Annotated in this window: 52 protein-coding genes and 1 tRNA gene (1 of these 53 running past the window's edge); 38 read left to right on the top strand and 15 right to left on the bottom strand. The window is 45.2% G+C overall.

All coding sequences use genetic code 11. The annotated features are described in order from the left end of the window. The 7 genes from ribD to pgpA form a co-directional block, all read left to right on the top strand. Positions 1-547, top strand: the 3' end of a protein-coding gene (ribD, locus tag AACQ17_RS06050) for a bifunctional diaminohydroxyphosphoribosylaminopyrimidine deaminase/5-amino-6-(5-phosphoribosylamino)uracil reductase RibD (protein WP_017046594.1). Its footprint begins 551 nt before the window's first position; 547 of the gene's 1,098 nt are visible here — the last part of the coding sequence; its start codon lies off the left edge, out of view; its stop codon occupies positions 545-547. Between the two features lies 1 nt (position 548). Then, positions 549-1,205, top strand: coding sequence for a riboflavin synthase (locus AACQ17_RS06045; RefSeq protein WP_010320134.1), 657 nt, complete (start codon positions 549-551; stop codon positions 1,203-1,205). A gap of 88 nt (positions 1,206-1,293) precedes the next feature. Next, positions 1,294-2,403 (top strand): bifunctional 3,4-dihydroxy-2-butanone-4-phosphate synthase/GTP cyclohydrolase II, encoded by a 1,110-nt coding sequence (gene ribBA, locus AACQ17_RS06040; protein WP_013856195.1) that lies wholly within the window; start codon positions 1,294-1,296, stop codon positions 2,401-2,403. Positions 2,404-2,611: 208 nt separating this feature from the next. Next, on the top strand, positions 2,612-3,082 hold the full coding sequence (gene ribH / locus AACQ17_RS06035) for a 6,7-dimethyl-8-ribityllumazine synthase (protein ID WP_026027639.1): 471 nt from the start codon (positions 2,612-2,614) through the stop codon (positions 3,080-3,082). Further along, positions 3,082-3,549 carry a transcription antitermination factor NusB gene (gene nusB / locus AACQ17_RS06030; protein WP_013856197.1) on the top strand — a complete coding sequence of 156 codons (468 nt, stop codon included), beginning with the start codon at positions 3,082-3,084 and terminating at the stop codon, positions 3,547-3,549. Before ribH ends, nusB begins: the two co-directional genes overlap by 1 nt. A 123-nt stretch (positions 3,550-3,672) precedes the next feature. Beyond that, positions 3,673-4,647 (top strand): thiamine-phosphate kinase, encoded by a 975-nt coding sequence (gene thiL / locus AACQ17_RS06025; RefSeq protein ID WP_029189876.1) that lies wholly within the window; start codon positions 3,673-3,675, stop codon positions 4,645-4,647. Continuing rightward, on the top strand, positions 4,644-5,147 hold the full coding sequence (gene pgpA / locus AACQ17_RS06020; protein ID WP_047689286.1) for a phosphatidylglycerophosphatase A: 504 nt from the start codon (positions 4,644-4,646) through the stop codon (positions 5,145-5,147). Before thiL ends, pgpA begins: the two co-directional genes overlap by 4 nt. 144 nt (positions 5,148-5,291) lie before the next feature. On the opposite strand, the gene AACQ17_RS06015 is transcribed toward pgpA, so the two are convergent. The 3 genes from AACQ17_RS06015 to map all read right to left on the bottom strand — a co-directional run bounded on the left by AACQ17_RS06015 (position 5,292) and on the right by map (position 9,388). After that, positions 5,292-5,675 (bottom strand): DUF3461 family protein, encoded by a 384-nt coding sequence (locus AACQ17_RS06015; RefSeq protein ID WP_026027637.1) that lies wholly within the window; start codon positions 5,673-5,675, stop codon positions 5,292-5,294. A 128-nt stretch (positions 5,676-5,803) separates the two neighbouring features. Then, a complete protein-coding gene (glnD, locus tag AACQ17_RS06010) occupies positions 5,804-8,428 on the bottom strand; it encodes a bifunctional uridylyltransferase/uridylyl-removing protein GlnD (RefSeq protein ID WP_017046598.1) in 2,625 nt (874 codons plus the stop codon). Between the two features lie 117 nt (positions 8,429-8,545). Then, complete coding sequence (map, locus tag AACQ17_RS06005; RefSeq protein ID WP_094147260.1) at positions 8,546-9,388, bottom strand: type I methionyl aminopeptidase; 843 nt, start codon at positions 9,386-9,388, stop codon at positions 8,546-8,548. Positions 9,389-9,772: 384 nt separating this feature from the next. Here map and rpsB point away from each other — a divergent pair, with 384 nt between their 5' ends. The 21 genes from rpsB to AACQ17_RS05900 all read left to right on the top strand — a co-directional run bounded on the left by rpsB (position 9,773) and on the right by AACQ17_RS05900 (position 32,328). Beyond that, a complete protein-coding gene (gene rpsB / locus AACQ17_RS06000) occupies positions 9,773-10,504 on the top strand; it encodes a 30S ribosomal protein S2 (protein WP_013856204.1) in 732 nt (243 codons plus the stop codon). A 128-nt stretch (positions 10,505-10,632) separates the two neighbouring features. After that, entirely contained in the window at positions 10,633-11,478 is an 846-nt protein-coding gene (tsf, locus tag AACQ17_RS05995) for a translation elongation factor Ts (protein ID WP_013856205.1), read from the top strand. Positions 11,479-11,630: 152 nt separating this feature from the next. Continuing rightward, positions 11,631-12,362, top strand: coding sequence for a UMP kinase (gene pyrH / locus AACQ17_RS05990; RefSeq protein WP_010320123.1), 732 nt, complete (start codon positions 11,631-11,633; stop codon positions 12,360-12,362). Between the two features lie 35 nt (positions 12,363-12,397). Then, positions 12,398-12,955, top strand: a complete 558-nt coding sequence (frr, locus tag AACQ17_RS05985) for a ribosome recycling factor (RefSeq protein WP_010320122.1) — start codon at positions 12,398-12,400, stop codon at positions 12,953-12,955. Positions 12,956-13,050: 95 nt separating this feature from the next. Then, the gene (locus AACQ17_RS05980) at positions 13,051-13,806 is read left to right on the top strand and encodes an isoprenyl transferase (protein ID WP_094147259.1); all 756 of its coding nucleotides are present in this window, start codon (positions 13,051-13,053) and stop codon (positions 13,804-13,806) included. Positions 13,807-13,819: 13 nt separating this feature from the next. Continuing rightward, positions 13,820-14,662, top strand: a complete 843-nt coding sequence (locus tag AACQ17_RS05975; RefSeq protein WP_017047317.1) for a phosphatidate cytidylyltransferase — start codon at positions 13,820-13,822, stop codon at positions 14,660-14,662. Positions 14,663-14,710: 48 nt separating this feature from the next. Continuing rightward, positions 14,711-15,919, top strand: a complete 1,209-nt coding sequence (ispC, locus tag AACQ17_RS05970; RefSeq protein ID WP_094124761.1) for a 1-deoxy-D-xylulose-5-phosphate reductoisomerase — start codon at positions 14,711-14,713, stop codon at positions 15,917-15,919. Further along, positions 15,916-17,274 (top strand): sigma E protease regulator RseP, encoded by a 1,359-nt coding sequence (gene rseP / locus AACQ17_RS05965; protein ID WP_013856210.1) that lies wholly within the window; start codon positions 15,916-15,918, stop codon positions 17,272-17,274. The genes ispC and rseP overlap by 4 nt, the downstream gene beginning before the upstream one ends. A gap of 48 nt (positions 17,275-17,322) precedes the next feature. After that, the gene (gene bamA, locus AACQ17_RS05960; protein WP_017046601.1) at positions 17,323-19,755 is read left to right on the top strand and encodes an outer membrane protein assembly factor BamA; all 2,433 of its coding nucleotides are present in this window, start codon (positions 17,323-17,325) and stop codon (positions 19,753-19,755) included. 15 nt (positions 19,756-19,770) lie between these two features. Continuing rightward, positions 19,771-20,280 carry an OmpH family outer membrane protein gene (locus tag AACQ17_RS05955; RefSeq protein WP_013856212.1) on the top strand — a complete coding sequence of 170 codons (510 nt, stop codon included), beginning with the start codon at positions 19,771-19,773 and terminating at the stop codon, positions 20,278-20,280. 7 nt (positions 20,281-20,287) lie between these two features. Then, a complete protein-coding gene (lpxD, locus tag AACQ17_RS05950) occupies positions 20,288-21,319 on the top strand; it encodes a UDP-3-O-(3-hydroxymyristoyl)glucosamine N-acyltransferase (protein ID WP_017046602.1) in 1,032 nt (343 codons plus the stop codon). Positions 21,320-21,435: 116 nt separating this feature from the next. After that, on the top strand, positions 21,436-21,867 hold the full coding sequence (gene fabZ, locus AACQ17_RS05945; protein ID WP_026027636.1) for a 3-hydroxyacyl-ACP dehydratase FabZ: 432 nt from the start codon (positions 21,436-21,438) through the stop codon (positions 21,865-21,867). 1 nt (position 21,868) lies between these two features. Continuing rightward, the gene (lpxA, locus tag AACQ17_RS05940; RefSeq protein ID WP_026027915.1) at positions 21,869-22,657 is read left to right on the top strand and encodes an acyl-ACP--UDP-N-acetylglucosamine O-acyltransferase; all 789 of its coding nucleotides are present in this window, start codon (positions 21,869-21,871) and stop codon (positions 22,655-22,657) included. A gap of 105 nt (positions 22,658-22,762) precedes the next feature. Further along, positions 22,763-23,911 carry a lipid-A-disaccharide synthase gene (lpxB, locus tag AACQ17_RS05935; protein ID WP_094147258.1) on the top strand — a complete coding sequence of 383 codons (1,149 nt, stop codon included), beginning with the start codon at positions 22,763-22,765 and terminating at the stop codon, positions 23,909-23,911. A gap of 46 nt (positions 23,912-23,957) precedes the next feature. After that, the gene (gene rnhB / locus AACQ17_RS05930; RefSeq protein WP_026027914.1) at positions 23,958-24,569 is read left to right on the top strand and encodes a ribonuclease HII; all 612 of its coding nucleotides are present in this window, start codon (positions 23,958-23,960) and stop codon (positions 24,567-24,569) included. 81 nt (positions 24,570-24,650) lie between these two features. Continuing rightward, positions 24,651-28,130 carry a DNA polymerase III subunit alpha gene (gene dnaE, locus AACQ17_RS05925; RefSeq protein WP_094132465.1) on the top strand — a complete coding sequence of 1,160 codons (3,480 nt, stop codon included), beginning with the start codon at positions 24,651-24,653 and terminating at the stop codon, positions 28,128-28,130. Positions 28,131-28,177: 47 nt separating this feature from the next. Next, a complete protein-coding gene (gene accA / locus AACQ17_RS05920) occupies positions 28,178-29,137 on the top strand; it encodes an acetyl-CoA carboxylase carboxyl transferase subunit alpha (protein ID WP_013856219.1) in 960 nt (319 codons plus the stop codon). A 132-nt stretch (positions 29,138-29,269) separates the two neighbouring features. Then, positions 29,270-30,580 (top strand): tRNA lysidine(34) synthetase TilS, encoded by a 1,311-nt coding sequence (gene tilS, locus AACQ17_RS05915; RefSeq protein WP_094147257.1) that lies wholly within the window; start codon positions 29,270-29,272, stop codon positions 30,578-30,580. 60 nt (positions 30,581-30,640) lie between these two features. After that, a complete protein-coding gene (locus tag AACQ17_RS05910; RefSeq protein WP_026027913.1) occupies positions 30,641-30,952 on the top strand; it encodes a c-type cytochrome in 312 nt (103 codons plus the stop codon). A gap of 110 nt (positions 30,953-31,062) precedes the next feature. After that, a complete protein-coding gene (gene glnB, locus AACQ17_RS05905) occupies positions 31,063-31,401 on the top strand; it encodes a nitrogen regulatory protein P-II (RefSeq protein WP_010320105.1) in 339 nt (112 codons plus the stop codon). A gap of 84 nt (positions 31,402-31,485) precedes the next feature. After that, positions 31,486-32,328: an endonuclease/exonuclease/phosphatase family protein gene (locus AACQ17_RS05900; RefSeq protein WP_026028527.1), complete on the top strand. Its 843-nt coding sequence runs from the start codon at positions 31,486-31,488 to the stop codon at positions 32,326-32,328. Between the two features lie 7 nt (positions 32,329-32,335). Here the strand turns inward: AACQ17_RS05900 and AACQ17_RS05895 are convergent, their stop codons facing one another. The 3 genes from AACQ17_RS05895 to gloB all read right to left on the bottom strand — a co-directional run bounded on the left by AACQ17_RS05895 (position 32,336) and on the right by gloB (position 35,421). Beyond that, the gene (locus AACQ17_RS05895; RefSeq protein WP_013856224.1) at positions 32,336-33,022 is read right to left on the bottom strand and encodes a YIP1 family protein; all 687 of its coding nucleotides are present in this window, start codon (positions 33,020-33,022) and stop codon (positions 32,336-32,338) included. After that, the gene (locus tag AACQ17_RS05890; protein WP_094147543.1) at positions 33,019-34,590 is read right to left on the bottom strand and encodes a lytic transglycosylase; all 1,572 of its coding nucleotides are present in this window, start codon (positions 34,588-34,590) and stop codon (positions 33,019-33,021) included. The genes AACQ17_RS05895 and AACQ17_RS05890 overlap by 4 nt, the downstream gene beginning before the upstream one ends. A gap of 72 nt (positions 34,591-34,662) precedes the next feature. Further along, complete coding sequence (gene gloB / locus AACQ17_RS05885; RefSeq protein ID WP_026028526.1) at positions 34,663-35,421, bottom strand: hydroxyacylglutathione hydrolase; 759 nt, start codon at positions 35,419-35,421, stop codon at positions 34,663-34,665. Between the two features lie 36 nt (positions 35,422-35,457). Between gloB and AACQ17_RS05880 the strand changes: the two genes are divergently transcribed. Beyond that, positions 35,458-36,222, top strand: coding sequence for a class I SAM-dependent methyltransferase (locus AACQ17_RS05880; RefSeq protein WP_094147544.1), 765 nt, complete (start codon positions 35,458-35,460; stop codon positions 36,220-36,222). Here AACQ17_RS05880 and rnhA read toward each other — a convergent pair. Next, entirely contained in the window at positions 36,207-36,674 is a 468-nt protein-coding gene (gene rnhA, locus AACQ17_RS05875; RefSeq protein WP_013856228.1) for a ribonuclease HI, read from the bottom strand. The genes AACQ17_RS05880 and rnhA overlap by 16 nt on opposite strands. Positions 36,675-36,730: 56 nt before the next feature. Here rnhA and dnaQ point away from each other — a divergent pair, with 56 nt between their 5' ends. Next, complete coding sequence (gene dnaQ / locus AACQ17_RS05870; protein ID WP_013856229.1) at positions 36,731-37,474, top strand: DNA polymerase III subunit epsilon; 744 nt, start codon at positions 36,731-36,733, stop codon at positions 37,472-37,474. Positions 37,475-37,482: 8 nt separating this feature from the next. Then, positions 37,483-38,733: a TIGR03503 family protein gene (locus AACQ17_RS05865; protein WP_026029156.1), complete on the top strand. Its 1,251-nt coding sequence runs from the start codon at positions 37,483-37,485 to the stop codon at positions 38,731-38,733. Between the two features lie 93 nt (positions 38,734-38,826). Here AACQ17_RS05865 and fadE read toward each other — a convergent pair whose 3' ends face one another. Next, the gene (gene fadE, locus AACQ17_RS05860; RefSeq protein ID WP_094147545.1) at positions 38,827-41,271 is read right to left on the bottom strand and encodes an acyl-CoA dehydrogenase FadE; all 2,445 of its coding nucleotides are present in this window, start codon (positions 41,269-41,271) and stop codon (positions 38,827-38,829) included. Between the two features lie 347 nt (positions 41,272-41,618). Here fadE and lpcA point away from each other — a divergent pair, with 347 nt between their 5' ends. Together lpcA and AACQ17_RS05850 are read left to right on the top strand one after the other, a co-directional pair. Continuing rightward, positions 41,619-42,194: a D-sedoheptulose 7-phosphate isomerase gene (lpcA, locus tag AACQ17_RS05855; protein ID WP_010320095.1), complete on the top strand. Its 576-nt coding sequence runs from the start codon at positions 41,619-41,621 to the stop codon at positions 42,192-42,194. 63 nt (positions 42,195-42,257) lie between these two features. Next, positions 42,258-43,091 carry a class II glutamine amidotransferase gene (locus AACQ17_RS05850; protein ID WP_010320094.1) on the top strand — a complete coding sequence of 278 codons (834 nt, stop codon included), beginning with the start codon at positions 42,258-42,260 and terminating at the stop codon, positions 43,089-43,091. A 111-nt stretch (positions 43,092-43,202) separates the two neighbouring features. Here the strand turns inward: AACQ17_RS05850 and purN are convergent, their stop codons facing one another. Continuing rightward, positions 43,203-43,844 (bottom strand): phosphoribosylglycinamide formyltransferase, encoded by a 642-nt coding sequence (gene purN / locus AACQ17_RS05845; protein ID WP_017047307.1) that lies wholly within the window; start codon positions 43,842-43,844, stop codon positions 43,203-43,205. A gap of 3 nt (positions 43,845-43,847) precedes the next feature. Next, a complete protein-coding gene (gene purM / locus AACQ17_RS05840) occupies positions 43,848-44,888 on the bottom strand; it encodes a phosphoribosylformylglycinamidine cyclo-ligase (protein ID WP_010320092.1) in 1,041 nt (346 codons plus the stop codon). A gap of 168 nt (positions 44,889-45,056) precedes the next feature. Here purM and upp point away from each other — a divergent pair, with 168 nt between their 5' ends. Then, positions 45,057-45,683 (top strand): uracil phosphoribosyltransferase, encoded by a 627-nt coding sequence (upp, locus tag AACQ17_RS05835; RefSeq protein WP_026027908.1) that lies wholly within the window; start codon positions 45,057-45,059, stop codon positions 45,681-45,683. A 119-nt stretch (positions 45,684-45,802) separates the two neighbouring features. On the opposite strand, the gene rluF is transcribed toward upp, so the two are convergent. Further along, positions 45,803-46,780, bottom strand: coding sequence for a 23S rRNA pseudouridine(2604) synthase RluF (gene rluF, locus AACQ17_RS05830; RefSeq protein WP_094147546.1), 978 nt, complete (start codon positions 46,778-46,780; stop codon positions 45,803-45,805). Positions 46,781-47,170: 390 nt separating this feature from the next. Then, a complete protein-coding gene (locus tag AACQ17_RS05825) occupies positions 47,171-47,311 on the bottom strand; it encodes a DUF3149 domain-containing protein (RefSeq protein WP_010319399.1) in 141 nt (46 codons plus the stop codon). Between the two features lie 275 nt (positions 47,312-47,586). Here AACQ17_RS05825 and AACQ17_RS05820 point away from each other — a divergent pair. Both AACQ17_RS05820 and AACQ17_RS05815 read left to right on the top strand, forming a co-directional pair. Then, positions 47,587-47,663: transfer RNA gene (locus AACQ17_RS05820), tRNA-Pro, on the top strand. Between the two features lie 690 nt (positions 47,664-48,353). Further along, a complete protein-coding gene (locus AACQ17_RS05815; protein ID WP_094147649.1) occupies positions 48,354-51,005 on the top strand; it encodes a beta-N-acetylhexosaminidase in 2,652 nt (883 codons plus the stop codon). Between the two features lie 65 nt (positions 51,006-51,070). Here AACQ17_RS05815 and AACQ17_RS05810 read toward each other — a convergent pair whose 3' ends face one another. Further along, a complete protein-coding gene (locus AACQ17_RS05810) occupies positions 51,071-51,520 on the bottom strand; it encodes a DUF411 domain-containing protein (protein ID WP_081245276.1) in 450 nt (149 codons plus the stop codon). 13 nt (positions 51,521-51,533) lie between these two features. Continuing rightward, the gene (locus AACQ17_RS05805; RefSeq protein WP_170935158.1) at positions 51,534-54,059 is read right to left on the bottom strand and encodes a heavy metal translocating P-type ATPase; all 2,526 of its coding nucleotides are present in this window, start codon (positions 54,057-54,059) and stop codon (positions 51,534-51,536) included. A 238-nt stretch (positions 54,060-54,297) separates the two neighbouring features. On the opposite strand from AACQ17_RS05805, the gene gltX reads away from it, so the two are divergent. Both gltX and AACQ17_RS05795 read left to right on the top strand, forming a co-directional pair. After that, positions 54,298-55,725, top strand: coding sequence for a glutamate--tRNA ligase (gene gltX / locus AACQ17_RS05800; protein ID WP_013856240.1), 1,428 nt, complete (start codon positions 54,298-54,300; stop codon positions 55,723-55,725). 260 nt (positions 55,726-55,985) lie between these two features. Continuing rightward, on the top strand, positions 55,986-56,972 hold the full coding sequence (locus AACQ17_RS05795; RefSeq protein ID WP_026029039.1) for an OmpA family protein: 987 nt from the start codon (positions 55,986-55,988) through the stop codon (positions 56,970-56,972). Between the two features lie 104 nt (positions 56,973-57,076). Here the strand turns inward: AACQ17_RS05795 and AACQ17_RS05790 are convergent, their stop codons facing one another. Then, a complete protein-coding gene (locus AACQ17_RS05790; protein WP_026027396.1) occupies positions 57,077-57,583 on the bottom strand; it encodes a Fe3+-citrate ABC transporter substrate-binding protein in 507 nt (168 codons plus the stop codon). Between the last annotated feature and the right edge of the window lie 88 nt (positions 57,584-57,671).

Raw genomic sequence — 57,671 nt, 5'->3', positions numbered from 1 at the left:
AAAATTTCGCGCCAAAGCGGGTGGGATTTTATCGACCAGCAAAACAGTGATTGAAGATGATGCTTCATTGACTGTGCGTTGGGATGAACTGCCTCCATCAGTGCAAGTGAACTACCCACAACATCAGTTACGCCAACCAGTGCGAGTCATTCTTGACAGGCAAAACCAACTCCATGATGGTCTAAAGCTGTATCAACATTCCGGTGAAGTATTGGTGCTTGGCACTGAACATACGTCATTGCTCAATAGCAACCAGACACAATTTGAGTTAGCGGATACCTTAGCTTATTTAGCTGAGCAGTCACAAATGAATCATCTCTGGGTAGAAGCTGGTGCCACACTGGCTCGTTCACTGATCCAAGCCCAATTGGTCGATGAGATCATTTTGTACTTAGCGCCTAAAATCATGGGTAGTGATGGTCGGGGGCTATTTGGTGCTTTGGGGCTATCTTCCATGGCGGATACGCTAGAGTTAATCATCAAAGATGTACGACAAGTTGGGCCGGATATTCGGATCATTGCCGTACCTAAAATAAAAGATAAATAGCATGTTTACAGGAATTATCGAGGCGGTAGGTACACTTGCCGCGATTACACCCAAAGGTGAAGACATCAGTGTGACCGTGAAAGTCGGTCATCTTGATATGAGCGATGTCAAACTTGGTGATAGTATTGCCACAAATGGTGTCTGTTTGACCGTGGTAGATTATAACAGCACTCAATATACAGCGGATCTCTCACTAGAAACGCTCAACAAAACCGGGTTTGCTCACTATCAAGTTGGTGACAAGGTCAACCTAGAAAAAGCCATGTTGCCCACCACTCGTTTTGGTGGACACATTGTTTCTGGGCACGTTGACGGTGTTGGTGAAATCATTGAACGTAATCCCGTTGGTCGTTCGATAGAGTTTTGGGTAGCGATCCCACCGGCATTGAATAAATACGTGGCTGAAAAAGGCTCAATTACAGTAGATGGTATCAGCCTCACTGTGAATGATTTAAGAAAGAATGCCTTTAAGCTGACCATAGTGCCTCACACTTCTGCCGAAACGACCATTGATGCATTTCATGTCGGGCGTAAAGTGAATTTGGAAGTGGATGTACTCGCGCGTTATATGGAGCGTTTGCTGCAAAACCAGCAAGATGAAGAGACACCAGAGTCGAAAATTAGCTTAGCATTTTTACAACAAAATGGTTTTGCGTAAACCGCGCATTGTCCCATGCCACCACGGTCGTGGATAAATCTAAGTCAGGGACTGTGCGGAAAATAGTTCAGCGATAGGAAAATAGAGTATGCCAATAAGTACCCCGCAAGAGATCATTGAAGATATTCGTCTTGGGAAAATGGTCATTTTAATGGATGACGAAGATCGTGAGAACGAAGGTGACTTGATCATGGCCGCCGAGCACGTTACTCCTGAAGCGATTAATTTTATGGCTAAATTTGGTCGTGGCCTGATCTGCTTAACCATGACTAAAGCTCGTTGTCAGCGTTTAGGCTTGGCTCCTATGGTGCAGGATAATAATGCTCAATACACCACCAATTTTACCGTCTCGATTGAAGCGGCCGAAGGCGTAACTACCGGCATTTCAGCGGCCGATCGCGCCGTGACGGTACAAGCTGCGGTGGCGAAAGAGGCGAAAGCTTCAGACTTAGTGCAACCTGGTCACATTTTCCCACTGGCTGCACAAGAGGGGGGCGTTTTAACTCGCGCTGGGCATACGGAAGCCGGTTGTGATTTAGCGCGCCTTGCGGGATTAGAGCCCGCGTCTGTGATCGTCGAAATTTTAAATGATGATGGCACCATGGCGCGTCGCCCTGATCTTGAAGTGTTTGCCGAGCAACATGGTTTAAAACTCGGTACGATTGCTGATCTGATTGAATACCGTAACAATACAGAGACGACCATTGAGCGTGTTGCACAGTGCAAGTTGCCGACAGAATACGGTGAATTTGAACTGATCACTTACCGCGACGTGATTGATAATCAGATCCACTACGCATTGCAAAAAGGCACATTGGATGGTCAAGCGCCATTGGTGCGAGTTCATCTGCACGATACCTTTACCGATTTGCTGCGCAGTGATCGCAATGCTGAACGCAGTTGGACTTTAGATAAAGCGATGCAGCGTATCGGCCAAGAGGGCGGCGTATTGGTCATTTTAGGTAATGAAGAGTCGAGCGACTTATTGATCCATCGCGTTAAAATGTTTGAGCAACAAGACAAAGGCCAAGCGCCTACTTTAGCGAAAAAACAAGGTACTTCACGCCGTGTGGGGATTGGTTCACAAATTCTGGCGGATTTAGGTGTTCGTGATATGCGTTTACTCTCTTCAGCCAATAAAAAGTATCACGCTTTAGGCGGTTTCGGCTTGAATGTGACTGAGTATGTTTGCCAATAACGTCATCTCGTTTTAGCGCTTAGAACCTAAGGTCACATTTAAAAATACACCGTAATAAAACCAATAAAGGAAGCCCAACGCTTCCTTTATTATTTCGCTGATTAGCCGCTTGGTTTGCCGTCTAAGCCGAATTTCCATTAGATATTGCTCACAAAATTGTGCTAGAATCCGGCGATTCTCACTTGTGTATATAGTTAAAGGAAGGCTTATGAAAGTGATCGAGGGTGGTTTCCCCGCACCAAATGCAAAAATTGCTATCGTTATTTCTCGTTTCAACAGTTTTATTAACGAAAGCCTGCTTTCTGGTGCAATCGATACTTTAAAGCGTCACGGACAAGTTAGCGATGACAATATTACTGTTGTTCGCTGCCCTGGTGCTGTCGAATTACCTCTTACTGCTCAACGCGTAGCAAAAACGGGTAAATACGACGCTATCGTGTCTCTTGGCACTGTGATTCGTGGCGGTACGCCACACTTTGATTATGTGTGCAGTGAATGCAATAAAGGTTTGGCGCAAGTGTCTCTGGAATACAGCCTTCCAGTGGCATTTGGTGTTCTAACTGTTGATACCATCGATCAAGCCATTGAACGCGCGGGAACCAAGGCTGGTAACAAAGGTGCAGAAGCTGCACTAAGCGCGCTTGAGATGATTAACGTTCTTTCAGAAATCGATTCCTAATGGGGGCCAGTGTGAAACCAGCCGCACGTCGTAATGCACGTCAATTTGCGCTACAAGCAATTTATTCTTGGCAAATTACAAAAGAAAATGTTGCCACTATCGAAGAGCAATTCCTCTCGGGTGGTAAGTATGATGAAGAAGAGCATCATGCTGCTGAGCCAGCGTTAGCGGCTCCAGAAACCGACGTTGCATATTTCCGTGATCTACTCACGGGTGTAGTGCTAAGCCACACAGAGCTAGATAGCAAATTGCGTCCTTTCGTGTCTCGTCCAATGCAAGACTTAGACATGATGGAATTGGCGTTACTTCGTTTAGCCATGTACGAAATGACTCGTCGCGATGATGTGCCATATAAAGTGGTCATCAATGAGGCGATTGAGTTAGCAAAGGTATTTGCTGCTGAAGATAGCCATAAATTTGTGAATGGCGTGCTTGATAAAGCCGCCCCACATGTACGCAAAAAATAATAAGTCGTTTTAAAATAAAAGGTCAGCATTCGCTGACCTTTTTTATGACGGATCTTTCTCCGCGAAAGCCCTAAGCGATGAGAAATGATGTACATAATAAAAACTCAGGGCAGGGAATTTTTTATGTTCGGTGAATTCAATTTAATCGATACCTATTTCTCTAACCGTCAGTCACAACGTAAAGATGTCTCTCTTGCTCTAGGAGATGATTGTGCATTGGTCAAAGCACCAGAAAATGTTCGGATCGCCATCAGTACCGACACCTTAGTCGCAGGCACTCATTTTTTAACCGATGCGAATCCGGCTTGGGTGGCTCATAAAGCATTGTCATCTAACATCAGTGATCTGGCTGCGATGGGGGCAACGCCTGCTTGGGTATCGCTCGCACTCACTCTACCTAGTGTCGATGAAGCATGGCTAAAACCCTTTTGTGATGCTTTTTTCGAACTTGCGAATTACTACAATATTCAGCTAATTGGTGGGGATACAACCAAAGGACCACTGAGCATTACCTTGACAGTACAAGGTTTTGTGCCACAAGAATTGGCGCTGCTGCGCAGTGGAGCCAAAGTGGGAGATTGGGTTTACGTCACTGGCGAGCTTGGTGATAGCCAAGCAGGGCTCGATGTGATTCTTGACCCAAGCTTACGCCATAAACCTTTTGCCCAAGAGCTTGAAAAGCGTCACTATCTCTCAACGCCAAGAATTCTTGCTGGCCAAGCATTGCTTCATTTGGCTTCTTCTGCAATTGATATTTCCGATGGTTTAGTGTCTGATCTCAAACATATTTTGCATCGTTCAAATGTTGGGGTGAGTTTAGATGTCGGTGCGTTGCCTATTTCGCAAGAGCTGTTGCAGTTTGTGGGCGAGAGAAAAATAGCCCAGCAATATGCACTAACCAGCGGTGAAGAGTATGAGTTGTGTTTCACTGTTCCAGAGCATAACCGAGGTTCCATCGAAAGTGCGCTTGCTCATTGTGGTTGTAAGGTGAGTTGCATTGGCCAAATTCGCCCGCAGGGTATTTTCGAGCTCCAGCATCAAGGCAAAAAACTCAATTGGCAGTTAAGCGGCTATGATCATTTTAAGGTGAACGGATGACAAACCCTATCGCATTAATCTCATTAAAGAACCCTTGGCATCTTTTGGCCACGGGTTTTGGCAGTGGCCTATCGCCTATCGTGCCCGGCACAATGGGAACGCTTGCCTCAGTGCCTTTTTATTTGCTGTTAGTACAGCTACCTATCACTGTGTATTGTGCCGTGGTTGTGCTGGCTTGCTTGGTGGGCGTGAAAATTTGCCAAGTGACTTCTGACGACATGAAAGTGCATGACCACGGTTCGATTGTGTGGGATGAATTTGCCGGTTTTTGGATAACAATGCTAGTCGTGCCACTGTTTGAATTGCCCAGTTTAGATTGGAAATGGCTGGTGGCTGGATTCGTGCTGTTTCGCTTTTTCGATATGCTCAAACCGTGGCCGATCAGTTGGTTAGATAAACGAGTGCATGGTGGTTTGGGGATTATGCTCGATGATATCGTGGCAGGTGTTGTATCCGCGATTGCGCTGTATTGGGTCGGCTTTTGGGCGGGTTGGTTATAACATTGTCAGCGTTCAATATTGATTGACGGCTTAGACTTAGCAACAAAAAAGGTTCCTTTGGGAACCTTTTTTGTCAGTGAAGAGTTATCTGAAACAGGGTTATTCGATGCTCTGGGTATCTAAAGTTACTTTACTGTCTTGAGACTATTTTAGCTTCTCTAAGTCAGCTTCAATTTCAGCGATTTTGCTCGTGACCACTTTTTCCAAATGGCGCAAGTCAGTCAATATTTTTTGCTTCAGATCGAGATCACTCATAGGAACCGGCTTAGTGATTTTATTTAGTTCATCAATCACCAAGGTTAAATTACGGTTGATCTCCGTCACCTCTTTGTATTGATGGCTGCCGCTATCGACCAATACATTTTTTACTTGTCGAGGGTATTTAAATTTCACGCTTTTAGCGAACAGCTCGCCTTTCTGCTTATGAAAGTAAATCTTCAACACATCTTTATGGGCTTCTTGACGAAGTGAATAGCGCTCAATCTGTTTAGGATCTTGAATGCCTAAACCGGTGAGGTAGGGATACATAGGCAACCTCTATTGTATTTTGTGACACATCAATGAACCATTTCAATGTAGCAGTCCATGCTCGCCCGAGATAGTTCATCGTGATATCAATGGTTCAAGTTGTGGACCAGATCGCTTTCCTTTTCCGTTTAATTTGGCGCGAGTTCAGAAACATTTTTAATCAGCATTTCACGTAACGTGCACTCTTCTTCTTCACTCAATTTTCCGCCTTGTGAACCGGTGAGAATAAACAAGTCTTCTGCTCGTTCGCCAATGGTGGTGATTTTTGCACCATGCAGGTTAATGTTTAAGTCAGCAAATGTGGCTCCGACCGTTGCTAGCAGTCCCGGAGTATCAAGTGCGACTAATTCCATTAAGGTTCGTTTATTGCTTTTGGTGGGTAAAAAATCGACTTTAGTTTTGACTTTAAAATGTTGCAAGTTACGTGGTGTGCGGCGCAATTTCAGTTTGTTCTGCCAACCCGTTTCTAGCCCACTGAGTAGGTGTTTGATCAACGATGGGTGACACTCTTCGTCAATTGCATGGCCGTTTTGATCCAGTACCATGAAGGTATCAAGGACGTAGCCATCTTTACTCGACATGATCTGCGCATCATGAACATTGAGATTTCGACGGTCCAGTTCAGCAACCACAGTTGCAAAGAGGGCGGGTTGATCTTTAGTATAAACAAACAATTCAGTGCCGCCACGAGTGGCTTTTTTGCTCATCAGGATCAGCGGTTGGCTTGGGTCGCTATGTTTGAGTAGGTGCTCACAATGCCAAGCGATCTGCTTGTGAGTGTGACGCAAAAAGTAATCGGCTTTAAAGCGCTGCCAAAGCACTTCAATTTCACGTGCGCTGTAGCCTTCTTTACGAAGCAATGCTGATGCCATTTGTTGGTTGTGGCGAATGCGATCGCGCACATCTACCGGGTTTTCAAGCCCACGCCTAAGTGCCCGCTGTGTTGAGTGATATAGCTCTGCCAGCAAGGTGCGTTTCCAACTGTTCCAAAGCTCAGGGTTAGTAGCGCAGATGTCCGCGACAGTTAGGCAAACAAGATGTTCGAGATACTCTTCATCGCGCACTTTTTTTGCAAATTCGGTAATGACATCTGGGTCGTAAATGTCGCGTCTTTGCGCCGTTACCGACATCAAGAGGTGGTTTTGTACCAGCCAAGAGACTAATTTTGCTTCAGGTTTTGATAAACCGTGTTCAATACAAAAATCATAGGCTTCTACCGCACCGATTTCAGAGTGATCGCCGCCACGCCCTTTGGCAATGTCGTGAAAAATAGCGGCCAGAATCAGCATCTCCTTTTTCTGGAGACGTGGGTAGACTTCACAACAGATGGGGTGTTTATCGTGATTTTGTGCGTAGCTAAAGGTATTGATGTGTTTGAGAAGACGAATGCTGTGTTCATCGACCGTATAAACATGGAATAGGTCGAACTGCATTTGTCCAACAATTTGGCTCCATTGGGGAAGATAAGCGGCGAGCACGCCTAATTTATGCATCAGGCTGAACGCACGATGTAGTGCGTTAGGGTGACGTACCAATGCCATGAATTTTTCACGCGCTTCGGGAATGGTGTGTAGGAATTTATTGAGCCGCCTTCTGGCTGTACGCAACTGGCGCATGGTTGTGGGCGCAACGCTTTCGATGCTGGAATCATTGGCGATATGAATAAACATATCTAAGATCGTTTCAGGGCGAGCTTGGAAAAGCGCTGGTTTACGAGCTTCTATTAAGTTGCCACGACGTTGAAAATCATCATCTAAAATTTCTGCCACGGCTTCTTCGCCGTTATTGAGTATGGCTTGATCAAACAGACGCAAGAGCATTTTGTTGAGTTCCGCAACACGACGTAGAGTACGGTAGAACTCTTTCATCATCATCTCGACTGCGCGATTTCCTTCACCAGTAAAGCCCAGATGTTCTGCCACTTGAGCTTGATGAGCAAAAATAAGCCGATTGTCATAGCGTTTTAATTCAATGTGCAGCGCAAAGCGCACACGCCATAAAAAGTCTTGGCACTCTACTAGCTCACGATATTCAGCATCAGTTAAAAAACCAAAACGACTCATTTCAAGCAGTGATGTTGCACCAAAGTGGCGTCTAGCCACCCAGCTTAAAGTATGAATGTCTCTTAAGCCTCCAGGAGTCGATTTGATATCGGGTTCAAGGTTATAAGTGGTGTCATGGTAACGAGCGTGTCGGTCGCGCTGCTCTTGAATTTTGGCGCGGTAAAAGGTTTCGCTTGGCCAAAACGATTCGGAATGAATCAACATCTTGAGTTTATAAAATGTCTCTTCGCTACCACATAATAGCCGAGCTTCTTGTAAGTTTGTCGCGACGGTTAAATCTTCACGGCCAATTTCAGCGCACTGCTGCACGGTACGCACGGCATGGCCCACTTCTAAACGCAAATCCCACAACAAGGTAATGAATTCGCTAATTTTACTGCCGAGTTCAGCGGGTAAAGTATGATTGGAGACGACCAGAATATCGATATCTGAAAGAGGATGAAGTTCACCGCGGCCATAGCCTCCGACGGCCACTAAACTGATGTCTGGAACCTGCGAAAATGAATAATGTTCCCATAACCTGTAGAGCAGTTGGTCCATATATTCAGAGCGGCCTAATACCAGGTCGTTGACCGGATGGTGGTGCAAAAATTGATGTTTCTGATACTGAGTGAACTGTTCAAGTTGTTGTTTAAGCTCGCCGATAGTGAGTTGTGTGTCAGTAAAGGTGAGGGGAGACTGAAAAGGCATAACGGCAATCCATGCTGGTGATATGTCACAACGTAGACTGACTGTATCAAATCACTGCAGATAAAAAAATATCCCTGCAAGAGGGATATTGATTGATAAGGTTTTGGTTCGATGTAATTAGGCGTTATGCATCAGACGCGGAATGGTTTCTTCTTCACGCAGCGTCAGCACTTCACAGCCAGTGGCGGTAACCAAAATGGTGTGTTCCCACTGCGCTGAGTTTTTGCCATCGGCAGTGTAAACCGTCCAATTGTCTTCATCATCAAGGCGGCAACCAAATTTACCCGCATTAATCATTGGCTCGATAGTGAAAATCATCCCTTCACGCAGTACGGTCCTGTCGCCGTTTTTATAGTGAACCACTTGTGGTTCTTCATGAAATTGAGCGCCAATACCGTGGCCGCAATAATCTTTCACAATCGAAAATTTAAGACGTGGGTTATTTTTATTATTGGTTTTAATGTGTTTTTCGATCGCAGTACCAATTTCACCCAATTGAACACCGGGTTTGACCTTCTTCATGCCGATATAAAGACACTCTTGCGCAACAAGACATAGGCGCTTATCTGCTGGCGACACTTCACCGACAAAGAACATCTTTGAGGTATCACCGTGGTAGCCATCTTTAATAACCGTGATATCAATGTTCAGAATATCACCCTCTTTCAGTACCGCTGGACGCTGTAATTGCCCATACTGCGTATCTTGAGTTGCCGGAATACCGTGACAAACAATGTGATTGATAGAGGTACAGATCGATTTAGGAAAACCGTGGTAATTCAATGGTGCTGGAATAGCTTGCTGTACTTCAGTGATGTACTTGTGGCAGATCTGGTTAAGTTCTTCAGTGGTGATGCCCACTTTTACATGCGGTTCAATCATCTCAAGGACATCGGCAGCCAGTTTACCCGCGACGCGCATTTTGGCTATTTCTTCAGCAGTTTTGATTTTTACAGACATCGGCTTTCTCTATGCATTAATTCTTAAGCACTTAACTGTGCGAATGGGCGTTATTCTAGCAGTGCATGGATGAATCGCAAGGGATCCCTGTCGGTAAGTAAGAATTGTTTGCATAACTACAGCTTACCTAAGCCATGATGTGTCGTATTTTTTTCTAGCCAGAGAAAGGCTAAATATGGTATAAAGCGCGCCGGAATCGAAGTGCGTTTTCTTCTGAAATGACGAAGCCCACCTTCCTTTCTAAACACATTATCTTTAAATCACACACATTCCGACACGTGTTCCGGGGTGCTCCAACAATAAAACTATCGGCAACAACCGAATAGATGTTAGGGGTCGGATACATGGGGAATGTGGAGGCCTAACCCCATAGAGGATTTTTAAATGGCAACTGTATCAATGCGCGACATGCTAAAAGCTGGTGTTCACTTCGGTCACCAGACTCGTTACTGGAACCCAAAAATGAAGCCATTCATTTTTGGTGCTCGTAGCCGTGTTCACATCATCAACTTAGAAAAAACTGTTCCTATGTTCAACGAAGCTCTAGCTGAGCTACAAAAAGTTGGCGAGAAAAAAGGTAAAGTTCTTTTCGTTGGTACTAAACGCGCAGCATCTGAAGCTGTTAAAGAAGCGGCTATCGCAAGCAACCAATTCTACGTTAACAACCGCTGGTTGGGCGGCATGCTAACTAACTGGAAAACTGTTCGTCAGTCAATCAAGCGTCTAAAAGAGCTTGAAATTCAAGCAACAGATGGCACTTTTGATAAGCTAACTAAGAAAGAAGCTCTAATGCGTACTCGTGAAATGGAGAAGCTAGAGAAATCTCTTGGTGGTATCAAAGATATGGGCGGTCTACCTGACGCACTATTCGTTATCGATGCAGATCACGAGCACATTGCAGTTAAAGAAGCAAACAACCTAGGTATCCCAGTTTACGCTGTTGTTGATACTAACTCTAACCCAGATGGCGTTGACTACATTATCCCTGGTAACGACGACGCAATCCGTGCAATCCAGCTTTACCTAAATGCTGTTGCAGAAACGGTTAACGAAGGTCGTAACAAAGATGCAGCTGCACTTGCTGCTGCAAAAGACGGTTTCGTAGAAGCAGAATAATAGCGGCTCTGAGTCACACTTGATTATATGTGTCACACGATTGATGCATTGAACAAGTTATAGTTAGCATCAGGGGCCAAACAATCGGCCCCTGATTTTTACCACCAGAATCAACTGAGGAATAGAGAATGGCAACTGTAACTGCTGCTCTAGTAAAAGAACTGCGCGAGCGTACTGGCGCAGGTATGATGGAATGTAAAAAAGCGCTTGTAGAAGCAAACGCTGACATCGAACTAGCAATTGAAAACATGCGCAAAAGCGGCGCAGCTAAAGCAGCGAAAAAAGCAGGTAACATCGCAGCTGAAGGTACTATCCTAATTAAAGAAGCTGATGGTTTTGCAGCACTTCTAGAAGTGAACTGCCAAACTGACTTCGTAGCAAAAGACTCAAGCTTCCTAGCGTTCGCTAACGAAGTTCTAGCGGTTGCACTTGCTGAGCGTCTAGATATCGCAGCACTTCAAGCTAAATTTGAAGAAGCGCGTATTGCTCTTGTTGCTAAAATTGGTGAAAACATCACTATCCGTCGCGTTCATTACATCGAAGGCGCTAAAGTAGGTTCATACCGCCATGGCGACCGTATCGGTGTTGTGGTTGCTGGTGAAGCGGATGAAGAGACCATCAAACACGTAGCAATGCACGTTGCTGCTGCAAAACCTGAGTACGTGAACCCTGAAGATGTACCAGCAGAAGTTGTGGCTAAAGAGCGTGAAATCCAAATCGAAATCGCAATGCAATCTGGCAAGCCAGCAGCAATTGCTGAGAAAATGGTTGAAGGCCGCATGACTAAGTTCACAGGTGAGGTATCACTTACTGGTCAAGCGTTCATCATGGATCCTTCTCAAACTGTTGGCGCAATGCTGAAAGCTAAAGGCGCAACCGTTACTAACTTCGTACGTCTAGAAGTTGGTGAAGGTATTGAGAAAGCTCAAGAACTTAGCTTCGCTGAAGAAGTTGCAATGGTTCAAAAAGGTTAATCCTAGCGATTTTGCCTAAAAAGAGACCGTAGCCAAGGCTGCGGTCTTTTTACGAATGGCATATTGAGACTAATTGTGATGATTTAGAATTCAGTATTCAGTTTTAAATCATGACTGTTAATTAACAACTCTCTATTTGGAAGGTAAGCTCCATGACTACGAACCCTAAACCAGCCTATCAACGTATCCTGTTAAAACTTAGCGGTGAAGCGCTACAAGGCGAAGAAGGTTTTGGTATTGATCCTGCGGTGTTAGATCGCATGGCACAGGAAGTAAAAGAACTGGTTGAACTGGGTGTTCAAGTGGGTGTTGTCATCGGCGGCGGTAACTTATTCCGTGGCGCAGGTCTTGCTGAGGCGGGCATGAACCGTGTTGTGGGCGACCACATGGGAATGCTGGCAACCGTAATGAATGGTTTGGCAATGCGTGATGCTTTGCACCGTGCTTATGTGAATGCGCGCGTGATGTCTGCCATTCCTCTTAAAGGTGTGTGTGACGATTACAATTGGGCCGATGCTATCAGCCAACTACGTCAAGGCCGTGTTGTGATCTTCTCAGCGGGTACTGGTAACCCATTCTTCACAACTGATTCTGCTGCCTGTTTGCGCGGTATTGAAATTGAAGCGGATGTGGTTCTAAAAGCGACAAAAGTAGATGGCGTATTTAGTGCAGACCCAGTGGCAAACCCAGACGCAGAACTGTATGATAAGCTGTCTTATACAACCGTGCTTGAAAAAGAGCTAAAAGTGATGGACTTGGCCGCGTTTACGCTAGCGCGTGACCATAAAATGCCAATCCGCGTATTTAATATGAACAAACCGGGCGCACTACGTCGCGTGGTAATGGGTGAAGCGGAAGGTACACTAATTAGCACCGCTGACTAATCACTCCAAAACAAAAAAACAAGTAGGTGATATTTGTGATTAACGAAATCAAGAAAGACGCTCAAGAGCGTATGGATAAGAGCGTAGATGCCCTGAAAAACAACCTTTCTAAGGTACGTACTGGTCGCGCTCACCCAAGTTTACTCTCCGGCATTTCTGTCGATTACTATGGTGCTTCGACACCGCTGAATCAAATCGCTAACGTTGTAGCTGAAGATGCACGTACTCTCGCGATCACTGTTTTTGATAAAGAGTTGACGCCAAAAGTTGAAAAAGCGATTTTGATGTCTGATTTGGGTCTAAACCCAATGTCTGCAGGTACGGTTATTCGTGTACCACTGCCACCACTGACCGAAGAACGTCGTCGTAATTTGGTGAAAATTGTTCGTGGTGAAGCCGAAGGTGGTCGCGTTGCGGTTCGCAACATTCGTCGTGATGCCAATGGCGACTTAAAAGCTCTACTGAAAGATAAAGAAATCTCTGAAGACGAAGATCATAAAGCGCAAGAAGAGATTCAAAAACTTACCGATGTAGCGATTAAGAGAATTGATGAAGTTCTTGCTGCAAAAGAAAAAGAGTTAATGGAAGTTTAATTCGCTCTTTTTAGCCTTTCTAAAACGCTGTGCTCACAGTGCAGCGTTTTTTTATGCTATTTTGCCCTATCAGTTTGGTAATCAATTAATTTCTTATGCAAAACTCATCCCTCTCATCTGATGTATTACCCCAACACATCGCAATCATTATGGACGGAAATGGCCGTTGGGCTAAAGCACAAGGTAAACCTCGTGTATTTGGCCATAAGAATGGTGTAGCAGCGGTCCGAAGAACGATTTCTACTGCAGCGAAATTGGGTATTAAAGCCGTTACTTTGTTTGCCTTTAGCAGTGAAAATTGGCGGCGTCCGGAAGCTGAAGTGGGCGTGTTGATGGAGTTATTTATTACTGTGCTATCCACAGAAGTAAAAAAGCTGCATAAGAACAATCTGCGTCTTAGAGTCATTGGTGATAAAACACGTTTTAGCTCACGCTTACAAACAAAAATCGCTCAGGCAGAAGAGTTAACCTCATCAAACAGTGGCATGGTCGTTAATATCGCCGCAAACTATGGCGGAAAATGGGATATCACAGAAGCAATGCGCTCTATCGCGCTCAAAGTGGCGAGCGGTGAGCTTTCTCCTGATCAGATTGACGAGACGCTGATTACACAGTCGCTAACGATGTCTGATATTCCTGAAGTGGATTTGCTCATTCGTACCAGCGGTGAATGTCGTATTAGTAATTTTATGTTGTGGCAATTGGCCTATGCAGAGATGTACTTTACGCCGATTTACTGGCCTGAGTTTGGTGAAGAAAGTTTAATTGAAGCAGTGACTTGGTTTGTTAACCGTGAACGCCGTTTTGGCTGCACAGGGGAACAGGTTAAGGCATTGATGGAACAGAAATAAAGGATCCATTAGTTTGAAGCAACGAATTATCACGGCGCTCATATTAGCTCCACTGGTGATGCTGGGCATTTTTGAACTGCCACTCCCCCTATTTATGGCCGTTTTGGCCCTTGTGGCGCTCGTCGGTGTATGGGAATGGACGCAGTTTATCGATTCGACATCTAGGTACCTGGCGCTGTTACCCGCCATTATCATTGGTGGAGCAAGTTACCTACTGATTTCCCCTGATGCCGTTAGCCTAGCCAACATGAACTCGAATCACTATGTGATATTAAGTGTTGGGGTGGCTTGGTGGCTGTTTTCTAGCTTTTTAGCTATTACCTATCCTAAATCCCGTCCATGGTGGGAAAAATCCAATCTACTTAGGCACCTTTTTGGTGTGCTTACGCTACTTCCTTTTTTCTGGAGCGTCCTTTTTTTACGCGCAGAAGCCTTTTTGAGTGAGCCATACCACGGTGCTAAGTTGGTGCTATTTGTCTGCTTAATTGTTTGGGCTGCAGACAGTGGCGCTTATTTTGCGGGCAAAAGTTTTGGTAAGCACAAAATGGCACCAGCAGTCAGTCCAAATAAAACCATTGAAGGGTTGATTGGTGGCATTATTACGGCATTGATTGTGGCGTGGTTTACTGCTGATTGGTTTGATATCCGGTTTACAAACACGCTGTCGATGGTCGGTATTACATTAGCGACTGTGATTATCTCTGTGCTCGGTGATCTGGTCGAAAGTATGTTTAAGCGCGTTTCAGGAATTAAAGACAGCAGTAATATTATTCCTGGGCATGGCGGCGTTTTGGATCGTATCGATAGCCTGACGGCTGCATTTCCTGTTTTTGCTCTACTGTATTTCATTTTCTAATGCTTGGGTTAAGCTGTCTTACCTCAATCTTAATTCACGGTTGTTGCTATGCGTAAGTTAACGATTCTCGGGGCCACAGGTTCAATTGGGGCAAGCACATTAAAAGTCGTGGCTCAAAATCCCGAACACTTTTCCGTTGTGGCTTTAGCCGCGGGAAATAATGTCAATAAAATGCGTGAGCTATGCCAGCGTTGGCAGCCAGTTTATGCGGTAATGGCAAACCAAAAGGCGGCGGATGAGCTTTTAGCTCAATTGCAGTCACTGAACTTAAAAACAACCGTATTATTTGGTGAAGACGCCATGTGCCACGTCGCCGCATTAGATGAGGTGGATACGGTGATGGCGGCGATTGTTGGTGCGGCAGGTTTGTTACCAACCATGGCTGCGGTAAAGGCAGGCAAGCGTGTTTTGCTGGCAAACAAAGAAGCCTTGGTGATGTCTGGCCAATTGTTTATTGATGCGGTCGAAAAACACGGTGCGGAATTGCTCCCTGTCGATAGTGAACATAACGCGATTTTTCAATGCTTACCCCCTGAAATTCAAGGCTCTTTGGGTCGCTGTGATTTACAAGAACATGGTGTGCAACATATTCTGCTCACGGGTTCTGGCGGCCCTTTTCGCTATAGTGATTTATCCTCGTTAGCTGATGTTTCACCACAGCAAGCGATTGCTCATCCTAACTGGTCGATGGGGCCGAAAATTTCGGTTGATTCCGCTACCATGATGAACAAAGGTTTGGAATATATTGAAGCTAAGTGGCTGTTTAATGCATCGAAACAGCAATTAAAAGTGTTAATCCACCCACAATCGGTGATCCACTCTATGGTGCAGTACCGCGATGGTTCGGTGCTTGCGCAAATGGGGGAACCCGATATGTCCACGCCAATTGCTTTAACTCTCTCTTATCCAGAACGCATTACTGCGGGTGTTCCGGCACTGGATTTTACCAAATTAAGTAATTTGAGTTTTATGGATGTGGACTACGAGCGTTATCCTTGTTTGGGATTGGCGATTGATGCTTGCTATCAAGGGCAACATGCCACCACCTCTTTAAATGCAGCCAACGAAATAGCCGTTGAAGCTTTTTTAAATAAGCAAATTCGTTTTACCGATATCGCACAAGTTAATGAACGTGTATTGTCAAAAGTGTGTGCAGCACATACTCGGTTACATTGCTATGACTTGGAAAGCTTGTTAGAGCTCGATAGAATGGCGCGCACTATTGCCCAGCAAATCATACAAGAGCATTTATTATGAGTGGTATTTTGTGGAATTTCGTCTCTTTCATCATTGCGTTAGGTATATTGGTTGCTGTGCATGAATTTGGTCATTTTTGGGTAGCACGTCGCTGCGGAATTAAAGTCGAAAAATTTTCCATTGGCTTTGGTAAATCACTTTGGAGCCGAGTAGCCAAAGATGGCACCGAGTACAACCTCTCAATTATTCCTCTCGGCGGCTACGTTAAAATGCTCGATAGCCGTGTTGATGATGTTCCAGCTGAATTAAAACCCTTAGCTTTTGACCAAAAACCATTGTGGAAACGTGTCGCGGTCGTGAGTGCTGGGCCTGCTTTTAACTTTTTCTTCGCCATTTTTGCCTATTGGCTCGTGTTCTTAATTGGTGTTCCAGCGGTAAAACCTGTGATTGGCGAAATTGCCCCGCAATCGATCGCCGCTCAAGCGGGTTTAGAGTCAGGAATGCAGATCAAAGCAGTCTCAGGAGTGAATACCTTAGATTGGGAATCGGTCAATATGGGGCTGATTAGCCATATTGGTGATGAACAATTAACGCTCACCGTCGGAACCAATAATGAAATTGGTGTGGATGAAATCAAAACATTAGATATCCGTTCTTGGAACTTTAACCCAGAAACAGAGTCTGCTATGGGAGCGTTGGGTTTTAAACCATTTGTCCCTGAAATATCGCTGACGCTAACCAATGTTTCTCAAGGCAGCGCCGGAGAGAAGGCCGGGTTAGAAGTTGGCGACACCTTGATCGAAGCCAACGGTGCGAAGATAAACCATTGGCAGCAAGTTGTGGAGTTGATACAAAGCCATCCCAATCAGCCAGTTTCATTGGTTGTTGTGCGTGATGAACAACGCTTGACTATCGAGCTTACGCCTGACGTTCGTGAGTTACCGCAAGGCAAAACGATAGGTTTTGCGGGAATCGCTCCTAAAGTCGCAGAATGGCCGGAAAGTTATCGATTTGAGCTGCAATATGGTGTATTTGAATCAGTCGGAAAAGCGGTTGAAAAAACACAGCAAGTGATCAACTTAACCGTCAGCATGTTGAAAAAACTGGTGGTCGGTGATGTGGGGTTGAATAATCTGAGTGGGCCGATTTCGATTGCCAAAGGAGCAGGAACTACCGCTGACTATGGTTTGGTCTATTTCTTGGGTTTTCTGGCTCTGATTAGTGTCAACTTAGGCATTATCAATCTAGTACCACTGCCAATGTTAGATGGCGGACACTTACTGTTTTTTGCAATTGAAGCCGTTATTCGTCGTCCTGTCCCAGAGAAGATTCAAGAAATGGGATACCGAATTGGTGGGGCGATCATCTTTTCTTTGATGGCTGTGGCAATATTTAATGATTTTAGTCGCCTGTGATTTGTAACCATTAGGCAGAAGTTGTAGCAAGGAATAACAAGAATAAATATGGCAATGAAACAGATCCTTTTCGCGACACTATTGGCAACCAGCCTCTCAGCACATAGTGCCGAGAATTTCGTAGTGCAGGATATTCAAATTGAAGGGCTTCAACGCGTTGCGCTCGGCGCCGCATTGCTTAAAATGCCCGTTCGAATTGGCGATACCGTTGATGCACAAGATGTCGCGGATATTATCAAAGCACTTTACACTTCGGGCAACTTTGAAGACATCAAAGTATTACGAGACAACAACGTTCTGATCGTTCAGGTGAAAGAACGTCCAACCATTGCAAGTGTTTCCTTCTCTGGAAATAAAGCGATCAAAGAAGAGCAGTTGCAGCAGAATCTTGATGCATCCAATATCCGCATCGGTGAGGCGCTTGATCGTACGACCTTGAGCAACATTGAAAAGGGGTTGGAAGATTTTTACTACAGCGTGGGTAAGTACAACGCGACCGTAAAAGCGGTGGTAACACCTTTACCTCGCAACCGTGCTGACCTTAAATTTGTGTTCAGTGAAGGGGTTTCTGCGAAAATTCAGCAAATCAACTTTATTGGCAATGAAGTGTTTAGTGACCAAGATTTACTGTCACGCTTCAATTTGAATGTCGATGTGGCGTGGTGGAATTTCCTCTCTGATGATAAATACCAAAAGCAGGTCTTAGCCGCTGATATTGAAGCTTTGCGCTCTTTCTACCTCGACCGTGGCTACTTAAAGTTTCAAGTCGATTCCACGCAAGTTGCTATTTCTCCTGATAAAAAAGGCGTTTATATCACTTTAGGCATTAGCGAAGGTCAGCCTTATAAAATCAAAGACGTTAAATTCCGCGGAGAGCTGATTGGCAAAGAGGCTGAATTTACCGCTTTGATCCCGTTTGAAGCCGAGGAAACCTATAACGGCTCACTGGTGACCAAGCTTGAAGAAGATGTAAAACGAGTATTGGGTGAAGCTGGCTATGCTTATCCTCAAGTTCGAACCATCCCAGAATTTAATGATGAAACGCAAGAAGTTTCCTTGGTTGTCCATGTGGAAGCGGGTAAGCGTATCTATGTCCGTGATATTCGCTTTGTCGGTAATAACTCAACCAAAGATGAAGTTTTGCGCCGCGAAATGCGTCAAATGGAAGGCAGTTGGCTGAGCTCTAAAGCGATTGATACGGGTAAGAGCCGTTTGAACCGTCTTGGCTTCTTTGAAACAGTGGATGTGCAAACCGTACGTGTACCTGGTAGTGAAGACCAAGTCGATCTGGTGTACAACGTGAAAGAGGCCAACTCAGGTAGTGTTAACTTTGGTGTCGGTTATGGTACAGAATCAGGCGTGAGTTTTCAGGTTGGTTTACAACAAGACAACTTCATTGGTTCAGGTAATCGAGTTGGCATCAATGCCATGATGAACGACTATCAAAAGAACATCAGTTTAGATTACCGTGATCCCTATTGGAACCTTGATGGTGTCAGTTTGGGTGGTAAGATTTTCTATAACCAGTTTGAGGCTTCTGAAGCTGGTATTGTTGATTATACCAATGAAAGTTACGGCACAAGTTTAACGTGGGGTTTCCCATTTGACGAATTAAACCGTTTTGACCTCGGTATCGGTTACACGCACAACAAGATCGGTAATATCGATGAGTATGTGCAAGTTAGTCAGTTCTTACAGTCTCAAGCGAGTAATCGTAGCGATGATGGCAGTTTGATCACCAATGATTTTGACGTCAACATCTCATGGACGCGCAATAATTTAAACCGAACCATTTTCCCAACGGCGGGGAATCACCAACGCGCTTTCTACAAGATGACAGTGCCGGGCTCAGACGTAAAGTATTTCAAAGCGCAGTACGATGTCCGCCAGTATTTCCCATTAACCAAAAAACATGAGTTTTCACTCTTGCTAAGAGGACGCTTAGGGTATGGTAATGGTTACGGGAAAACGGATGGTAACGATAACTTGTTCCCATTTTATGAAAACTATTATGCAGGTGGCTTTACCACGTTACGTGGTTTTGGCTCTAACTCGGCTGGACCGAAAGCGATTTATAACGATGCGACAGGCTGTAATGGCAATAATGGTGGCAACAACCGCTGCTATAGCGCAACAGATGACTCTGTCGGTGGTAACGCGGTTGCGCTGGCCAGCGTAGAGCTGATTGTACCGACGCCATTTGCCTCTGATGAAACTCGTAGCCAAATTCGCACCAGCATCTTCTTCGATATGGCCAGCGTTTGGGATACAGAGTTCGATTACAAAGATGGGAAACTCGGTTATGGTGATCAGTATTATTACGATTACTCAGATCCAATGAATTACCGTTCCTCTTATGGTGCGGCACTACAGTGGATGTCACCTATGGGGCCATTGGTATTTTCAATTGCCAAACCTATTAAAATTTATGAAGGTGATAATGAAGAGTTCTTCACTTTCACGATCGGCAGAACATTCTAATTAGAGGAAAGTATTTTGAAAAAAGCGATTCAAGCGGCAGGATTGGGCCTAGTTGTACTGAGTTCATCATTTTTTGCGCAAGCCGCTGAGGCGGCGCAGAAAGTAGGTTACATTAATACCGCGCAAGTATTCCAAGCATTACCTCAACGAGAAGTTGTGCTGCAAAAATTACAAGAAGAGTTTAAAGATAAAGGGGCAGAGCTACAGTCAATTCAAGCTGAAGCAAAAACCAAAATTGAAAAACTTAAACGTGATGGCGAACTGCTAGGTCAAGATGAGATCGAGAAGCTGCGTATTGAAATTGGTCAATTAGACAGCAAGTACAAAATCAAAGCGCAAGCGTTAGAGCAAGCCTCAGCGCGTCGTGAGAGTGAAGAGAAGCAAAAACTCTTCATGGTGATTCAAGACGCTGTGAAGAAAGTTGCGGAAAAAGAAGGTTATGACATCGTTGTTGACGTGCAAGCTATGCAATATGGTAAGCCGGACTACAACCTATCAGAGAAAGTAATTAAACAACTAAAATAATATTATTATGGCAAAACTGACTTTAGCCGAATTGGCAACCATCACTGGGGGAGAGCTGTTTGGTGATGGCTCTGCGACAGTTTCCGCTGTCGCACCTATGGATAAGGCGCAGGAAGGTTACGTAACTTTCCTCTCTAATCCCAAATATAACAAACACCTTGGTCAATGCCGCGCAACGGTGATTATGGTCAAGGCTAGTGAACGTGAATTGTGTACAACCAATGTATTGGTCGTCGCTGACCCATACGTTGCTTTTGCAAAGGTGGCGCAAGCGCTGGACACGACACCGCGACCTGCGAGTGATATCAGCTCTTCTGCGGTTGTTGCACCGGATGCCCAGCTAGGGCAGAACGTTTCTATTGGTGCAAACGCGGTCATTGAGACGGGCGTGCAACTGGGCGATAACGTCTCCATTGGTGCTGGCTGTTTCATCGGTAAAAACGCCAAAATTGGCGCTAACACCCAGTTGTGGGCAAATGTCAGCGTTTACCACGAAGTGGAAATTGGCTCGGCGTGCCTTATTCAGTCAGGTGCCGTGATTGGTTCTGATGGTTTTGGCTATGCCAATGAGAAAGGTGAGTGGATTAAAATTCCGCAAATTGGCACAGTCCGGATCGGTAATCGAGTTGAAATCGGTGCCTGCACGACAATTGATCGTGGCGCATTAGATGACACGATTATTGAAGATAACGTCATTCTCGATAACCAATTACAGATTGCACATAACGTCTGTATTGGCTATGGCACTGCAATTGCTGGCGGTACCATCATTGCTGGCAGCACCCACATAGGCAAATATTGCATTATTGGTGGCGGTGCGGTGATCAATGGCCATATCGAGATTGTCGATGGGGTCACTATTACTGGCATGGGGATGGTGATGCGTAGCATCACCGAGAAAGGCATGTTCTCTTCTGGTATTCCGTTGCAACCGAACAAAGAATGGCGTAAAACTGCCGCTCGCGTTCACCGTATCGAAGATATGCACAAGCGACTTAAAGCACTTGAAAAGTACTTAGAGCAGGAAGCGGAATCCTAATTCTACTTTTTCCCGATTAGGCTCGCCAATTGCGAGTCTTTTTCGTCTATAATGCCAAATAATTTTTGAAAGTTTTACTGTATAGGAATATGACTTTGACGACTGAAACGAAAACGATGCACATCACTGAAATTCAGAGGCTGCTTCCTCACCGTTACCCATTTCTGTTGATTGACCGTGTAATTGACTTTGAAGAAGGCAAATACCTTGTTGGCTTGAAAAATGTGTCAGTTAATGAACCTCAGTTCACTGGTCATTTTCCGCAGTTACCTATTTTTCCAGGTGTGCTGATTTTAGAAGCAATGGCACAAGCAACGGGCCTATTAGCATTCAAAACCTTTGGTGCACCGAAAGATAACGAATTGTATTACTTTGCTAGTATTGATAATGCGAAGTTTCGTAAACCTGTAGGCCCTGGCGACCAACTGATCATCGAAGTGCAGTTTATTAAAGAGCGTCGTGGTATTGCGTTGTTTAATGGCGTAGCGAAAGTTGATGGTGAGGTTGTGTGTTCAGCTGAAATGAAATGTGCTCGTAGAGAGTTTTAATATGATTCATGAAACTGCACAAATCCACCCAAGTGCGGTGGTTGAAGATGGCGCTACCATCGGAGCTAACGTCACTGTTGGTCCATTTACTTACATCACCTCTGGGGTAAGCATTGGCCAAGGTACGGAAGTGATGTCGCATGTGGTCATCAAAGGAAACACCGTCATTGGTGAAGAGAACCGGATTTTCCCTCACGCCGTCATTGGCGAAGAGAACCAAGATAAGAAGTATGGTGGTGAAGATACGCGAGTTGTCATTGGTGATCGCAATGTTATTCGTGAAGCGGTGCAAATTCACCGTGGTACTATGCAAGATAAAACACAAACAGTTGTTGGCAACGACAACCTATTGTGTGTGAATGCCCATATTGCGCACGATGTGATTGTTGGTAATCATACGCACATTGGTAACAACGCAATTCTTGGCGGCCATGTGACGGTCGGTGACTATGCCGGTGTTATGGCGTTGTCGGCGATTCATCCTTTCTGTAGTGTTGGTGCTTATGCCTATATCGGTGGTTGTTCTGCTGTTGTGCAAGATGTCCCTGCTTACGTGTTAGCACAAGGTAACCATGCTTCACCATTTGGCCTTAACCTTGTTGGTTTGAAGCGAAATGGTTTTGAAAAAGCCGAAATTCGCGCGCTACAAAAAGCGTATAAAGAAATTTACCGATCAGGTAAAACGCAAGCAGAGGTCTTACCTATATTGGTTGAGATGGCGAAAGAGTACCCATCGATTCAGCGTTTTACTGATTTACTAGAAAAAACTGAGCGTGGCATTATTCGTTAGTTCGCCACTGAATTTTGATTAATATCCGAAGATCGCTACTTGTTTAGCGATCTTTTGTCTTTTTGATGCCGCATAACGGCTGAGCGGATTCTGTTAGGAAACGATATGCACTCACATGAAAATCCCCTAAGAATCGGTATTGTTGCCGGAGAGCTTTCTGGCGATACATTAGGAGAAGGCTTCATTCAAGCCATCAAGCAGCAATACCCCAATGCACAATTTTTCGGTATTGGTGGCCCTAAGATGATTGCTCAAGGTTGTGAATCTTTATTTGACATGGAAGAGCTAGCCGTGATGGGTCTGGTTGAGGTGCTTGGCCGCTTACCGCGTTTACTGAAAGTTAAAGCGCAGTTGGTGAAGTATTTTAAAGCCAATCCGCCGGATGTGTTTGTTGGTATTGATGCACCAGATTTTAATTTACGACTAGAGCTTGATCTCAAAAAAGCGGGCATCAAAACCGTCCACTACGTGAGCCCATCTGTATGGGCATGGCGTCCCAAACGTATTTTTAAAATCGATGCGGCGACCGATCTAGTGTTGGCATTTCTTCCGTTTGAAAAAGCGTTTTACGACAAGTATCAGGTTGCGTGCGAATTTGTCGGCCACACACTGGCCGATGCCATTCCACTGCAACCCGATAAAATCGCCGCTCGTGAACTGTTGAAATTAGAGACAGATAAACAGTGGCTGGCTGTGCTACCCGGTAGCCGAGGGGGAGAAGTCGGTTTAATTGCCAAGCCATTTATTGAAACATGTCGACAAATCAAACAGAAATACCCTGATATTGGTTTTGTGGTAGCCGCCGTCAATCCTAAACGTAAACAGCAGTTTGAAACCATTTGGCAGGAGATCGCCCCAGAGCTCGATTTTGCTATTATTGAAGACACCGCGCGCAATGTCATCACGGCCGCAGATGCTGTGCTACTTGCCTCTGGCACAGTCGCACTGGAATGCATGTTGCTCAAACGGCCGATGGTGGTGGGATACAAAGTGAACTGGCTCACCGGATGGTTGGTTCAGAAGCTTGCGATAACCGAATTTGTTTCACTACCCAATATTTTAGCCGGAGAAGAACTGGTTCCTGAATTCATTCTTGATGAATGCGACCCGCAACATCTGTTTCCTGCGGTCGATAGCATGCTCAGCCGTGATAATTCCTCTTTAATTGAACGTTTTACTGAAATGCATCACTGGATCCGCAAAGGCGCCGATCAAGAAGCTGCCAAAGCGGTTTTAAGCTTGATTAACCATTAACGATTAAAAAGAGCGATTGAAAAATAACGAGAGGAAAATAGACAAGATGGCAGAACAAACACTGACTCCTTTTGAATACCCTAAGGGCTATGTTTTGATTGCAGGAGTGGATGAAGTTGGTCGAGGTCCATTAGTGGGCGACGTAGTGACTGCCGCAGTAATCTTGGATCCGAATAATCCGATTGAAGGTTTAGCCGACTCGAAAAAGTTATCAGAAAAAAAACGCCTAGCGCTTTTTCCTGAAATTCAACAAAAGGCGCTCGCTTGGTCTGTTGGCCGCTGTTCACCAGCTGAAATTGATGAGCTTAATATTCTTCAAGCGACGATGGTGGCGATGCAACGCGCGATTGCAGGTCTAGCGATTCAACCTGATTTGGCTTTAATTGATGGCAACCGTGTCCCACAATTACCGATGCATGGTATCGCAGTCGTCAAGGGTGATATGCGTGTGGCGCAAATCAGCGCCGCCTCAATCATTGCTAAAGTGGTACGCGATAAAGAGATGGAAGCGCTCGATAAATTGTACCCACAATTTGGCTTTGCTCAACATAAGGGCTATCCAACTAAAGCGCATTTTGCCGCGATCGAACAACATGGCGTCATTGCAGAGCACCGTAAAAGCTTTAAGCCAGTGAAACGCGTGCTGGGAATTGACTAATTGCGGGTGTCAGCCACGAGCAGATTCGCGTAGAATAACCGCCAAATCTTGTACCAAACCTAGCATCTAGGATTTTATTGCATGCCAGAACCAAAGTTTGTCCACCTCCGTGTCCACAGCGACTTTTCTATGATCGATGGCTTGTCCAAAGTGCCACCGCTTGTGAAAAAAGTGGCCGAGATGGGGATGCCTGCCGTAGCGTTGACTGACTTCACGAACTTATGTGGTTTGGTCAAATTTTATGGTACCGCTCATAACTGTGGGGTAAAGCCGATTATCGGTGCAGATTTTGTCATGCAATCCGAGGAGTTTGGTGATGAGCTCACCAAGCTGACGGTTCTAGCGAGTGATAATGTTGGTTACAAAAATCTGACCTTACTGATCTCCGATGCTTATCTACGCGGTCATGTGCAACACCTACCTGTGATTGATAAAGCGTGGCTAGTGAAATATGCCGAAGGCTTGATTGTGCTTTCGGGTGGAAAAAGTGGTGAAATAGGCAAAGCACTGCTTAAAGGTAATCAGGCATTAGTCGATAAATGTGTCGAGTTTTATCAAACTCATTTTGTCGATCGTTTTTACCTTGAATTGACTCGCACAGGGCGAGCCGACGAAGAGAGCTATCTGCACTTTGCTCTAGAATTGGCTGAAAATAACGATCTGCCCGTCGTTGCAACCAATGAAGTGGTGTTTCTCAGCGAAGAGTTTTTTGAAGCGCATGAAATTCGAGTAGCGATTCATGATGGCTACACCATGGAAGATCCTCGTCGGCCAAAAAATTACAGCCCACAGCAATATTTGCGCACCGAAGCGGAAATGTGTGAGCTGTTTGCCGACATTCCTGAAGCGCTGCAAAACAGTGTTGAGATTGCCAAACGGTGTAATGTTACCGTCCGTTTGGGGGAATATTTCTTGCCCGCCTTTCCAACGGAAGGAATGAAAGAAACCGAATACTTGGTGATGAAATCACAAGAAGGCCTTGAAGAGCGTCTTGAATTTCTGTTCCCCGATCCTGATGTTCGCGCACAACGTCGCCCTGAATATGATGAACGGCTGCAAATTGAGCTCGAAGTGATTAATAACATGGGGTTCCCCGGTTATTTCTTGATTGTGATGGAGTTCATCCAGTGGTCAAAAGATAACGATATTCCGGTGGGACCGGGGCGCGGATCGGGTGCGGGTTCATTGGTGGCTTACGCGCTCAAAATTACCGATTTAGATCCACTACAATATGATTTACTTTTCGAACGTTTTTTGAACCCAGAACGGGTCTCAATGCCTGATTTTGACGTCGATTTCTGTATGGATAAACGTGACCAAGTTATTGATCACGTTGCTGAAATGTATGGTCGTGATGCGGTATCACAGATCATCACCTTTGGTACTATGGCTGCCAAAGCGGTCATTCGTGACGTGGGACGCGTGCTTGGTCATCCGTTTGGATTTGTCGACCGCATTTCAAAGCTTATTCCACTAGATCCAGGAATGACACTCGAAAAGGCGTTTAAGGCTGAACCCGCGTTACCTGAGCTGTACAACAATGACGAAGACGTCAAAGAGCTGATTGATAAGTGCCGAATTCTAGAAGGTTGCACGCGTAACGCTGGTAAGCATGCGGGTGGGGTAGTGATCTCCCCAACCACAATTACCGACTTTTCGCCGATTTATGCGGATGCTGAAGGGCATTTCCCCGTTACTCAATTTGATAAGAACGATGTTGAAACCGCAGGCTTAGTCAAGTTTGACTTCTTAGGTCTACGTACCTTAACCATTATCGATTGGGCACTAGGGCTGATTAACCCGCGCTTACAACGAGAAGGCAAAGAGCCCGTTCGTATTGAAGCTATCCCGTTAGAAGACCCAGTTTCATTTCGTGTATTGCAAAATTCTGAAACCACGGCGGTATTCCAGTTAGAATCGCGCGGCATGAAAGATCTGATCAAACGTCTCCAGCCAGACTGCTTCGAAGATATCATTGCACTAGTGGCCCTGTTTCGCCCAGGGCCTTTGCAATCGGGGATGGTGGATAACTTTATCGACCGTAAACATGGCCGAGAGGCGATCTCCTACCCAGATGAAAAATGGCAACATGAGTCATTAAAAGAAATTCTAGACCCAACCTACGGCATCATCTTGTACCAAGAGCAAGTGATGCAGATCGCCCAAGTCCTAGCCGGATACACACTAGGCGGCGCGGATATGCTGCGCCGTGCGATGGGTAAGAAAAAGCCAGAAGAGATGGCCAAGCAGCGGGCGATTTTTGAAGAAGGTTCGATAAAAAACGGCGTGGATGGCGAATTGTCGATGAAAATCTTCGACTTAGTAGAAAAATTCGCCGGTTACGGGTTTAACAAATCGCACTCTGCGGCTTATGCTCTGGTTTCTTATCAAACCTTATGGTTAAAAACCCACTACCCAGCCGAATTTATGGCGGCAGTAATGACGGCCGACATGGACAACACCGAAAAGGTGGTTGGCTTAGTGGATGAATGTTTACGCATGAATCTTAAAGTGTTACCACCGGATATTAACGCCGGCTTGTACCGCTTTAACGTCGATGAAAATGGCGCGATTGTCTATGGTATTGGCGCGATCAAAGGTGTGGGTGAAGGGCCGATTGAAGCGATTTTAGAAGCGCGCACAGCAGGCGGCCATTTTAAAGATTTGTTTGATTTTTGCGCCAGAATTGATCTGAAAAAAGTCAATAAGCGTGTGATTGAAAAGCTTATTTATGCGGGTGCTTTGGATCGTTTAGGCCCACACCGTGCTGCAATGATGGCCTCATTAAATGATGCTGTGAAAGCGGCCAGCCAATTCCACCAAGCTGAAGCCTTTGGTCAGGTTGATATGTTTGGTGTATTGACTGATGCGCCAGAAGAAGTAGAACATAAATATACGCAAGTCCCCGAGTGGCCTGAGAAAGTTTGGCTTGAAGGTGAGCGCGATACATTAGGCCTTTATTTGACCGGGCATCCAATAAACGCACATATTAAGGAACTTGCGAAGTACACCAGTTGTCGACTAAAAGATGCCACGCCAACGCGACGCGATCAATCCGTCACTTTAGCGGGGTTAGTGATTGCTGCTAAAGTCATGACCACCAAGCGTGGCACGCGGATTGGCATCATGACGTTAGATGATCGTTCAGGACGTATGGAAGTGATGTTATTCTCTGATGCGTTAGAGCGGTATGCAGAGCTGTTAGAAAAAGATAGAATTTTAGTGATTTCTGGACAGGTCAGCTTTGATGACTTCAATGGTGGCCTTAAAATGTCGGCGCGCGAAGTCATGGACTTGGGCAGTGCGCGTGAAAAATATGCCCGTGGCTTGTCGATATCGATTGAACAATCACAGATAGACAGCCAGTTTTTTGAGCGCTTTAGTCAGATCTTAGAGCCTCACCGAGCAGGGACTATACCTGTCAATGTATACTACCAACGCGCAGAGGCGAGAGTGCGACTCACTCTTGGTACGCAGTGGCGTGTAACCCCAAGTGATACATTGTTAGACGAATTGAAACAGCTACTTGGCAAAGATCAGGTAGAACTCGAATTTAACTAAAATTTGGCGTCAAATATGTTGAACGCTGAGTATAAAAGGATCGGTAGATGAGCCTAAATTTTCTAGAATTTGAAAAACCAATTGCTGAACTTGAGGCTAAAATTCAGGCGCTACGCGACGTGTCTCGCCATGGTGGTGATAAGTCCGTTGATCTCGACAAAGAGATCGAACAGCTAGAAAAGAAAAGCTTAGAGCTTAAGAAGAAAATCTTTGGTGATTTAGGGGCATGGCAAGTGGCTCAATTGGCACGCCATCCACAACGCCCTTACACGCTTGATTACATCAACCATGTCTTCACTGAGTTTGACGAGTTGGCTGGTGATCGCGCTTTTGCTGATGACAAAGCGATTGTCGGCGGCATTGCTCGTTTAGAAGGACGTCCGGTGATGGTGATTGGTCACCAAAAAGGACGTGAAACGAGAGAGAAAGTAAGACGTAACTTCGGAATGCCAAAACCAGAAGGTTATCGTAAAGCACTGCGTTTAATGAAAATGGCTGAACGTTTTGGCATGCCTATTATTACCTTCATTGATACCGCAGGTGCTTATCCTGGTGTTGGCGCTGAAGAACGTGGCCAATCTGAAGCGATTGCTACAAACCTAAAAGTGATGTCAGGCTTGAAAGTGCCTGTAATTTGTAATGTTGTTGGTGAAGGTGGCTCTGGTGGTGCTTTGGCGATTGGCGTGGGTGACTACGTGAACATGCTGCAATATTCCACTTACGCGGTAATTTCGCCAGAAGGGTGTGCTTCAATCTTGTGGCGAGATTCAGATAAAGCGCCGCAAGCGGCTGAAGCGATGGGCTTAGTCGCTCCTCGCTTAAAAGAGCTTGAGCTGATTGATGAAATTATCGAAGAACCATTAGGTGGCGCGCATCGCGATCCAATACAAATGGCCGCCAACATGAAAGCAACACTGCTAAAACAGCTTGCTGATTTAGAGCCGCTGAATGAAGAAGCATTATTGGCTCGTCGTTATCAACGTTTGATGAACTACGGCTACTGCTAAATAGCAGAGCGGACAATAAATAAAAAGGGTTGGATTCTGTCCAGCCCTTTTTTATCAGCCCGATTTCAGGACTGGTTTGCTTGGCGCGTTTCAAGGTAAACTGGCACCAATTCCTCTTAGCACTGAAAACCCATGTCTGAACTTTATTCGCTATTTTCACACGTTATCAATCGTCATCGCTTAGCAAGCAGCCAATTGGTCTTGGGTTTTAGTGGTGGCATGGACTCGCGGGTGATGCTTGAACTATTGGCGCAATATCGTGCCGAAACCTCCTGTGAGTGCTGCGCTGTTTATGTTCATCATGGATTAAGTCAACATGCCGATGAGTGGGCCAAACAGTGCCAGCGCTGGGCCCAACACGCCGCGATCCCTTTTTTTATTGAACGGGTGCAACTCGATACCGCTAGCGGTGAAAGTTTGGAGTCATTGGCGCGTACGGCGCGTTACCAAGTTTTAGCGAAATACATTAACACTGACGATTTGTTGCTAACTGGACAGCATAGCGATGATCAGATCGAGACATTTTTGCTCGCGTTAAAGCGTGGTAGTGGACCCAAAGGACTCTCTTCGATGGCACAAGCGATGCCATTTGGCGCGGGGAAAATCGTCCGTCCTTTGCTTGCGGCGACTCGCGTACAGATCGAAAGCTTTGCCATAACCCAGAATTTGGATTGGGTCGAGGACGAAAGCAACCAAGATACCCGTTTTGATCGTAATTTTATCCGCCATCACATCACGCCAGTTCTTACGCGGCGCTGGCCGCATATTCACCAAGCGGTTGCTCGTAGTGCGACATTGTGTGCTCAGCAGCAGGTGTTGCTTGAAGAGCTGCTACAAGAGGCAATGCAAGAGGCAAAGATGCCTGATGGCAGTTTATCAATTACCGCGCTTTCTCATCGCAGCGAATTAGCACGCTATCAATTGCTAAGAATGTGGCTTGCTCAATTGGGGGAGCCAATGCCGACTCAAGAACATTTAGCGATGATTTGGCAACAAGTGGCGTCTGCGCGTATTGATGCGAATCCTCGTCTTAAACTAGGGCAAAGTGAGATCCGCCGCTTTGACCAAAAGCTATATTGCATCCAAACTTATCAAGACATTTCAGATTGGCAGGCGATGATTGTGCCCGATCAATCATTAACCTTGCCTGATGGACTAGGTAATCTGAGGTTATCGTCTCATGGTGCTAGCAAGGGAATAGCCTTGCCTGATGATTGCCATCAATTAAGCGTTACGTTTAATCCTGAAGGGCTGGCAGCATGTCCTGTCGGACGAGTGGGAAGTCGAAAGCTAAAAAAATTGTTCCAAGAGCATGGTGTGCCGAGTTGGTTACGACGAAGAACGCCAATATTGATGCATCGGAATCAAGTGGTTGCGATTGCAAATTTATTTGTTGATCGTGACTTCAGTGGGCAAGATTGTGAACTCATCTGGGACAAATGAACGCTTTTCATGCAAAATTCGTATAAAACATACCATGAATATGGACATAAAGGTGGAGCAATGAAAAAAGTCGCGATTGGAATAGTTATGGGTTTTACGTTGTTAGCGGGAAGCGCGTTTGCTGGAGACCCAGCCGCAGGTCAAGCCAAAGCGGCTATCTGCGCGGCGTGTCACGGCGCAGACGGGATTGCCCTTATTCCGGGATATCCAAATCTAAAAGGGCAAAATGAGCAATACCTTATCTCATCAGTTAAAGCCTACAAGAATAAAGAGCGTAATGGTGGTTTAGCCGTCGTAATGCAAGCGCAAGCGGCAATGCTCAGTGATGCCGATATTGAAAACTTAGCGGCCTATTTCGCAAGTCTTAAGTAAATGACAGTGAACGGGTTTCAATCAGCCCAAGCGTTGCTTGGGCTTTTTATTGATTGTTTTTTTTTGCTAGCAGATAATGCCACCAATTGACGAAAGTGTAAGGGATGAACATGAAAAAAATCGAAGCCATTATTAAGCCATTTAAACTTGATGACGTCCGCGAAGCGTTAGCTGAAGTCGGGATCACGGGTATGACTGTTTCTGAAGTAAAAGGATTTGGTCGTCAGAAAGGGCATACTGAATTGTACCGTGGCGCTGAGTACATGGTGGATTTTTTACCTAAAGTGAAGCTTGAAATTGTGGTGACTGACGATGTCGCTGATCGCTGCGTTGACACCATTATTGAGACGGCGCAAACGGGAAAAATTGGTGATGGTAAAATTTTCATTACCAATATTGAACGAGTGGTACGAATTCGTACCGGTGAAGAAGACGAAGACGCTATTTAGCTGTACACCGAGAAGAAGGGAGCCAATGGCTCCTTTTTTGTCTCTTTATTTATTAATGCATCCCTACCAATTTTGTTGAACGTTATGAAAAGAAAATATCTGCTTGTTTTGCCGCTGTTGCTGATTACCGCGGCTGTGGTTAGTTTTTTCTCTATTTTTACTATTCCTTCAACGCCGCAATTGTTGACTATTGATGGGAAAAACGCTTCATCTCCACTGATTTGTTACGATAATCCAAACGCTCGCGCAATTGATGTGCGTGGTCAGCTTAATGTACTGGTTTGGAATATCTATAAACAAAATAGAGCAACATGGCAAAGTGAGCTGGATAAATTCAGCCAAGATGCCCAATTGGTGTTGCTACAAGAAGCGAGCATGACCTTGTCATTGAAAGAGTGGATCAGCCAAAAGCAGTGGGGGGGGACGCAAGCGGATGCTTTTCGTATTTTTGGTGAATCAGCCGGAGTGTTAAATCTTGGCAAGCAGATGCCAGTATTAGCGTGTGCTTACACCGAATTAGAGCCTTGGTTGCGCTTACCAAAATCGGCGATTTACGCCCTATATCGTTTAAGTGATGGTCAGACTCTGGCGGTTGTAAACCTGCATGCAGTGAACTTTACCTATGGAACGCAAGAGTATACCAATCAGCTGGAAGCGTTACTCGTTCAATTAAAAACACATCAAGGGCCGGTGATTGTCGGTGGCGATTTTAATAGCTGGAGTCAAGCAAGAATGGACACATTAACCACTGCATTAAATCGTGTGGGTTTGAAGGACGTGTCGTTCGAACCCGATCACCGTGTTCAGTTTGTGACGGGCTTGGTGCTTGATCATCTTTTTTATCGTGGTTTAACACTGCTCAATGCAAAAGCGCCCGTAACGGACGCTTCTGATCATAACCCACTATTGGCGAGTTTTAGTTTATAACCACTTTCTAACTGATGGCGATGTACAGCGCCCAAATCAGGTAATAGCCAATCCAAGGCAGCGCCGAAATCACCAGAGCTTGGCCGCGTTCCAGCTCTGTCCATGCGCCCACCGCCGCGTAGCCAAGTACGATGTACCAAGGCAAAAGCAGTGGGAAGGAGCTGGCAAATTGAGACCAATCATTAGTCAGTGGCAACTTAATTAGGCCATTTAAACTATTAAGGTCAGCAGCGTAAGTCATCACGTGGCCATGTTTGAGTAATAAGCTCGCGTAACTGGCGAGATCGCCCAACACGGCTGGGAAAGTGATGACAGCACTTGCGGCAAACCAACGCCAGAAACCGTGCTGATGTTGGCTCTGCTTGGTCGCCAAATTGAACCACAATGCCAACATGAAAATCGTTAGCGTGCGGCCTACCACATCACTGATAATTTCGCTTGCCATCAAGGTGTTGGCATCTAACATTTCAAGCTGAGCGGGGTTGATCATAGCCAACTGCGCCGAGAGCCCAGCTTTTAACCATTCAAGGTTAACCACGTCAAAATAAGCCCCCCAAAATAGAAAGGGACTCAGGATTAAAAAGAGATAAGGTTGCCAACCCCACATGCCGCGTTGATAAAGGGCTAAAAAACAAGACGTGGGGGAACGGAAAATATCCACCAACATGATTAACGGGTTACTGGAAGGATTCATACACTGACCTTAGTGACATCGACGTAGAGCTTGAGTTTTTGACCCGGCTTTAAGTACTTTTGGTTTGCAAGCTCGTTCCATTTTACAATGTCGAGGCTTTTGACTTTAAACTTATTAGCGATGGCGCTGAGTGTATCGCCGCTACGCACTTGATAAAAGACGGTGCGAATGATGGCACCCTCACTGCTATTTTTCCAAATGACCAGTGTTTGGCCAATCTTCAATGTGTCTCTTGGCCCCATACCGTTCCATTTTGCTAAGGACTGATGGGAAACATTGTGCTGTTTGGCAATGCTCCATAAGCTATCACCTTTGGCTACCGTATGAGACAGCTTATACTGACCACGGGCCATCGCTTGCGTTTTTGCCAAGCGGTTACTGGCACTGAGTGCGTATGCTTTTTCGTCTTTTACGGATGTTGGGATCATTAAATACTGCCCAACGCGAATGACGTTGCCATTGAGATTGTTGGCCGTCTGAATCACTTTGCTGGTGGTATTGTGCTGTTGAGCAATCACACTCAAGCTATCGCCGGATTTTACCTTGTAGCGTACTAACTTCATCCCCTTACCGCGATTCTCTTCAACTTTCTGAGCAAAGCGTTCCACTTTATCTACTGGGATAAGCAGTTGATGAGGTCCCGTCGGCGAGGTCGCCCATTGATTGTAAGCTGGGTTGTAACTTTGCAACTCTTTCACGCTCATTCCGGCGTAATTGGCGGCAATGGCAAGATCAAGCTGTTCTTGAGGGTCGACTAACGTTAACACTGGTTTGTTAGCAATCTCTGGGATTTCAATGCCATATTTTTCTTGATTGGCAACAATATCGGCCAGTGCGAGTAATTTAGGGACGTAGCCTGTGGTTTCATCGGGTAAATCGAGTGAGAAAAAGTCGGTTGGTTTACCAGCCTTGTGATTTTTACGAATCGCGCTAGAGATCCGCCCACCACCGCTATTATAGGCGGCAATCGCATGGCTCCAATCACCATCAAAACGCTTATTTAATGCAGTGAGATAATCCAAAGCAGCATCGGTGGCGGCGTCTACATCTCGTCTTCCGTCATACCAAAAATTTTGCTCTAGGCCATACATCTCTCCCGTGCTCGGCACAAATTGCCACAGCCCCGCAGCGCTACCGTGTGAGTAGGCAAAGGCATCAAACGAGCTTTCAACAATAGGTAAGAGTGCTAACTCAAGTGGTAAGCCGCGCTGCTCAATTTTCTCAGTGATAAGGTAAAGAAATGGCTTTGCTCGCTCGGCAACAGTTTGTAGGTGATTAGGGTGTTTAAGATACCAAGTTCGATAATAATTCACTGATTTATGATCTGGGATATCCATCGACAACTGCATTGCGATGCGCTGCCATACGTCCGCTTGCTCTTGTGGAGTGATCACTTTCGGCGTTGTATTTTTTGCAGATGACGACTTTTGTTTAGCCATCTCTTTTTGTGTCTGAATCTGAGGGCTATTTGCCTCTTTGGCATTTGGCGCTGTTGTTTGGTCTGTTGGCTGAGTGATTTGGCACCCCGCTAACAAGAGCACCATCACCCAGCTAAATTGAAATCGCATCTATCTCAGCCCTTTGACTTAATGGCTGCTGATAATACTTGGCACTTTATTGCTATGACAAGCAGCAAATCGTCAAAATTCGTTCTTCCACTCACGTAACGCGGTAAAAATTGATAGAGGATCGGTTTGTTGAGTACGATTCGCGACGGATTTCATCACACTCTCTTGCTGGGTCCGCAAAAATGGATTGATCCATTTTTCTTGGCGGATCGTGGTCGGTAATGTCGATTTCTGCTGGGCTCGGAGCCGGTTGACGGTATCTCGATACTGTTGAAGTTGGTCATTATCGGGCTCAACGGCTAAAGCAAATGCGACGTTACTTGCGGTATATTCGTGCGCGCAATAGACCTCAGTCTCTTCTGGCAATGCGGCAAGTTTACACAGTGACGTAAACATTTGCTCCATTGTGCCCTCAAAAACACGGCCACACCCTGCGGAGAACAGTACATCTCCACAAAACAGTTTATTGTCACCGACATAGCCTATGTGGCCTTTTGTGTGTCCTGCGAGATCAAGCACCATAAAGATTTCATTGAACAGTTCTAGCTGATCGCCAGCTTCAACCGCGTGCGTTAAGGTAGGAATAGGTTCATGAGCGGGACCAACAACGTTAATGCTGGGAAACTGGCGAACCAGTTCTGCAACACCACCAATGTGATCATGGTGATGGTGGGTAATTAATATTGCTTCGAGCGTTAATTGATGCTTCGAGAGGTACTCAAGCACTGGTGCTGCATCACCGGGATCGACCACAGCACAACGCTGATCGCTATTTTGGATCAGCCAGATGTAATTATCATTAAATGCGGGTATGCTTTTGATCTGTAACATGAGTATCTCCAATCACCGAGGTGAAATAGGTTATCGATGAAGCCAGCGCGTAGCGAAAAAAAATTAGATAAGCCTCATTCTTGGTCCCAACTTAAAAATGGCCAGTGGGTTAGTGATTCTATTCAGACTCGTCTTGATGAATGGTGCTCTAAATTATTTGGCTATCATATGCTTAAGCTCGGTGGTTTGAGTTGTGAGCTTGCCAGTTGCAACTGCAATATTCAACACCAAGTTCATCTTGATATTGAAAACCCACTCCATACGGTGATTGCCGATAGCTACGAACTGCCTTTTCTCGAAAAGAGTTTTGATGTGGCTATTTTAGCGCACCAACTGGATTATTGTGGCGATCCGCACCGTATCTTACGCGAAGTTGATCGCGTGATGATGGATGATGGCTACATCATTATTACGGGGTTTAATCCAATCAGTTTTACGGGGATCGCAAGTTTGATGCCTTGGCGAAAACATAACTTACCTTGGAGCGGTCGTATGTTTACCGCTAACCGGATTAAGGATTGGCTGAGTGTCTTGAACTATCAAGTGATTGACTGTGACCAATATGCCCTTTTTCCGATGCAAAAATATCAACCCATGTGGGCGTGGTTGGAAAATGGTATTGGCGACTGGGCCGCTCCATTTGGTAGCCTGTATTTCATCGTAGCGCGCAAACGTACTTATCCCTTGAAACCGATTAAACCTCATTGGCGTTTTAAACGGCGTCTTTCGCCAGTTAGCCTGAACTACCGTTTATCAACTCAGAACCAAGATAAGACCTGTGACCCTTATTCGGATGCTTGATACCCAATATCGTCTTCGGTTGGATTTTCTGCTGCATTGCGTGCTAATTCATCGCACATTTCATTTTCACGATGACCCGCATGGCCTTTCACCCAGCGCCAGTCAATGGTATGGCGGGCGCTTTCTTTATCGAGTGCTTGCCATAAATCGGCATTCTTCACTGGTTTTTTATCCGATGTTTTCCAACCGCGTTTTTTCCAGTTGTGGATCCACTGAGTAATACCTTGACGAACGTATTGGCTGTCTGTTGTGAGAATAACATTACATGGCTCTTTCAGTGTTTGCAGTGCAACCACTGCCGCTAACATTTCCATTCGGTTGTTAGTTGTGAGTCGGTAGCCTTTGGCTAACGTTTTTTCGGTTTCTTTGTAACGAAGGACAACCCCATAACCACCCGGGCCAGGATTACCTAAGCAAGATCCATCAGTGAAAATTTCCACCTGTTTTGTCATGATTTGATACTATTAGGTTACGCACATTATTGGCATAGTCTGACATACATATCCTTATGAATACTAGCAGCAATTCCCAATCCCAACGTATCGTCGTTCTCGATACGGAAACCACGGGTATGAACCGTGAAGGCGGCCCTCACTATGAAGGACACCGCATTGTTGAAATCGGTGCCGTTGAAATTATCAACCGCAAGCTGACAGGCCGCCACTTCCATGTCTACCTGAAACCCGATCGTGAGATTCAGTTAGAAGCGATCGAGATCCACGGTATTACCGATGAGTTTTTGATGGACAAACCGCAATATCGCGATGTGCATCAAGAGTTTTTAGATTTCATCAAGGGAGCTGAGCTGGTGGCGCACAACGCTCCCTTCGACGTCGGTTTTATGGATTACGAGTTTCGCAAGCTCGACGCTAAAATCGGTAAGACGGAGCAGTATTGCAAAGTGACCGATACGCTTGCTATGGCAAAGCGTATTTTCCCCGGCAAACGCAACAATTTGGATATACTTTGTGATCGTTATGGTATCGATAACTCACATCGTACCTTGCACGGTGCATTGCTTGATGCGGAGATATTAGCGGACGTTTATCTGCTGATGACTGGCGGGCAAACCTCGTTACAGTTCAGTGCCGGAACGCGCAGTGATGGCAGTGTGGGAGGAGAGTCAATAAAACGAGCTGTCGCAGGTCGGAAAAAGCTAAAGGTTTTGCAGGCTTGTGCCGATGAATTACAAGCACACCAAGAAAGATTGGATCTAGTCGAAAAGAGCGGAAGCTGCCTTTGGCGTCAGTAGGAGAAAATATGTTGAGGATAATGGCAGCAGTGATTGCGCTGATGTGGAGTACAGGCGTTTTTGCGGTGAATTCCTCCTCGATGTCGCTGCTCGATAATCGTTTCCGTGTGGATCCAACCATTTCACAAATTACTTTTGTTGTGTATCGCGAAAAGTCATCCCAACCCGTGGTGCTTGTGCGGCCTGATGGTAAGAAATATTACGCTTGGCAACATAGCGATAATGTGCGTTGGTATCAAGAACCCACAATGGATATCATTTCAATTGATAAGCCAATGCCTGGCCCTTGGCAGGCCATAGGCAAGGTTTCCTCACAAAATAGCATCAAGCTTATTTCTCATCTGCAACTTGATACTGATCTGTTTCCTACGCGCTTATACCTTGGTGAAGTGATAAAATTTACCGCGCGATTAACCTCCGACGGTAAGCCTTTATTGTTGAGAGACTTTCTCGATAGAGTCAACTTAAAAGTAACCTTTACTAAATACGTTGAAAATGAAGAAGATCTGATTAAAGAAGCGCGTCCATTACCGGAAGTGATTGGTGAATTTGCCGATGATGGACGTGGTTTAGATGAACAGCCAGGTGATGGCATTTTTACTGTAGCGCTGCCTATCACTCCAATGCCGGGTAAGTATCGCGTTAGGATCACCTCTGGCAACGGCGTGTTTTTACGCGCCCAAGAGCAAGAGGTGCTGGTTTACCCAGCTCCAGTCTCAACCACCTTTATCCAATCTCGTGTTGATGGTGCGCCACATCAAATTGTTTTTTCGGGTGAGCAAGGAATGATAGCCCCAGGCTCCATCGTTGCCCATGTCGAACATGCGAATATTTATGATGATATCTTTATTACTGAGGGGCAGTCAGAAAAAGAGGCGCTAAAGTTAAGTTTAGAAATTCCATACAATGGAGACAACGGTAACTATCGTTGGTCTGGAAAGTTGTATGCGACAGAGCTTGCCAGCCAGCGTCCACTTTACTTCCCGCTTGCTGAGCATACTTACAGCGTGGTTGATGATGTCAACATTGAGGAGACTCGCCGCTTACAGATTGAAGAAGAAATCCAGCAGCGTAAGCTTGAACAAGAGCAGTTGATTATTCAGATGAGAGAGGAAGCAACGAGCCGCAGTATTATGTTCATCGTGATTGGTAATATTGGTGCGATATTGATTGGGCTTTTGGCGTGGTTTGTGATGCGTAAGATTAAAGCGAAAAAGGCGTTGCAACCCGAATTACAGTTGAATATGCCGAAGAAATAACAAGGGATGTTGCCGAGTTGGCAACCTCTTGATTCTGTATTCTAGTCATAGAAAAGGGCGCTTAAAGCGCCCTTTGACATTCAATAGATTGACTTACGCAACATCATTTATTGCCGGATATTGAGGCTTTGCGGCCAGTTCCTGTGGCGCAAAATCATCGACATTAATGGTATACAAACGATGAGCCTCAGCTTCCGTTAATAGCTGTGCTTCTTGTTCGGTTAGAATTTTTTGTTGTAAGCCAATGGTGGCCACTTCATCTAAACGCAAAAATGGACGGCGTTGATTGGTGACGCTGCACACTTTATCGAACAAAGGCTCTGCACGTAAAATGATGTCCAGTGCTTGTTCAATCTTACCCGCCGCATTATGCGCCGTTGGGGCGAGATATTGGTTGCGACCGATGCGTGAACGAGTTTCACTCGGTGTTTGCAGGATCTGCGCAACTTGGCTATCTAATTTATCACTAGGTGCTTTGCGTACTCGACCAATCGGCATCAACAATATACGAAGTACCTTACCAATCGCTTTATTCGGGAAGTTGGCTAAGAATTCATCAATGGCGACTTCCGTCTGCTTCAAACTGTCTTGCAGACCCCAATGAACCAAAGGAAGATCCTCCACGGGACGACCATCATTTTCAAAACGCTTAAGTGTGGCAGAACTGAGGTAGAGTTGGCTCAAAATATCGCCAAGGCGTGCTGACAAGCGCTCTTTACGTTTGAGAGAGCCTCCCAATACAGCCATCGAAATATCAGAAAGCAGTGCTAAGTTAGCGCTGTAACGGTTTAGTTGTTGATAGTAGCGTTTGGTTGCATCATTAGTCGGTGCAGATGAACCCAAACCATCGGTGACACCAAACCAAATACTGCGCACAAGATTACTCATGGTGAAGCTGACGTGACCTGCAAGAGCGGCGTCAAATTTCTCAACGGCATCAGAATCTTGTGAATAAGCGGCGTTCATTTCTTCTAAAACATAAGGATGACAACGGATAGCGCCTTGACCAAAGATGATCATTGAGCGAGTCAGAATATTGGCCCCTTCGACGGTTACGGCAATCGGTGCACCTTGGTAGCTGCGAGCTAAAAAGTTAGCAGGACCAATACAAATGCCTTTCCCGCCCACGATATCCATTGCATCAATAATGCTGCGTTGACCACGGTGGGTACAGTGGTATTTGACTATAGCGGAAATGACCGAGGGTTTTTCGCCCAGATCAATACCAGCTACGGTTAAATTGCTCGCCGCATCCATCACATAAGCGTTACCACCTAAACGTGCTAATGGCTCTTCGACACCTTCCATATGGCCAATTGGTTGCTTAAATTGACGACGAATCCGAGCGTAAGCTCCTGTTGCTAGCGCCGCAGTTTTAATTCCGCCCGTCGAGTTAGAAGGTAACGTAATGCCACGTCCAACCGATAAACACTCTACAAGCATACGCCAGCCTTGTCCTGCCATGCTTGGTCCGCCAATAATGAAATCAAGCGGCACAAATAAGTCGTTAGCACGTGTCGGACCATTTTGGAATGGAACGTTCAATGGCATGTGGCGATTGCCAATTTCAACTCCTTTTAAGTGGGTTGGGATGAGCGCACAAGTGATGCCAAGCTCTGTTTTATCCCCAAGTAAGCCGTCAGGATCGCGCAGTTTGAATGCTAGGCCTAATACGGTTGCAACCGGGGCGAGCGTGATGTAGCGCTTGTTCCACGTTAGGCGCATCCCTAACACTTCTTTTCCTTCCCATTTCCCTTTACATACCACGCCAAAATCAGGAATTGAACCTGCATCGGAACCCGCTTCTGGGCTGGTTAATGCAAAGCAGGGAATCTCTTTACCTTCCGCTAAACGTGGCAGGTAATGGTTTTTCTGATCTTCAGTACCATAATGTTGTAAAAGTTCGCCCGGGCCTAAAGAGTTCGGTACACCAACGGTGGATGAAAGCACTCCAGATACACCCGTTAGCTTTTGTAGCACAATGGATTGTGCATAAGCTGAAAACTCCAAGCCGCCGTATTGTTTTTTAATGATCATGGCGAAGAATTTATGATCTTTTAAATATTGCCAAACCTCAGGAGGTAAGTCGGCTAATTCATGCGTAACTTGATAATCGCTAACCATGGCACACACTTCGTTGGCTGGTCCATCAATAAAGGCTTGCTCTTGTGCACTTAATGTCGGCGCTGCAATTTTGTGTAGTTTGTTCCAGTTCGGTTTGCCTTTAAACAGTTCAGCTTCCCACCAAACGGTTCCTGCATCTAATGCCTCTTTTTCGGTTTGTGACATTGCTGGCAGCACTTTTTTGAACAGTGTTAATGCTTTTTCGCTAATCACGCTTTGACGGATAGAGGGAACGGCTAATAAAGCGATAGCCGCTAAATATAGCAACCATCCAATCACCCCGGTGTAATCCAGCAGGGTAAGAACCACCATGGTTACCGTTAGCGCAACTAATGCGCTAAAAAGTGACATTCGGTGGTAGAGGCACACACCGAACACGGTGAGAAAACCAAGTATAGAGAGCAAGATGTCCATAATTTCATTCCTTTGAGACTGTATTCACGCCATTGCGGCTGATTTTTCTCAGTGCATTGGAAAGTGTTGTTAGTCGTCTCGTTTGTGTAAGTGGTCTAACCAGTGCTAAGTGTAATCAAATTATTAACGAAATGTAAAACCTTGTATTGTTCAAAAAGTGATCCATGTAGGGCAAAACCTCAAAATAAACAACTCATAGAGGGCTTTTGGGAGTGGGAAGCGGGAGAAAACAACAATTCTTGAAGTCGAACTATCGACAGAAAGGATGGTTTGGGTAAACTCAAGCCTGTTACTGGCTCTTGATTGATGGAGCCTATCGGTAAACAGATTAAAAAGAGAATATATCTATGTACCAGGATTTAATTAAAAGTGAATTGACCGAAGCGGCTGACGTGCTAAACAAATTTCTTAATGATGAGCATAACATCGCTCAAATTGAGGCCGCCGCAAAACTGATTGCCGACTCATTTAAGCAAGGCGGAAAAGTGCTCTCTTGCGGTAATGGCGGTTCCCACTGTGATGCAATGCACTTTGCTGAAGAGCTAACGGGGCGCTATCGCGAGAATCGTCCGGGTTATCCTGGTATTGCTATTTCAGATCCAAGCCATTTGTCTTGCGTTAGCAATGATTTTGGTTACGATTTTGTATTCTCTCGCTATGTGGAAGCGGTGGGTTCAAAAGGCGATGTCCTGTTTGGCCTATCGACTTCTGGTAATTCAGGGAACATTTTGAAAGCGATTGAAGCGGCCCAAGCCAAAGGGATGAAGACCATTGCACTGACCGGTAAAGATGGTGGGAAAATGGCAGGTTTAGCGGATATCGAGATTCGTGTCCCGCACTTCGGCTACGCGGATCGTATCCAAGAAATCCATATCAAGATCATCCACATCGTTATCCAACTGATTGAAAAAGAGATGGCGTAAGAAGTTCAACACCGTTCTTTTCTTTTAATGTGTTTGTGGTTGCAAAAGGGAGTGCATTAAACCATGTGTGAATTGCTCGGTATGAGTGCCAATGTGCCGACTGATATTTGCTTTAGTTTTACTGGGTTGATTCAGCGTGGCGGCAACACGGGGCCGCATCGTGATGGTTGGGGAATCACTTTCTATGAAGGGAAGGGGTTTCGTACCTTTAAAGATCCTAACCCTAGCTTTCAGTCAAAAATTGCAGAGCTTGTGCAGAGTTACCCTATAAAAAGTCGGGCAGTGGTTAGCCATATTCGTCAAGCAAATCGGGGTGGGGTGAATTTGGAAAATACTCACCCATTCACTCGAGAATTGTGGGGGAGATATTGGACGTTCGCTCACAATGGACAATTGGCTGATCATCAGCAGCTAGAAACTGGGCGCTATCGCCCTGTTGGTGAAACGGATAGCGAGCAAGCTTTCTGTTGGTTGTTAAAGCAGTTAGAAGCGCGTTATCCTGAACCGCCTCAAGATATGCTCAGCATGTTTCAATTCGTTGCGAAGTGTTGCGATCAACTTAAGCAGCAAGGTGTGTTTAATATGCTACTTTCTGACGGTGAGTTTGTGGTGACCTATTGCACGAATCATCTGTACTGGATTACTCGACGCGCCCCCTTTGGGAAAGCAAGTTTACTTGATGAAGATGTCGAGATTAACTTCCAAGAAGAAACAACGCCTGATGATGTTGTGTCAGTGATTGCGACTCAGCCACTGACGGGAAATGAAACTTGGCAACGAATGAAGCCAGGCGAATATGCGATTTTCCATTATGGCGAATACGTTGATGGCAATGCGCAGTCCTTAGCTGACATTCCGTTTGCCGCGGCAAAGCCAGGCTGCCAAGCACCTATTTAAGGTTTTTATTCTTAAGCTTGTTCTATTTACTGCTGTTTGAATTGTATTTGAGATGACAATAAAAAAGGTTGCTGTTGAGGCAACCTTTTTCGCACTATTTAGAGATACGATTTATTCATCGAAAGCATAACCATGCATGCCAAGTAATTGGCCATCTAAATAGGCTTTACCTTCACGCATTTCCAAGCGTCCTTCAACGAACCATTGTGCCACTAGTGGGTAAATTCGATACTCTTGAGCTTGGACACGTTGAGTCAAAATCTCAACGGTATCTTCATCAAAAATAGGCACTTTTGCTTGTAGAATTACTGGGCCACCATCAAGTTGTTCAGTCACAAAATGCACACTGGTGCCGTGCTCTTCATCACCTGCGTGAATCGCGCGTTGGTAGGTATTCAACCCAGGATATTTAGGAAGTAAAGAAGGATGAATATTGAGCATCCGTCCTAAATAGTGACGCACAAACTCACCACTCAGAATACGCATGTAGCCAGCAAGAATGATTAAGTCAGGCGCGTATTGGTCAATTTTCTCCATCAATACCGCATCAAACGCATCTCGCGTGTCAAAGGCATTTGGGTCAATATGCACCGCCGCCGCACCTGCTTTTTTAGCTCGTTCTAAGCCATAAGCAGTTGCTTTGTTTGAAAAAACAGCCGTTACTTTGCCATCTTTAATTTTCGTTTCACACGCATCAAGGATAGCCTGTAAGTTGGTGCCATTTCCTGAAACTAAAACAACAATACTTTTCATCAGTTATTTGATCTCTACTTGCTCTTCATCGAGTTGAGCTTCAGCAATATGACCGATAACCCACGCATTTTCGCCTTCCGCTTGCAGTAATTGAACCGCCGCTTGTGCTTGATCCATTGGAAGCGCAACAATCAGTCCGACACCACAGTTAAATGTGCGGTACATTTCGTGAGTGGTTACATTCCCTTTTTCTTGCAGCCATTGGAAAATAATTGGCCATTCCCAGCTATTGCCGTCAATCACCGCTTTCGTCCCTTGCGGAAGAACGCGAGGAATGTTTTCCCAGAAACCACCGCCGGTAATGTGTGAAATGGCGTGAATATCGTGCTCGGCGATCATTTTAAGCGCTGATTTGATGTAAATTTTGGTTGGTGTCAGTAAGTGCTCACCAATCGTTTTGCCAGCTAAGTCTTCATTTTTGTCGGCACCTGATACTTCAAGGATCTTGCGAACTAATGAATAGCCGTTTGAGTGAGGGCCGCTAGAGCCAACCGCAATCAGAGCATCACCTGCTGCTACTTTTGAGCCATCGATGATCTCTTCTTTTTCAACCACACCGACACAAAAGCCAGCGACATCGTAATCTTCACCTTCGTACATACCCGGCATTTCAGCGGTTTCACCACCGATTAAAGCGCAACCTGCTTGCACACAACCATCGGCAATACCCGACACCACATCAGCAGCTGTATCTACATCCAATTTGCCCGTGGCGTAGTAGTCCAGAAAGAAAAGCGGTTCAGCACCTTGAACAATCAAATCGTTAACACACATTGCAACCAAGTCAATGCCAATGGTGTCGTGCTTATTCATATCCAATGCGAGGCGAAGTTTTGTGCCAACTCCATCGGTGCCAGAGACTAAAACAGGATGTTTATATTTGGTTGGTAGCTCGCAAAGCGCGCCAAAACCACCAATGCCACCCATAACTTCAGGGCGACGAGTGCGTTTGACGGCGCCTTTAATTCGTTCAACAAGTGCATTGCCTGCATCAATATCTACGCCAGCATCTTTGTAACTAAGAGAAGTGTTATTACCGCTCACGGGGAAGTCCTCGGTCATAAGTTGGATATGAAAACGGCGCTATTCTAACAGGGCTTAAAACAAAAAGGAAAACGTTTGCGTCAGTTTTTTTGTTTATAATTGGCACTGAAATTAGCATAAAAAGTGTGTACAATTCGAAGGTTTGTTTAAATGTCGTCGGAGATGAAAATGAAAGTTGTTGAAGTTAAACACCCTCTAGTTAAGCATAAACTTGGGTTAATGAGGGAAGGGGATATCAGCACTAAGCGTTTTCGTGAGTTAGCTACAGAAGTGGGTAGCCTACTAACTTATGAAGCAACCTCAGACTTTGAAACAGAAAAAGTGACGATTGAAGGCTGGAATGGCCCAGTTGAAATTGATCAAGTCAAAGGTAAAAAAGTAACGGTAGTACCTATTTTGCGTGCTGGTCTTGGCATGATGGACGGCGTTTTGGAGCACATTCCAAGTGCGCGGATTAGTGTTGTTGGCATCTATCGTGATGAAGAAACGCTTGAGCCTGTCCCTTATTTCAACAAACTCGCTTCTAATATTGAGGAGCGAATTGCGCTTGTGGTTGACCCAATGCTGGCAACTGGCGGTTCCATGATTGCGACGATCGATTTGCTCAAGGAGCGCGGCTGTAACCAATTTAAAATTCTCGTTTTAGTTGCAGCGCCTGAAGGCATCGCGGCGTTAGAAAAAGCGCACCCTGATGTTGAGCTCTATACGGCGGCAATTGATGAGAAATTGAATGATAAAGGTTATATCGTTCCTGGTCTTGGCGATGCTGGTGATAAGATTTTTGGTACGAAATAAGCGTTAATTTTATACTGTCTTAAAGGAGAAACGAAAGTTTCTCCTTTTTTATAGTTGCTTCAGTGATGCGTCATTACGGTCATTTTATTGCTCAACAGAATTAACGCATTGTTCGATGATTATTTTTTAAGACTTAACGTACTGCTTTTTCTGTGGCTATTAGCTGGCGCACCTTGTGATGAATTTGTGGGTCGGCGCGGTGCTCTTTTTGTATTTGGAGCATGGCGAAACTCATCGGCATTGCGTCCTTGGAACGTTTTTGGCTTTTGATTTCTGCGTGCCGTCGAGGTTTGATTTTGCTCACGACTATCATACAGTTTTGCATCGGTAGCTTTGCGAATACGCTTACCCGTCACATCAAGCTTGGACGCGCCTTCCGTACCGCAAGAACTCTCACACATTGCTAATATTTCAGCGACTTCCTCGTCGCTTAAATAACGCCATTCACCATTAGGGATGCCGTCTAGGCTGATGTTCATAATACGAACTCGGCGTAGTTTAAACACTTCGTAACCTAAGGCCTCACACATACGACGAATTTGACGGTTTAACCCTTGTGTTAACACAATTCTAAAGGAGAACTTCGTTTCTTGGGTTACTTTGCAAGGCAGTGTCACCGTATCAAGAATTTCCACACCAGAGGCCATCTTATGTAGAAATTCATCGGTGATGGGTCTATCTACTCGGACGACGTACTCTTTTTCATGGTTATTACCAGCACGTAATATCTTATTGACTATGTCACCATCGTTAGTCAGAAAGATCAGTCCATCAGATGGTTTGTCTAATCGACCTATCGGGAAAATACGTTTGTGGTGGCCAATAAAATCAACAATATTACCTGGAATATCGCGCTCTGTTGTGCAGGTGATTCCAGTCGGTTTGTTAAGGGCAATGTATATCGATTTTTCTTTTGATTTTAATGGATTACCATCAATACACACCTCATCGTTTGGCGTGACTTTAGTGCCCATTTCCGGCAATAGTCCATTGATGGTTACTCGGCCTTGTTCAATTAACTTATCGGCCTCTCGACGAGAACAGAAACCAGTTTCACTGATGTATTTGTTTAAACGGATGGTAGCTTGTTGTGACATAGGTTGCTCTTACGTTTCCCAACGGCGGTGAATAAAAATAAAGCAACACTCTGAGTGTTGCCTAGTAACGTTGCGATATTTTAGCAGTTAATATTAATTAACCAAGGCGTTTTTAATGACACTCATGGTTTCCAGCCTTTCCCCATCACTTTTCCTCAACAAGATATAGACGGCATTGACGTCTTTATTTATGCGTTGAGGGAATGTTTTTATTTGTATGAGAAAATGGAAACTATTTTGAGACAGGTGTTCTTATCGAACCGTTCTTGAGTAGCGAATGATGCCATTCATCAAGAAGATAGAGTTATTAACGCGATAAAAAACCGGAGCAGACAGATAATCCACCCCGGTGCATAGCGTCACACTATTTTTCAATAGGTGCTAAGCGATCTAGTGAGGAGATTTGTCATTCATCACTTTATAAATGAAGAAACCGCCATAAAACAGCATAAGACCAAAAGCACCAAAGATTACTATCATTGAAGACAGTCCCACAGCATTACCAAATAGGAGATCAAGCCAAAAGTCCATGTTTCCTCCAAAGTTTCGAAGACACAGCCAAGTTAAAGTTTGCTCTGTTTGCTGACACTGATCTGGATCAATTATGTTGCATAGGTTAACTTGATGTTTCTATTGGTGTGTGATTAGTCACGTTTTTATGTGTATTTGATGGTGATTTAGCCAATGAGTTTGTTATTTGATGGAAATAAGATTAAAGGCTTGCGTCTTAATTTTAGATGAGTAATATACGCATCCGTTCTAGGCAAAAAGCTCGGAACTGCTCGCTAAGTGCAGAGCAAAAATTTCGGTGAATAGCGCAGCTTGGTAGCGCATCTGGTTTGGGACCAGAGGGTCGGGGGTTCGAATCCCTCTTCACCGACCATCTTTAAAAGCCTCGCAGTAATGCGGGGCTTTGTTACATCTGGAAGCGGTGAGTTTTTTCGTTACCAAAGAGAAAAGGGTTCGCCTCTTTCACTATCTGGCTCTTCACCGACCACATTAAAGGCCTCGCAGTAATGCGGGGCTTTGTTGCATCTGGATGTGATCACTTTCATAACCAAAGATAAAGGCTCTTCCACTGTCCACCCTTCACCGAGCAAATTCAACTATTGAAAATAGCAGTCAATATTCCACGATAATGAATAGAATTAGAATGTGTAAAAAACGTCACTTTAGCGCATTTTGACGTTTGATGAGTCATTACAATTTATGACCTATATCACGATTTAACCTGTCAAATCCCTTTAATGAACTTCTCGCCTTGTAGTGAGTAGTGATCTCTATTCATAAATTCATTTTTGTTATGCATTTTTATGTGATCTTTCTCAAGTTAAACTCGTCAAATAATAAATTACGGTTTTGACGTCAAGTTTAATCTATTGATTTTAAATGGTTTTGTTTTGATTGTATTTTAGAGGATTTGAACTGGATCACTTCGTGTAGCTAATTATTTTACGCTTAGAAATAACTCCTTGTATGGTGAATGCCTTAGGTCACAAGCCTTTATGCTTGTTGCTGTTTTGAGTCCTTTAACAGGATATTGGGTTTTTATTTTAAAGGTAGGGTGAGTCAAATGTTGAAACCTAGTTTGATTGCTGTTTCGGTTATCGCCACATTATCAGGTTGCTCTTTGTTGCAATCACCAGAGCAGAAAGTAGTCGATGCGCTGGCGGAAAATTTGGATATTCATTACACCGTATTAACGAATCACGGGGCAGATGAAGGATTGGCATGTCAGGCTCTCGAAGCAGAATGGGCATCGTGTAATAAAGTGAACATGACCTTGGTTAACCAAGGTGAAGCCGTGAATTCAAAGCAGTGGGCTATCTATTTCCACAGTATTCGACTGATTCTGGATGTTGAAAATGATCAATTCAAAATTACCCGTTTAACGGGTGATTTACATAAGCTTGAACCTACTGATAAATTTGATGGTTTTGCTGCGGGCGAAGAGGTTGTTTTGCCTCTGGTCGCTGAATATTGGCAGTTGTTTGAAACGGACTTTATGCCGCGTGCATTCGTTGCGGCGCCCAATACAGAGCCTAAACTTATTGTATCTCTCAACACAGAGGATACGTCGTCATTTGTGCGTGGGCTTGAGGGTGACAATATAAAACGCACCGCCAGCGATAATAATGTGTTTGCCACGGCCATCAGCCGATTTGAGAGAAATAGCGATGTATCACTGCAAGATGTATCAACGGCTCTGTTACCAACGCCTCTAAAAACAACGCTTGGTCAAGGTGTTGTTGATATTACTCGCGGCCTTAAGCTTGATGTGAAGGACTTTGCGACGGATCAGTTTTCAGCATTGCAGGCGCGTGCTAAAACGATTGGGCTGAAGCTTGATGGAGAGTTGGCGGTTGGTGTTGCGATTACACCGAGCGAATTTTCTGACCAGATGGCGACATCGGGTGCTTATGAGTTGGAGATTGCACCGAATGCTATCTCTATTCGTGCATTTGATGAGGCGGGAGCTTTCTACGCCGTTCAATCTATTTTGGGTTTAGTGGATAGCCAGAATGTCACAGCGCTGCCAGTGATCCACATCGAAGATGCTCCACGTTTTGATTACCGTGGTGTGATGGTGGATGTCGCACGTAATTTCCATTCTAAGCAAGCGATTTTGGCCACGTTAGATCAAATGGCGGCTTATAAGATGAATAAATTACATCTTCATTTGACCGATGATGAAGGTTGGCGTTTAGAAATTCCGGGCTTACCTGAATTGACCGACATTGGTGGGCAGCGCTGCTTTGATTTAGATGAGAAAAACTGCTTGCTGCCACAGCTTGGCTCCGGTCCAAATTCTGATAACTTTGGCTCGGGTTATTTTAGTCGAGCCGATTACATTGAAATCCTCAAGCACGCTAAAGCGCGCAATATTGAAGTGATCCCTGAAATTGATATGCCAGCCCATGCTCGCTCTGCGGTTGTTTCAATGGAGGCTCGTTTTGATCGTTTGAGCCAAGAGGGGAAAACCGAACAGGCTAGCCAGTATCGCTTGATGGATCCTCAAGACAGCTCCAATGTTACGACGGTTCAGTTTTATGATAAGCAGAGTTTTATTAACCCTTGTTTAGACTCGTCTAAACGTTTTGTGGATAAGGTGATCACTGAAGTGGCCTTGATGCACAGTGAGGCGGGCATGCCTTTATCGACTTGGCATTTTGGTGGCGATGAGGCGAAAAACATCAAATTGGGCGCGGGTTTCCAAGATATTAATGCGACGGAAAAAGTCAGTTGGAAAGGTAACTTAGATCTTTCACAACAAGATAAACCATTTGCGAAATCGCCACAGTGCCAAGCATTGGTCAGCCAAGGAGTAGTAAGTGACTTTGCTCATTTACCGAGTTATTTTGCTGAGCAAGTATCGGAAATTGTCGCCGATAAAGGGATTGAGAATTTCCAAGCATGGCAAGATGGCTTGAAATACAGCGAGGGAGAATCCGCTTTTGCCACGCGCAATACACGTGTGAACTTTTGGGATGTCCTCTATTGGGGCGGTACAAGCTCTGTTTATGAATGGGCAAAACAAGGTTACGACGTAATTGTTTCTAACCCTGATTATGTCTACATGGATATGCCTTATGAGGCGGATCCTAAAGAGCGCGGTTATTACTGGGCCACCCGTGCGACTGATACGCGTAAAATGTTTGGTTTTGCACCGGAAAATATGCCGCAAAACGCTGAAACTTCATTAGATCGTGATGGTAATGGTTTTGTCGGTAAAGGAGAGGTGACGTCGAAACCATTCTACGGCTTGTCAGCTCAATTGTGGTCAGAAACGGTTCGTAATGATGAGCAGTATGAGTATATGGTTTTCCCTCGAGTGTTGGCTGCCGCTGAACGTGCTTGGCATAAAGCGGAGTGGGAGAACGACTATAAAGTAGGGGTTGAATACTCTCAGCAAACGAACCTAGTCAATAAATCTGCATTGAATCAAGATTGGACTCGTTTTGCTAACATTGTTGGGCAACGTGAGCTGGCGAAACTGGAAAAAGCTGGCATTGATTATCGCCTGCCAATTCCTGGAGCTAAGATTGAAGCGGGTAAATTGTCGATGAATTCGTCATTCCCAGGCGTTGAGCTGCAATACTCATTAGATGGTCAACAATGGCTTACTTACTCGAGCATTGAACAACCGAAGGTGTCCGGTGAGGTCTGGATCCGTTCTATCTCTGCTTCAGGCGAGCGAGTCAGCCGAGTAACTAGCGTTAAATAACTGTAGCCATATCAAGGCACCCCAATGAAAGCCTCCGCATCTGTCGGAGGCTTTATTACATAAAATCAATTACCTTCGTGGTGAGCAAACTCAAACACCTGACCTTGCTCGTTAAAAGCAAAAACCGAATAGGCTTCTTTCTTATCACCAGATTCCATACCTGGAGAACCGATTGGCATGCCGGGCACGGCTAACCCTTTGGCATTTTTCGGTGGATTAGCGAGAAAGGCTTGAATGTCTGTGGCTGGAATGTGACCTTCGAAAACATAGCCGTCGATAACGGCTGTATGGCAAGAGGCGAGCTTGGGTGTAATGCCCAATTGTTGTTTTATCGCCGTCATATCTTCTTGCAATTGCTCGTTAACCTTAAATCCTGCTTGTTGCATGTGAGTGGACCACTCAGTACAGCAGCCACAATAAGGGGATTTGTAATTGGTCATCTCGGTCACCGTGGCGAATGCGGAGTAGCTCATAAGAGACAAGGTGCTAAGCATAGCGGCTGTGATCATTTTCATTTTTATCTAACCTCTAAGAGTGAAAAGGGGATTTAAATAGACGTAAGCGGTTAGCGTTGCTCACGACTGTGATTGAGGACAAAGCCATTGCCGCTCCTGCAACTACAGGGCTGAGTAAAAAGCCAAAAGCGGGATAAAGCACGCCAGCGGCAATGGGAATGCCGAAGGTGTTATAAATAAACGCGCCCAATAGGTTCTGCTTCATGTTTTTTACCGTTGCTTTAGAAAGAGCGATAGCATTGACTACGGCAAGCGGTGAGGAGTTGAGCAATGTCATTTGCGCACTCTCTATTGCGACATCACTGCCACTGCCCATTGCGATACCAATATCGGCTTGCGCAAGGGCTGGCGCATCATTAATACCATCACCGACCATGGCGACGATTTGGCCTTTCTCTTGTAACTGCACGATTTTTTGTGCTTTTTGATCCGGAAGTACTTGAGCCATCACTTGCTGTATGCCCAGTTGTTTTGCTATTGCAGTGGCCACGCTTTGGTTATCTCCAGTTAGCATCACGGTACGAATGTTCATTTTGTTCAGTGTGCTGATAGCTTGTGCAGCATTAGGTTTGATTGGATCAGCAATAGCGATGAGACCTTTGAGTTCACCGTTAATGGCAACCGCGACTGGCGTCCAAGCTTGTTCTGCGTAGTGTTCAATGGCCGTTTGTGCTTGAGTAAGAGGAACGCCCAGTGATTCAAGGTGCGATAAAGAGGCAACGACGACGGAATCACCGCCAATATTTGCCATTAGCCCTTTGCCTCTTAGGTTGGTAAATTGCTCGACTTCGGCGCTGGTTGATACCAGCGGTTGCGCATAATGGCAGATAGCCTTACCAAGAGGATGTTCAGAGCGCAGTTCCAAAGCGTAAACAAGGGTTAACAATTTGCTATCTTCAATTCCCCACGTGACTAAGTTCTGAACGGTTGGCTTGCCTTGAGTGAGCGTACCTGTCTTATCAAATACTACAGTGGTGATTTTGCTTGCCGATTGCAATACATTGGCATCTCTGATCAAAATACCCATTTCAGCGGCTTTGCCAACTCCTACTGTAACCGAGAGTGGAGTAGCTAGACCCAAGGCACAAGGGCAGGCAATGATCAATACTGTTGTCGCAACCACTAGCATATAACTGGCCTTAGGTTCAGGGCCTACAAAGTACCAAATCAGAGCGGAAAACAGGGCAATCATAACCACTGTCGGTACAAAAATAGCGGATATCTGATCTGCCAGTTTGGCGATGGCTGGTTTACTGCTTTGCGCCTGACGCACCATTTGGATGATGCGCGAGAGCATGGTTTGCGCCCCTACGCCGGTGGCTTCGATGACTAAGCTGCCATCATGATTGATGGTACCTGCCGCAATGGCATCGCCTGCCACTTTTAGGACGGGGATCGGCTCGCCAGTGAGCATGGATTCATCAACATAAGATTCACCGCTGAGGACTTTGCCGTCTATCGGCACTTTTTCTCCCGGTTTTATGCGTAGTTGCATGCCAAGTTGTACTAATTCAACTGCAATCTGTTGATCGCCTTGCGCCGTGATGCGTGTTGCTTGTTGTGGCTGCAAGTTAATTAGGGCTTGCAAGGATTGGGTTGTCTTCGCTTTGGCTTTCGCCTCAATGTAGTGGCCCAGTGAAATCAAACCGATAATCATCGCGCTGGCTTCAAAATAAACATGACGCGAGGCTACGGGAAACCAAGTTGGGTAAATCACTACCAACATTGAATAGGCCCAAGCCGCTCCGGTTCCTAGGGCGACTAAGCTATCCATAGTGGCGCGCTTATGGGTTAACGCAAGCCAAGCATGGCTAAAAAAGTGGCGGCCAGCGGTGGCTAATAGAGCCAAACACACAATGCCGATACCGCCCCAGTATATTTGCTGTTGAGTGGTCACAATAATCATGCTGCCACCAAGAAGGCCCCAAAGCATTAACGGAATACCCATCATTAAACCTAGTAATGCATTGGTTTTATGCTGCTTTTGTAAATCACGTGATTGCTGTTTTTGTTTTTGTTGTTGTTGGACTGGGTCATCGACTCGCTCTGCACGGTAGCCTGCATGGGTAATGGCATTGAGCAATTGCCGTTCAAGGTCAACGATATCCGCTTGCGAGAGCACTAAGGCGCTTTGTTCAGCTAAATTGATTTGCGCTTTTTGTACACCGTTAACGCTTAGAAGTGCTTTTTCCACCGAAGAAACACAGCTTGCGCAAGTCATTCCTTGGATCAGTAAGTGGGTACTAACCAAACCCGTTGTTGAGACTTCTGTCTCTTGTGCGAGTGGCTGTGTATTGCTAACCAAGGTTGTGGGTTGCGATGAGGATAGAGGAGCGTTGTTCGTACTGAGCAAGGCTTGATAGCCTAAGGATTCGATAGCGGCGATGAGTTCATTTAAAGAGGCCGAAGTGCTCAGTTCGATGAATGTGGGTGACAGCTGGTGGATTTGTACCTCAAATTCTTGCTTGAGATGCTGCTCAAGTTTCTTCGCGCAACCCATGCATTTCAGCCCTGATAAAGGCAATTGAAAGCGTTTCATTGATAAATTCCCCGTAAACCAACTCAATAGCTAGAAGCATAAACCTTACCTTTAGGGCAAGGTCAAGTTCCACTAAAGGAAAGTTAAGCGAATTTTAAGCGTTATTCTTGAGCGCAGAAAAACGAAAGGCAATCGAGGATTGTAGATTTAGCCGTCAGTGGTAAAATGTCGCCACTTTTTATCCTGGTACTTGCAGTGGACATGTTCTCCGCTGTCTTTTTATCCCTAAGGAAATCAAATGACGGTTAAAACTCGTTTTGCTCCTAGCCCGACAGGCTATCTTCACGTTGGTGGTGCGCGTACTGCACTTTACTCTTGGCTTTATGCAAAAAGCCAAGGTGGTGAGTTTGTTTTGCGTATTGAAGACACCGACCTAGAGCGCTCGACGCAAGAAGCCGTAGACGCGATTCTTGAAGGTATGACTTGGCTAGGTTTGAATTGGGATGAAGGCCCATATTTCCAAACTAAACATTTTGATCGTTATAACGAAGTTGTCGATAAGCTGCTTGCTGAAGATAAAGCCTACAAATGTTACGCCTCTAAAGAGCTGTTAGATGAAGTTCGTGCCGAGCAAGAAGCGAACAAAGAGATGCCGCGCTACGATGCTGATCACCCAAAAATCAAAGCGGTTAACGACGCCGCAAAAGAAGGGGATCCGTGTGTTATCCGTTTCCGTAATCCTAAAGAAGGCAGCGTAATTTTTGACGACCAGATCCGCGGCCGTATCGAAATCTCCAACAGCCAGATGGATGATCTGATCATTCGCCGTACCGATGGCTCACCCACCTATAACTTCTGTGTGGTGGTGGATGACTGGGATATGGGGATTACTCATGTCGTTCGTGGCGAAGATCACATCAACAACACACCTCGTCAAATCAACATTTACGAAGCGTTAGGTGCTCCTGTACCTGTGTTTGCGCACTGCGCAATGATCTTAGGTGACGACGGCGCGAAGCTATCTAAACGTCATGGCGCTGTTTCTGTGATGCAGTATCGCGATGAAGGTTATCTGCCTGAAGCACTGAATAACTATTTAGTTCGTCTAGGTTGGTCTCATGGCGACCAAGAAATTTTCTCGCGTGAAGAGATGATTCAGTTCTTCAGTTTAAATGCTATTAGCAAATCGGCATCTGCATTTAATACTGATAAGTTGCTGTGGTTGAACAATCACTACATCAAAACATCAGAGCCTGAATATGTCGCAAAACACCTTGAATGGCACTTTGAGCAACAAGGCATCAATAAAGACAACGGTCCAGCATTAGCTGAGATCGTTAAACTGGTTGGTGAACGCTGCAATACCTTGGTTGAACTTGCTGCTCAATCTCGTTACTTCTTTGAAGATTTTGCTGAGTTTGATGCTGATGCGGCGAAAAAACACTTACGCGGTGTGGCGAAAGAGCCGCTAGCACTTGCTTTAAGCAAATTAGAAGCATTGAGTGACTGGACAACGGAAAACCTGCACGCTGTCATCGCTCAAGTGTGTGAAGAGCTTGAAATCGGTATGGGTAAAATAGGCATGCCGCTGCGCGTTGCTGTCACTGGCGGTGGTCAATCGCCATCGGTTGATGCTGTTATGCAACTGATCGGCAAAGAGCGTGTCATTGCTCGTATCAATATGGCATTGGCCTTTATTGCTGAGCGTGAAGCGAACGCTCAATAAGTCAATCATACGAACAACGCTTTGAACCGCAGCTTATGCTGCGGTTTTTCTTTATATCGGCTTTGTTAAATCCTTTGGTGTAGAGCACTGACAATATTTCACAAAACGATGACAGAGAATAAACTAATGCGCTATTTAAGCTTTCTTTACATACAGTATAGTGGTTCCGAGTTATGTAGGTATGTGTGTAGGCGAAAAGTAAACCGTTTTTTGGGTACCGCAACCGCATTATGATAACGATAAATAGGAAAGGAAAAAGTATGAAAAAGTTAGCAGCAGCAGTTTCAATGGCGCTTGTTTTTGCATCTTCTGCCGCAATGGCTGAAGTATACGTAGGTGCTAAAGTTGGTAAATCTTGGCTTGATGACGCTTGTCGTGCTGGAGATGTGTGTGAAGATGAATCTTCTACCGTCGGTGCTTACCTTGGTTACCAAGCGTTTAATTGGCTTTCATTAGAGGCAGGTTACGATTACTTGGGCAAATTTAGTGGTGCGGGGCTGAATGATGAAAAAGTAACGGCCATTACACTCGCACCGAAAGTCAGCCTTCCTTTGACTGATGCCATTGCCTTATATGCTAAAGTCGGCGGTGCTTATGTTGACTATGGCAATAAAGATGATTACTCATATTTAGGTGCCGCTGGTATTGAGTTCAACACCGATAATAACGTCACTTTACGTTTGGAATATCAAAGCCTCACCGATATTAATAACGATCTTGTCCGAGCGGCAGGTAACTCGGCTACCTTAGGTGTTTCGTATAAATTTGGTGGAAGTAAAGCAGAACCTGCGCCAGTCATCGTGCAAGAGGTGTTTGTTGAAGAAGTTGCACAGCCAGTGGTTGAGCCTGTCGTTATTCCCCAAGAACCTGAAACAGTTGTTAAGCATGTGCCATTTCAACGTTTAGACAGCAGTAGCTTTGCCCATAACAGTACTAAGCTAACAGCAGAGAGTACTAACCAGCTTGATAAACTAGTGAAATATTTGCAAGCTTACCCACAAGCCGATGCTGAAATTATTGGTCATACTGACTCAACTGGCGCTGCGGCTTACAACCAGAAACTATCAGAAAAACGCGCACAAGTTGTTGCTGATGTTGTGATTGCTAAAGGTGTGGATGCGAACCGTCTTACCGTAAAAGGTGAAGGGGAAAATAGCCCAATCGCATCGAACGATACAGTCGAAGGTCGAAAGCAAAACCGTCGTGTTGATATCGTTATTCCAAGCTTTGATTATGAAGTGAAATAATAACGCTTAAGTATGAGAAAATAGAGAAAGCCCGTGAAAAACGCGGGCTTTCTTCTTGTAAAACAATGGATTTTAGCCTCTAACCGCTCCGGTATCACGCCATGTTATTTCAAATCAATACTATTCAATCGGCCCATGTAGATAAGAATATCCAAGTCTTCTTTATAAGCCTCTAATAGCGCCTTCTTCGTTTTGGTATAAGCGGCAAGCTTTCCATGCTTGTTGATCGAACAAACGACGCTTTGAAATATACAGTTACCTTTTTCATCATAGTGTCTCCAAGCCGCGATATAACAAGGATCCCTAGCTTCCGGGTTATCGAGCGTTGGTCTGGGTTTGTATATGATTTTAGGTTCTAAACTGTGTGGTAGGCGAGTCATCAAGTAGGGATCTTTGAGCAGACGACGCCAATGTTTGCCCCACATCTCTGAACCTAATTCATTACGCAGCTTTATCGCCTTTTTAAGCCCCTTTTTCTCACCAATACGTATGTAGCCGACAGAACGGTGCAGCACCGTATCGTCCGGCGTATGGATATGAATTTTATAGGCGGTCTTTGCTTTAGAGATAAAGCGGTGACCAGTATTCGTGATTAGATTACTCTTTTTCATGATCTTATCTATCGATAAATCTGTTAATACTAATTCTAGATTATTTGACATAGAACTTACAGTAATCACTGTATATGAATAGTAGTGG

Source organism: Vibrio sp. V10_P2A27P122 (assembly GCF_963874335.1).
Classification (GTDB): Bacteria; Pseudomonadota; Gammaproteobacteria; order Enterobacterales; family Vibrionaceae; genus Vibrio; species Vibrio anguillarum.
The sequence above is the reverse complement of the archived record's forward strand: the minus strand, read 5'-3'. Positions and strand labels throughout refer to the sequence as shown.

Coding starts and splice junctions, on each gene's coding strand:
- AACQ17_RS06045 (WP_010320134.1), top strand. CDS start 549: ATGTTTACAGGAATTATCGAGGCGGTAGGTACACTTGCCGCGATTACA.
- ribBA (WP_013856195.1), top strand. CDS start 1,294: ATGCCAATAAGTACCCCGCAAGAGATCATTGAAGATATTCGTCTTGGG.
- ribH (WP_026027639.1), top strand. CDS start 2,612: ATGAAAGTGATCGAGGGTGGTTTCCCCGCACCAAATGCAAAAATTGCT.
- nusB (WP_013856197.1), top strand. CDS start 3,082: ATGGGGGCCAGTGTGAAACCAGCCGCACGTCGTAATGCACGTCAATTT.
- thiL (WP_029189876.1), top strand. CDS start 3,673: ATGTTCGGTGAATTCAATTTAATCGATACCTATTTCTCTAACCGTCAG.
- pgpA (WP_047689286.1), top strand. CDS start 4,644: ATGACAAACCCTATCGCATTAATCTCATTAAAGAACCCTTGGCATCTT.
- AACQ17_RS06015 (WP_026027637.1), bottom strand. CDS start 5,675: ATGTATCCCTACCTCACCGGTTTAGGCATTCAAGATCCTAAACAGATT.
- glnD (WP_017046598.1), bottom strand. CDS start 8,428: ATGCCTTTTCAGTCTCCCCTCACCTTTACTGACACACAACTCACTATC.
- map (WP_094147260.1), bottom strand. CDS start 9,388: ATGTCTGTAAAAATCAAAACTGCTGAAGAAATAGCCAAAATGCGCGTC.
- rpsB (WP_013856204.1), top strand. CDS start 9,773: ATGGCAACTGTATCAATGCGCGACATGCTAAAAGCTGGTGTTCACTTC.
- tsf (WP_013856205.1), top strand. CDS start 10,633: ATGGCAACTGTAACTGCTGCTCTAGTAAAAGAACTGCGCGAGCGTACT.
- pyrH (WP_010320123.1), top strand. CDS start 11,631: ATGACTACGAACCCTAAACCAGCCTATCAACGTATCCTGTTAAAACTT.
- AACQ17_RS05980 (WP_094147259.1), top strand. CDS start 13,051: ATGCAAAACTCATCCCTCTCATCTGATGTATTACCCCAACACATCGCA.
- ispC (WP_094124761.1), top strand. CDS start 14,711: ATGCGTAAGTTAACGATTCTCGGGGCCACAGGTTCAATTGGGGCAAGC.
- rseP (WP_013856210.1), top strand. CDS start 15,916: ATGAGTGGTATTTTGTGGAATTTCGTCTCTTTCATCATTGCGTTAGGT.
- bamA (WP_017046601.1), top strand. CDS start 17,323: ATGGCAATGAAACAGATCCTTTTCGCGACACTATTGGCAACCAGCCTC.
- lpxD (WP_017046602.1), top strand. CDS start 20,288: ATGGCAAAACTGACTTTAGCCGAATTGGCAACCATCACTGGGGGAGAG.
- fabZ (WP_026027636.1), top strand. CDS start 21,436: ATGCACATCACTGAAATTCAGAGGCTGCTTCCTCACCGTTACCCATTT.
- lpxA (WP_026027915.1), top strand. CDS start 21,869: ATGATTCATGAAACTGCACAAATCCACCCAAGTGCGGTGGTTGAAGAT.
- lpxB (WP_094147258.1), top strand. CDS start 22,763: ATGCACTCACATGAAAATCCCCTAAGAATCGGTATTGTTGCCGGAGAG.
- rnhB (WP_026027914.1), top strand. CDS start 23,958: ATGGCAGAACAAACACTGACTCCTTTTGAATACCCTAAGGGCTATGTT.
- dnaE (WP_094132465.1), top strand. CDS start 24,651: ATGCCAGAACCAAAGTTTGTCCACCTCCGTGTCCACAGCGACTTTTCT.
- accA (WP_013856219.1), top strand. CDS start 28,178: ATGAGCCTAAATTTTCTAGAATTTGAAAAACCAATTGCTGAACTTGAG.
- tilS (WP_094147257.1), top strand. CDS start 29,270: ATGTCTGAACTTTATTCGCTATTTTCACACGTTATCAATCGTCATCGC.
- AACQ17_RS05910 (WP_026027913.1), top strand. CDS start 30,641: ATGAAAAAAGTCGCGATTGGAATAGTTATGGGTTTTACGTTGTTAGCG.
- glnB (WP_010320105.1), top strand. CDS start 31,063: ATGAAAAAAATCGAAGCCATTATTAAGCCATTTAAACTTGATGACGTC.
- AACQ17_RS05900 (WP_026028527.1), top strand. CDS start 31,486: ATGAAAAGAAAATATCTGCTTGTTTTGCCGCTGTTGCTGATTACCGCG.
- AACQ17_RS05895 (WP_013856224.1), bottom strand. CDS start 33,022: ATGAATCCTTCCAGTAACCCGTTAATCATGTTGGTGGATATTTTCCGT.
- AACQ17_RS05890 (WP_094147543.1), bottom strand. CDS start 34,590: ATGCGATTTCAATTTAGCTGGGTGATGGTGCTCTTGTTAGCGGGGTGC.
- gloB (WP_026028526.1), bottom strand. CDS start 35,421: ATGTTACAGATCAAAAGCATACCCGCATTTAATGATAATTACATCTGG.
- AACQ17_RS05880 (WP_094147544.1), top strand. CDS start 35,458: ATGAAGCCAGCGCGTAGCGAAAAAAAATTAGATAAGCCTCATTCTTGG.
- rnhA (WP_013856228.1), bottom strand. CDS start 36,674: ATGACAAAACAGGTGGAAATTTTCACTGATGGATCTTGCTTAGGTAAT.
- dnaQ (WP_013856229.1), top strand. CDS start 36,731: ATGAATACTAGCAGCAATTCCCAATCCCAACGTATCGTCGTTCTCGAT.
- AACQ17_RS05865 (WP_026029156.1), top strand. CDS start 37,483: ATGTTGAGGATAATGGCAGCAGTGATTGCGCTGATGTGGAGTACAGGC.
- fadE (WP_094147545.1), bottom strand. CDS start 41,271: ATGGACATCTTGCTCTCTATACTTGGTTTTCTCACCGTGTTCGGTGTG.
- lpcA (WP_010320095.1), top strand. CDS start 41,619: ATGTACCAGGATTTAATTAAAAGTGAATTGACCGAAGCGGCTGACGTG.
- AACQ17_RS05850 (WP_010320094.1), top strand. CDS start 42,258: ATGTGTGAATTGCTCGGTATGAGTGCCAATGTGCCGACTGATATTTGC.
- purN (WP_017047307.1), bottom strand. CDS start 43,844: ATGAAAAGTATTGTTGTTTTAGTTTCAGGAAATGGCACCAACTTACAG.
- upp (WP_026027908.1), top strand. CDS start 45,057: ATGAAAGTTGTTGAAGTTAAACACCCTCTAGTTAAGCATAAACTTGGG.
- rluF (WP_094147546.1), bottom strand. CDS start 46,780: ATGTCACAACAAGCTACCATCCGTTTAAACAAATACATCAGTGAAACT.
- AACQ17_RS05825 (WP_010319399.1), bottom strand. CDS start 47,311: ATGGACTTTTGGCTTGATCTCCTATTTGGTAATGCTGTGGGACTGTCT.
- AACQ17_RS05815 (WP_094147649.1), top strand. CDS start 48,354: ATGTTGAAACCTAGTTTGATTGCTGTTTCGGTTATCGCCACATTATCA.
- AACQ17_RS05810 (WP_081245276.1), bottom strand. CDS start 51,520: ATGAAAATGATCACAGCCGCTATGCTTAGCACCTTGTCTCTTATGAGC.
- AACQ17_RS05805 (WP_170935158.1), bottom strand. CDS start 54,059: ATGAAACGCTTTCAATTGCCTTTATCAGGGCTGAAATGCATGGGTTGC.
- gltX (WP_013856240.1), top strand. CDS start 54,298: ATGACGGTTAAAACTCGTTTTGCTCCTAGCCCGACAGGCTATCTTCAC.
- AACQ17_RS05795 (WP_026029039.1), top strand. CDS start 55,986: ATGAAAAAGTTAGCAGCAGCAGTTTCAATGGCGCTTGTTTTTGCATCT.
- AACQ17_RS05790 (WP_026027396.1), bottom strand. CDS start 57,583: ATGAAAAAGAGTAATCTAATCACGAATACTGGTCACCGCTTTATCTCT.